The sequence below is a fragment of the Pontibacter chitinilyticus genome, from assembly GCF_039748935.1.
GTDB classification, from domain to species: Bacteria; Bacteroidota; Bacteroidia; order Cytophagales; family Hymenobacteraceae; genus Pontibacter; species Pontibacter chitinilyticus.
Map to the genome: position 1 here is coordinate 1 of NZ_JBDIZJ010000010.1, position 56676 is coordinate 56676.

Annotated in this window: 58 protein-coding genes, 1 tRNA gene and 1 pseudogene; 21 read left to right on the forward strand and 39 right to left on the reverse strand. The window is 47.8% G+C overall.

Features of this window, described 5'->3' with window-relative positions; all coding sequences use genetic code 11:
- Positions 1 to 128 precede the first annotated feature (128 nt).
- The 4 genes from ABDW72_RS14590 to ABDW72_RS14605 form a co-directional block, all read right to left on the reverse strand.
- Positions 129 to 653, reverse strand: coding sequence for a hypothetical protein (locus tag ABDW72_RS14590; RefSeq protein WP_347159328.1), 525 nt, complete (start codon positions 651 to 653; stop codon positions 129 to 131).
- Positions 654 to 1277: 624 nt separating this feature from the next.
- Entirely contained in the window at positions 1278 to 2249 is a 972-nt protein-coding gene (locus ABDW72_RS14595) for a class I SAM-dependent methyltransferase (RefSeq protein ID WP_347159329.1), read from the reverse strand.
- Between the two features lie 594 nt (positions 2250 to 2843).
- Positions 2844 to 3425: a DUF3109 family protein gene (locus ABDW72_RS14600; protein WP_347159330.1), complete on the reverse strand. Its 582-nt coding sequence runs from the start codon at positions 3423 to 3425 to the stop codon at positions 2844 to 2846.
- Positions 3426 to 3624: 199 nt separating this feature from the next.
- A complete protein-coding gene (locus ABDW72_RS14605; protein WP_347159331.1) occupies positions 3625 to 5325 on the reverse strand; it encodes an ankyrin repeat domain-containing protein in 1701 nt (566 codons plus the stop codon).
- A 235-nt stretch (positions 5326 to 5560) separates the two neighbouring features.
- Between ABDW72_RS14605 and ABDW72_RS14610 the strand changes: the two genes are divergently transcribed.
- From ABDW72_RS14610 to ABDW72_RS14640, 7 genes are all read left to right on the forward strand, one after another.
- On the forward strand, positions 5561 to 7807 hold the full coding sequence (locus tag ABDW72_RS14610) for an ATP-dependent helicase (RefSeq protein ID WP_347159332.1): 2247 nt from the start codon (positions 5561 to 5563) through the stop codon (positions 7805 to 7807).
- 197 nt (positions 7808 to 8004) lie between these two features.
- Positions 8005 to 8685 (forward strand): DUF4290 domain-containing protein, encoded by a 681-nt coding sequence (locus tag ABDW72_RS14615; RefSeq protein ID WP_347159333.1) that lies wholly within the window; start codon positions 8005 to 8007, stop codon positions 8683 to 8685.
- A 9-nt stretch (positions 8686 to 8694) separates the two neighbouring features.
- Complete coding sequence (gene murA / locus ABDW72_RS14620) at positions 8695 to 10002, forward strand: UDP-N-acetylglucosamine 1-carboxyvinyltransferase (RefSeq protein ID WP_347159334.1); 1308 nt, start codon at positions 8695 to 8697, stop codon at positions 10000 to 10002.
- Between the two features lie 214 nt (positions 10003 to 10216).
- Entirely contained in the window at positions 10217 to 10693 is a 477-nt protein-coding gene (locus ABDW72_RS14625; protein WP_347159335.1) for a DUF695 domain-containing protein, read from the forward strand.
- 165 nt (positions 10694 to 10858) lie between these two features.
- Complete coding sequence (locus ABDW72_RS14630; RefSeq protein ID WP_347159336.1) at positions 10859 to 11281, forward strand: DUF1810 domain-containing protein; 423 nt, start codon at positions 10859 to 10861, stop codon at positions 11279 to 11281.
- A 131-nt stretch (positions 11282 to 11412) separates the two neighbouring features.
- The gene (locus tag ABDW72_RS14635; RefSeq protein WP_347159337.1) at positions 11413 to 12255 is read left to right on the forward strand and encodes a 1,4-dihydroxy-2-naphthoyl-CoA synthase; all 843 of its coding nucleotides are present in this window, start codon (positions 11413 to 11415) and stop codon (positions 12253 to 12255) included.
- An 813-nt stretch (positions 12256 to 13068) separates the two neighbouring features.
- Entirely contained in the window at positions 13069 to 16578 is a 3510-nt protein-coding gene (locus ABDW72_RS14640; RefSeq protein ID WP_347159338.1) for a T9SS type A sorting domain-containing protein, read from the forward strand.
- A gap of 159 nt (positions 16579 to 16737) precedes the next feature.
- On the opposite strand, the gene ABDW72_RS14645 is transcribed toward ABDW72_RS14640, so the two are convergent.
- A complete protein-coding gene (locus ABDW72_RS14645; RefSeq protein ID WP_347159339.1) occupies positions 16738 to 17916 on the reverse strand; it encodes a THUMP domain-containing class I SAM-dependent RNA methyltransferase in 1179 nt (392 codons plus the stop codon).
- Positions 17917 to 18200: 284 nt separating this feature from the next.
- Between ABDW72_RS14645 and murB the strand changes: the two genes are divergently transcribed.
- From murB to ABDW72_RS14665, 4 genes are all read left to right on the forward strand, one after another.
- Positions 18201 to 19217 (forward strand): UDP-N-acetylmuramate dehydrogenase, encoded by a 1017-nt coding sequence (murB, locus tag ABDW72_RS14650; RefSeq protein WP_347159340.1) that lies wholly within the window; start codon positions 18201 to 18203, stop codon positions 19215 to 19217.
- A gap of 94 nt (positions 19218 to 19311) precedes the next feature.
- Positions 19312 to 19818, forward strand: a complete 507-nt coding sequence (locus ABDW72_RS14655; protein ID WP_347159341.1) for a lipocalin family protein — start codon at positions 19312 to 19314, stop codon at positions 19816 to 19818.
- A 157-nt stretch (positions 19819 to 19975) separates the two neighbouring features.
- Complete coding sequence (locus ABDW72_RS14660; RefSeq protein ID WP_347159342.1) at positions 19976 to 20422, forward strand: hypothetical protein; 447 nt, start codon at positions 19976 to 19978, stop codon at positions 20420 to 20422.
- A 261-nt stretch (positions 20423 to 20683) separates the two neighbouring features.
- Positions 20684 to 21145, forward strand: coding sequence for a hypothetical protein (locus ABDW72_RS14665; protein ID WP_347159343.1), 462 nt, complete (start codon positions 20684 to 20686; stop codon positions 21143 to 21145).
- A gap of 66 nt (positions 21146 to 21211) precedes the next feature.
- On the opposite strand, the gene ABDW72_RS14670 is transcribed toward ABDW72_RS14665, so the two are convergent.
- On the reverse strand, positions 21212 to 23614 hold the full coding sequence (locus ABDW72_RS14670; RefSeq protein WP_347159344.1) for an endonuclease MutS2: 2403 nt from the start codon (positions 23612 to 23614) through the stop codon (positions 21212 to 21214).
- Positions 23615 to 23799: 185 nt separating this feature from the next.
- Between ABDW72_RS14670 and ABDW72_RS14675 the strand changes: the two genes are divergently transcribed.
- The 4 genes from ABDW72_RS14675 (at position 23800) to ABDW72_RS14690 (ending at position 26836) form a co-directional block, all read left to right on the forward strand.
- Positions 23800 to 24255, forward strand: a complete 456-nt coding sequence (locus ABDW72_RS14675; RefSeq protein ID WP_347159345.1) for a NanQ anomerase/TabA/YiaL family protein — start codon at positions 23800 to 23802, stop codon at positions 24253 to 24255.
- Positions 24256 to 24414: 159 nt separating this feature from the next.
- Positions 24415 to 25314, forward strand: coding sequence for an SDR family oxidoreductase (locus ABDW72_RS14680; RefSeq protein WP_347159346.1), 900 nt, complete (start codon positions 24415 to 24417; stop codon positions 25312 to 25314).
- Positions 25315 to 25674: 360 nt separating this feature from the next.
- The gene (locus ABDW72_RS14685) at positions 25675 to 26475 is read left to right on the forward strand and encodes a HipA family kinase (RefSeq protein ID WP_347159347.1); all 801 of its coding nucleotides are present in this window, start codon (positions 25675 to 25677) and stop codon (positions 26473 to 26475) included.
- Positions 26453 to 26836, forward strand: a complete 384-nt coding sequence (locus tag ABDW72_RS14690) for a DUF3037 domain-containing protein (protein WP_347159348.1) — start codon at positions 26453 to 26455, stop codon at positions 26834 to 26836. The genes ABDW72_RS14685 and ABDW72_RS14690 overlap by 23 nt, the downstream gene beginning before the upstream one ends.
- Before the next feature lie 197 nt (positions 26837 to 27033).
- On the opposite strand, the gene ABDW72_RS14695 is transcribed toward ABDW72_RS14690, so the two are convergent.
- The 3 genes from ABDW72_RS14695 to ABDW72_RS14705 form a co-directional block, all read right to left on the reverse strand.
- Positions 27034 to 27810, reverse strand: a complete 777-nt coding sequence (locus tag ABDW72_RS14695) for a TIGR02757 family protein (protein ID WP_347159349.1) — start codon at positions 27808 to 27810, stop codon at positions 27034 to 27036.
- Between the two features lie 417 nt (positions 27811 to 28227).
- Positions 28228 to 29214 (reverse strand): septal ring lytic transglycosylase RlpA family protein, encoded by a 987-nt coding sequence (locus ABDW72_RS14700; protein WP_347159350.1) that lies wholly within the window; start codon positions 29212 to 29214, stop codon positions 28228 to 28230.
- Between the two features lie 12 nt (positions 29215 to 29226).
- A complete protein-coding gene (locus ABDW72_RS14705; RefSeq protein WP_347159489.1) occupies positions 29227 to 30042 on the reverse strand; it encodes a DUF4905 domain-containing protein in 816 nt (271 codons plus the stop codon).
- Between the two features lie 46 nt (positions 30043 to 30088).
- On the opposite strand from ABDW72_RS14705, the gene ABDW72_RS14710 reads away from it, so the two are divergent.
- The 3 genes from ABDW72_RS14710 (at position 30089) to kdsB (ending at position 33100) form a co-directional block, all read left to right on the forward strand.
- Positions 30089 to 31441 carry an NfeD family protein gene (locus ABDW72_RS14710; protein ID WP_347159351.1) on the forward strand — a complete coding sequence of 451 codons (1353 nt, stop codon included), beginning with the start codon at positions 30089 to 30091 and terminating at the stop codon, positions 31439 to 31441.
- A 40-nt stretch (positions 31442 to 31481) separates the two neighbouring features.
- Positions 31482 to 32249, forward strand: a complete 768-nt coding sequence (locus ABDW72_RS14715; RefSeq protein WP_347159352.1) for a 2OG-Fe(II) oxygenase — start codon at positions 31482 to 31484, stop codon at positions 32247 to 32249.
- 116 nt (positions 32250 to 32365) lie between these two features.
- Complete coding sequence (gene kdsB, locus ABDW72_RS14720) at positions 32366 to 33100, forward strand: 3-deoxy-manno-octulosonate cytidylyltransferase (RefSeq protein WP_347159353.1); 735 nt, start codon at positions 32366 to 32368, stop codon at positions 33098 to 33100.
- Between the two features lie 144 nt (positions 33101 to 33244).
- On the opposite strand, the gene ABDW72_RS14725 is transcribed toward kdsB, so the two are convergent.
- The 4 genes from ABDW72_RS14725 to gap all read right to left on the reverse strand — a co-directional run bounded on the left by ABDW72_RS14725 (position 33245) and on the right by gap (position 36599).
- On the reverse strand, positions 33245 to 33592 hold the full coding sequence (locus ABDW72_RS14725; RefSeq protein ID WP_347159354.1) for a translation initiation factor: 348 nt from the start codon (positions 33590 to 33592) through the stop codon (positions 33245 to 33247).
- Between the two features lie 6 nt (positions 33593 to 33598).
- On the reverse strand, positions 33599 to 34486 hold the full coding sequence (locus ABDW72_RS14730) for a diacylglycerol/lipid kinase family protein (RefSeq protein ID WP_347159355.1): 888 nt from the start codon (positions 34484 to 34486) through the stop codon (positions 33599 to 33601).
- A 109-nt stretch (positions 34487 to 34595) separates the two neighbouring features.
- Positions 34596 to 35441, reverse strand: coding sequence for a universal stress protein (locus ABDW72_RS14735; RefSeq protein ID WP_347159356.1), 846 nt, complete (start codon positions 35439 to 35441; stop codon positions 34596 to 34598).
- A gap of 165 nt (positions 35442 to 35606) precedes the next feature.
- A complete protein-coding gene (gap, locus tag ABDW72_RS14740; RefSeq protein WP_347159357.1) occupies positions 35607 to 36599 on the reverse strand; it encodes a type I glyceraldehyde-3-phosphate dehydrogenase in 993 nt (330 codons plus the stop codon).
- A 178-nt stretch (positions 36600 to 36777) separates the two neighbouring features.
- On the opposite strand from gap, the gene ABDW72_RS14745 reads away from it, so the two are divergent.
- Positions 36778 to 36852: transfer RNA gene (locus ABDW72_RS14745), tRNA-Glu, on the forward strand.
- A gap of 71 nt (positions 36853 to 36923) precedes the next feature.
- Here the strand turns inward: ABDW72_RS14745 and ABDW72_RS14750 are convergent.
- Positions 36924 to 37943: a recombinase family protein gene (locus ABDW72_RS14750; RefSeq protein WP_347159358.1), complete on the reverse strand. Its 1020-nt coding sequence runs from the start codon at positions 37941 to 37943 to the stop codon at positions 36924 to 36926.
- A 29-nt stretch (positions 37944 to 37972) separates the two neighbouring features.
- On the opposite strand from ABDW72_RS14750, the pseudogene ABDW72_RS14755 reads away from it, so the two are divergent.
- Positions 37973 to 39096: pseudogene (locus ABDW72_RS14755) on the forward strand (IS3 family transposase).
- Here ABDW72_RS14755 and ABDW72_RS14760 read toward each other — a convergent pair.
- The 24 genes from ABDW72_RS14760 to ABDW72_RS14875 all read right to left on the reverse strand — a co-directional run bounded on the left by ABDW72_RS14760 (position 39093) and on the right by ABDW72_RS14875 (position 54166).
- Positions 39093 to 39581: a hypothetical protein gene (locus ABDW72_RS14760; RefSeq protein WP_347159359.1), complete on the reverse strand. Its 489-nt coding sequence runs from the start codon at positions 39579 to 39581 to the stop codon at positions 39093 to 39095. The pseudogene ABDW72_RS14755 and the gene ABDW72_RS14760 overlap by 4 nt on opposite strands.
- An 81-nt stretch (positions 39582 to 39662) precedes the next feature.
- Complete coding sequence (locus ABDW72_RS14765) at positions 39663 to 40352, reverse strand: DKNYY domain-containing protein (protein ID WP_347159360.1); 690 nt, start codon at positions 40350 to 40352, stop codon at positions 39663 to 39665.
- An 89-nt stretch (positions 40353 to 40441) separates the two neighbouring features.
- A complete protein-coding gene (locus ABDW72_RS14770) occupies positions 40442 to 40918 on the reverse strand; it encodes a hypothetical protein (RefSeq protein ID WP_347159361.1) in 477 nt (158 codons plus the stop codon).
- Positions 40919 to 41007: 89 nt separating this feature from the next.
- The gene (locus tag ABDW72_RS14775; protein WP_347159362.1) at positions 41008 to 41853 is read right to left on the reverse strand and encodes a hypothetical protein; all 846 of its coding nucleotides are present in this window, start codon (positions 41851 to 41853) and stop codon (positions 41008 to 41010) included.
- Positions 41854 to 41935: 82 nt separating this feature from the next.
- Positions 41936 to 42247, reverse strand: a complete 312-nt coding sequence (locus ABDW72_RS14780; RefSeq protein ID WP_116545156.1) for a helix-turn-helix domain-containing protein — start codon at positions 42245 to 42247, stop codon at positions 41936 to 41938.
- Positions 42231 to 42572 (reverse strand): type II toxin-antitoxin system RelE/ParE family toxin, encoded by a 342-nt coding sequence (locus ABDW72_RS14785; RefSeq protein WP_219877471.1) that lies wholly within the window; start codon positions 42570 to 42572, stop codon positions 42231 to 42233. The genes ABDW72_RS14780 and ABDW72_RS14785 overlap by 17 nt, the downstream gene beginning before the upstream one ends.
- Positions 42573 to 42716: 144 nt before the next feature.
- Positions 42717 to 43346 (reverse strand): hypothetical protein, encoded by a 630-nt coding sequence (locus ABDW72_RS14790; protein WP_347159363.1) that lies wholly within the window; start codon positions 43344 to 43346, stop codon positions 42717 to 42719.
- 149 nt (positions 43347 to 43495) lie between these two features.
- On the reverse strand, positions 43496 to 43999 hold the full coding sequence (locus ABDW72_RS14795) for a hypothetical protein (protein ID WP_347159364.1): 504 nt from the start codon (positions 43997 to 43999) through the stop codon (positions 43496 to 43498).
- Positions 44000 to 44309: 310 nt separating this feature from the next.
- On the reverse strand, positions 44310 to 44633 hold the full coding sequence (locus tag ABDW72_RS14800; protein ID WP_347159365.1) for a type II toxin-antitoxin system PemK/MazF family toxin: 324 nt from the start codon (positions 44631 to 44633) through the stop codon (positions 44310 to 44312).
- The gene (locus ABDW72_RS14805) at positions 44624 to 44869 is read right to left on the reverse strand and encodes an AbrB/MazE/SpoVT family DNA-binding domain-containing protein (RefSeq protein ID WP_347159366.1); all 246 of its coding nucleotides are present in this window, start codon (positions 44867 to 44869) and stop codon (positions 44624 to 44626) included. The genes ABDW72_RS14800 and ABDW72_RS14805 overlap by 10 nt, the downstream gene beginning before the upstream one ends.
- A 155-nt stretch (positions 44870 to 45024) precedes the next feature.
- Positions 45025 to 45642, reverse strand: a complete 618-nt coding sequence (locus ABDW72_RS14810) for a hypothetical protein (RefSeq protein WP_347159367.1) — start codon at positions 45640 to 45642, stop codon at positions 45025 to 45027.
- Positions 45643 to 45665: 23 nt separating this feature from the next.
- Positions 45666 to 46184 (reverse strand): hypothetical protein, encoded by a 519-nt coding sequence (locus tag ABDW72_RS14815; protein ID WP_347159368.1) that lies wholly within the window; start codon positions 46182 to 46184, stop codon positions 45666 to 45668.
- Positions 46185 to 46760: 576 nt separating this feature from the next.
- Positions 46761 to 47435, reverse strand: coding sequence for a hypothetical protein (locus ABDW72_RS14820; protein WP_347159369.1), 675 nt, complete (start codon positions 47433 to 47435; stop codon positions 46761 to 46763).
- Positions 47436 to 47511: 76 nt separating this feature from the next.
- Positions 47512 to 47982: a hypothetical protein gene (locus ABDW72_RS14825; RefSeq protein ID WP_347159370.1), complete on the reverse strand. Its 471-nt coding sequence runs from the start codon at positions 47980 to 47982 to the stop codon at positions 47512 to 47514.
- A 180-nt stretch (positions 47983 to 48162) separates the two neighbouring features.
- Positions 48163 to 48372, reverse strand: coding sequence for a GDCCVxC domain-containing (seleno)protein (locus tag ABDW72_RS14830; RefSeq protein WP_347159371.1), 210 nt, complete (start codon positions 48370 to 48372; stop codon positions 48163 to 48165).
- A complete protein-coding gene (merTP, locus tag ABDW72_RS14835) occupies positions 48369 to 48971 on the reverse strand; it encodes a mercuric transport protein MerTP (RefSeq protein ID WP_347159372.1) in 603 nt (200 codons plus the stop codon). The genes ABDW72_RS14830 and merTP overlap by 4 nt, the downstream gene beginning before the upstream one ends.
- A gap of 102 nt (positions 48972 to 49073) precedes the next feature.
- Entirely contained in the window at positions 49074 to 49457 is a 384-nt protein-coding gene (locus tag ABDW72_RS14840; protein ID WP_347159373.1) for a hypothetical protein, read from the reverse strand.
- Between the two features lie 81 nt (positions 49458 to 49538).
- Positions 49539 to 50147, reverse strand: coding sequence for a hypothetical protein (locus tag ABDW72_RS14845; RefSeq protein WP_162346542.1), 609 nt, complete (start codon positions 50145 to 50147; stop codon positions 49539 to 49541).
- A gap of 142 nt (positions 50148 to 50289) precedes the next feature.
- Positions 50290 to 50652, reverse strand: a complete 363-nt coding sequence (locus ABDW72_RS14850; protein WP_347159374.1) for a hypothetical protein — start codon at positions 50650 to 50652, stop codon at positions 50290 to 50292.
- A 113-nt stretch (positions 50653 to 50765) separates the two neighbouring features.
- On the reverse strand, positions 50766 to 51173 hold the full coding sequence (locus ABDW72_RS14855) for a hypothetical protein (RefSeq protein WP_347159375.1): 408 nt from the start codon (positions 51171 to 51173) through the stop codon (positions 50766 to 50768).
- A gap of 101 nt (positions 51174 to 51274) precedes the next feature.
- Positions 51275 to 51598 (reverse strand): hypothetical protein, encoded by a 324-nt coding sequence (locus tag ABDW72_RS14860; protein WP_347159376.1) that lies wholly within the window; start codon positions 51596 to 51598, stop codon positions 51275 to 51277.
- Positions 51599 to 51686: 88 nt separating this feature from the next.
- The gene (locus ABDW72_RS14865) at positions 51687 to 52076 is read right to left on the reverse strand and encodes a DUF7674 family protein (protein ID WP_347159377.1); all 390 of its coding nucleotides are present in this window, start codon (positions 52074 to 52076) and stop codon (positions 51687 to 51689) included.
- 97 nt (positions 52077 to 52173) lie between these two features.
- Positions 52174 to 52551, reverse strand: a complete 378-nt coding sequence (locus ABDW72_RS14870) for a hypothetical protein (protein WP_347159378.1) — start codon at positions 52549 to 52551, stop codon at positions 52174 to 52176.
- A 160-nt stretch (positions 52552 to 52711) separates the two neighbouring features.
- On the reverse strand, positions 52712 to 54166 hold the full coding sequence (locus tag ABDW72_RS14875; RefSeq protein ID WP_347159379.1) for a tyrosine-type recombinase/integrase: 1455 nt from the start codon (positions 54164 to 54166) through the stop codon (positions 52712 to 52714).
- 110 nt (positions 54167 to 54276) lie between these two features.
- On the opposite strand from ABDW72_RS14875, the gene ABDW72_RS14880 reads away from it, so the two are divergent.
- Positions 54277 to 54687, forward strand: coding sequence for a hypothetical protein (locus ABDW72_RS14880; RefSeq protein WP_347159380.1), 411 nt, complete (start codon positions 54277 to 54279; stop codon positions 54685 to 54687).
- 274 nt (positions 54688 to 54961) lie between these two features.
- Here ABDW72_RS14880 and ABDW72_RS14885 read toward each other — a convergent pair whose 3' ends face one another.
- Complete coding sequence (locus ABDW72_RS14885; protein ID WP_347159381.1) at positions 54962 to 56125, reverse strand: IS110 family RNA-guided transposase; 1164 nt, start codon at positions 56123 to 56125, stop codon at positions 54962 to 54964.
- Positions 56126 to 56676 lie beyond the last annotated feature (551 nt).

Genomic DNA, 56676 nt, shown 5'->3' on the forward strand with positions numbered 1-56676 from the left:
AGGCTCAGTGACAAAGCAAGTGCTGTAAGCGGAAAGCGGAATAATCTTTTCATAGTTTTAAGTTTTAAAATGGTAAAGTATGGTTTGGATTTGAAATGATTTTTATCTACTAATGACTTCTAAAGCAATTAAAATTTAGCTGTTACGCCTAATTTCAGGGCTGATACACCGTAACCCAGCTCGGCAAAGGCACCCATCTTCTCGGAGAACATGTAGCGGCTGCCGGCATGTATGCCCAGGAACACACCCCCGGCATAGGGGCTCTCATAATCTGTGTCGGATTGGTTGTCGCTGTACCAGGCTGTGCGCATGCCCAGCGAGAGGCCGGCATAGGGGTCCCATTTGCTGTTGCTGTCCAGCAGCTCGGTCAAGTGGTAAGAGCCGCGAGCCCCAATGTAAAGAAAGTTGTAGTGCCAGCTGTAGCCATAAGCCTTGTAGCCGTAGCGGGCGTAGTCGGCAAAGCCGCCCACGGAGATGTTGTTTTTCAGGCCTACTTCCAGCGAGGCACCCACGGGCAGGCCCCCGGCCGTGTAGGCGCCGATGCCTATACCGGCATTCAGGTACTTGGGCTTGGCGGTGGTCTGTGCCTGAGAAGGCAGGGCCAGCGTAAAAGCAGCTGCTAGGCAGCAAACGGAGGTAATGATCTTCTTCATAGTTTTTAGGATAAATAGGTAAAGTATAATTGTGTTAAAAATTCGTGTAAAACAGCGGACTGCGATTTAATTGCCTGCTGAGAACATGACAAAGGTATAGCCATTTGCTCCTCTGAGACATAGGCCCTGTTGCTCATTTCTGTAGGTAGTACTGCTCAGATTAGCTGCTTAGGTAGCATATTTGGCTTCGGCTTCATAGTTCATTTTATACTTGGTTTAATGATATATCCAAATGATATGCCAAATTAAAAAGTGCCTAATTTCAACAGAAAAGCCCTTATGGCGATTATACACCACATATAGTTGTCCACTTGTGAACAAAATATGTTCAGAAGCGGACACTCAGGCTAGCGACTCTAAAAAATTTATTTATTTAGTATTGATGGGAAAGCACTTTTATGTAAGTACCTATTCTACAGCTGTATGCAAGGAAACAAATAGCTCTTCATCACAGGTAAATATTCAGAAAAGAGTTGTAGCTGAATGAAAAGAGGATTTGAACAGACATGTTGCTGAAAGCACAGCATGCAAAAGCGGGACAAATGCCGCATTAGTTCCGGCAACCGTCCCGCTTATACTTATGAGAAATAACGCTGGCAAAAGGCTAGACGACAATGTGCTGGCTTAAGAATTAAGGGCAGTTTTCTTTTTTAGGAAAAAGGCCGCCTGGTCGCCCCTGTTCTGCTGGTTAAGGAGAGCAGCTTTCCTGGCGTATGTCCACTTGTCTTTCTTGCGTCCTAAAAAGCTAAAATAAGTATGGGCGGGCTTTTCCTGTTGCGCAACATCTTTGCGATACTGCTCGCTGTATAAAAACTGATAGGCATTGGAATCATACACTACGTTCGTAACGGTTAAACCCGCCTGTCCGGCTAGCAGGTGCATGCTTTTTACAGAATGCAGGAAAAGGTGGCGGGGCGCATCTAATTGAAACCAGTTAGTGCGGTAGTGCTCCCAGGCATAAGACGAAACAGTAGGGATGCGAATGATGCAGGTTCCGTCAGGAGCCAATAGCTGCCCGGCCGCTTGCAATGTCGCTAAGGGATCCGGCACGTGCTCAAAAGAGTGATTGAGAATGACAATATCCCAGGTACCCTGCAGTTCGCTAATAAAGCCCTTTTGCACGCGGTAGCCGTTGGGATAAGTGATCGTGGCAGGTATAAATGGATCAGCGCCCATCACGTGCCGCATGCCTAGTTGGTACAAAGGATACAGAAACGCACCTGTGCCGCAGCCCATGTCCAGGATACGGGTGTTTCGGTTCAGCGGAACCTGTGCGAGCACCTGGTACGGCGCCACCGGAAACAATGCACTCAGCACCTGTTTGAAGTGGCTGCTTTGAAAGACCGCTCCTTCATACCGCTTTCGTTTGATAGCTCCTTTTATACCGCTAAAATATTCTTTGCGGGGTGGCACAAAGCCATTGTAGTCTGTCGGGTAATAGCGGGCCAGGTCAGCGGGTATGTCTTCTATCTGCAGGCAATCACAGTTGGCACACTGAAAATAGCTAAAAGAAGTACGAAGGCCATACATCATTTCGCGTATCTGGTACGGTACATTTTGTTGAGAATTACCACAAATCCGGCAGGTCATCGGCATAGTTTAATTTTTATTTTATTAAATATAGGCAAAGTCTGCTAAAAGGCCGGATTATAGCACCAAAGTACCCTGTAAGAGTGGTGCAGGTCAGATTAGCCAGCAATTGCTGTTCCGGACTAAAGTAAAAGAGCTTCACAAGTATGGTGAAGCTCTTTTACTTTATTACCATGCTTTTGGAGCGCACTGCATAATTTAGATCAGACCTTAAGAAGTATCCTTATCGGATAAGTTAAAAACCAGTTTTTAATAATAAGCCGGAAGGTGGATCGATCGCCATACTTCACCTGCAACAGGTATAAGCCTGGCTTAAGCGTACGGACGCTGAATACTTGTGCAAAGTGCATTTCAGGTGGATAAGTAGCAGTATAGATGCATCAAGAAGCGCTTAAGGTGGGGCTGAATTATACCTTTGCCTAGTATAAAGTATACAGTAATTTAGAGAATTGTACCAGCTGCAGGTATTAATTAACCGGGCTTTTCTTTCAGTTTGCAGGCTGCTAAGCAACAGTCCAACTAGAAGGAAAGCCCGGTTATATTCTTAGAAAGGAAACGGTGGTACTTACAGGCCGTTAAAAGGAGAAAGCATAGAACAGCTTAGCTTTGCTTGCCTAATTCCTCTTCTTCCATTACTTGCTCCAGTTCCTGGTACCAGTCTTCGCCATACTTGCGGATAAGCGGCTCCTTCAGGAACTGGTAAACGCGCACGCCCAAGTCCTCGCCAAAGCTACAGGCGGGGTTGCAAATGTGCCAGCGGTCGTAGTTCAGGGCTTCAAAGTCGTCATACTTAGTAATGCGGATCGGATACAAGTGGCAGGAAACAGGTTTCTTCCAGTCAATCTTCCCGTCGTTGTAGGCCTGCTCAATGGCGCACTTCAGCACCTTGTTTTCATCGTAGATGGCGTAAGCACACTCGCGGTTACCAATGGTGGGGGTAGAATAATCGCCTTCAAAATCCATGACATACAGCCCCTGCTCTTCTATAGCGTGCTTGCCAGCTCCGGACATGTAAGGTTTGATCTTTTCGTAGTTCTCTTCCAGAATATTTAACTCACTGCCTTCGAGCGGTGCGCCCAGGTCCCCTTCCACGCAGCAGGCACCCTTGCACTTTTCGAGATTGCAGACAAAGAATTTCTCACGGATGTCATCGCTAATGACGGTATTCTGAAGAACTATCATTTTTATAAAATAAAAGGATACCAGGACAAGGGGTGAAATACTGCTTTAACTTGCCCTGTAAGTATAAAGCAGACAAAGGTAGTGGGAAAATAGTTTAAAAAGCACCCAGGCCAAAAACAAGCTGAAAGCTATACTTGCCCGAAGCACAAGTATAGCTTTCATCCCTACTTACAAGCAGCTACTTACTTTTAAGATAAAACTACTGTTTCTTTGGTTGAGGGGATCCGGCAGCCAGCAGCATATTCTGAACGTTCTCCTGCTTGGTGTAATCTATAGCCGCTTTATCTGTTTTATCGCGCAGTTTTACATCTGCACCGGCCTGCACCAGGGCAAGTATAATCTCGTCGTTCGCTTTCAGTTCGCAAGCCAGCATCAGCGGCGTTTTGCCGGCATTGTTCTGAATGTTTGGGCTGGCACCGGAGGCTAACAGTTTTTCCAGCTCCAGAATGCCGATGTGCTGCCCGATGGTAGCCTGCAGCGCCTGCGCCAGTACCGTATTGCCATCTTTGTCCTGCAGGTTAGGGTTGGCGCCGTACTGGAAAAGCGTATCAAGCAGCTGTACCTGTTCCTGCTCAAAAAATTCCGTTTTAATGCGTGAGCAGCTCACTACATAATGCAGTGCGGTTTTGCCGTCCTTGTCTTGTGCATTTACGTTTGCTCCTTTCTTTAGCAGCAGACTGGCCGTCTGCAGCCTTACCTGCGGTACATACGTTACGCCATAATCTTCAAGCAACATCGGGATGTAGACGGTATGCATCAGAGGGGTGCGGCCATGCAGATTAGCTTCAAACTCGTCAGGCTCGGCTAGCGTGTTCACATTTCCACCGGCAGCAATGGCACGGCGGAGCATATCCGGATCACGGTTAATGGCCGCAATTACAACTTTCTGGTCAGGAGACTGGTTGATGTAGCGAAGTTGCTCGTACGCGCTCACGCTGCCTTTGGCTACTGCCTGGCGGTATAATTTGCGGGCTTCGGGGATGTTCACCTCTCCCACCGTGCCTTCTTCGTGAAGCAGCGCCATCGTATACAGTGCTTCCCGGTCGCCGGCTTCCACGCCTTTCTTCAACCAGGCCACGGCTTTATCCTTGTCTTGCTGCACGCCTTTGCCATCCAGGTACATATTGGCTAGGTATGTATAGCTCACCACATCATTCTTCTGCGCAGCGCGGCTGAGGTAATTCAGAGCCAGTCCCATGTCCTGCAACTCGCCAAAACCAGTATAATACATGCTGCCCAGAATGCGGTTGCAAAACGCATCGCCGTTCACAGCCTTCTCCCGAATCTCCATGGCAGCCGTGCGCATATGTTGTAAAAAGTGCCGCTTATCATCTTCGGTGCGCAGGATCATCAGTTCTGCCAGGCCCAGGTGCCCCAGCACACTGCCACTGTCAACAGCCGCCTGGTAATAGTAAGCGGCAGAGTCGTTATTGGCGGCAAAATATTTCTCGGCATTTTGCACCTGCTGCAGCGTGTCGATTACCACACCTTTATACTTCATCTGGCGGTACTGGTGCATACGCCCGATAAAATAGAGCGCATCACTGTCGCCCTGCCTGGCAGCTTCTTTGAATTTGGCATAGGCCTCCGGAAACTTAAGTGCCGTATACAGCGCCAGTCCCTGCTGTACCCCATTGCTGCGCCAGATCAGGTTAGCGGCTGGTAGCGGGGCTATGGTTTGTGCCTGTGCAGGAGCAGCTGTTTTTTTTGCGGCAGTGGTTTTGGTAGTAGCCGCCGCTTTTTTGGAAGACAGCCCTGGTTTAGGTTTGCTGGCGGGCTTGGTTTGCGCAAAACCGGCGTGGCCCGCTGTAAGTAGCAGCGATAAAAGTATAAGCTTTGGCAAAGCAGCCAGGCGGGCAGGTAACGTATGTGGTATCAAAATGCGGTATAAAGTGTTCATTCTCGGTTTCAAAAGTACAGCTATCAGGGCTCTAAATCAAAAATAGCACCAGAAAGCCTCTTTTCCGATTGTAAAAACACATACTTCTAAACGCTTTGCCGCTGCTTCTTGTTCATCTTACAGTACTTATACTGGCACTTATCTGTTGAATGGGCAAAAGTGAGGACCCACCGTTCTGAAAACGGATTTGTATTTGTAACTTGCATATCAATTAAGAAGCACGCGGAGAGAAGCAATGGATTATATTAACTTATTAAATGAGTCGCAGCGCGGCGCGGTGCTCCACACCGAGGGACCAGCCATGATCATTGCCGGTGCCGGCTCAGGCAAAACACGGGTATTAACCTACCGGATTGCCCACCTGATCAGCCTGGGTGTGGATCCTTTCAACATACTGGCCCTGACTTTTACCAACAAAGCGGCCAAAGAAATGCGCAACCGCATCCAGAAGGTGATCGGCAATGAGGCAAAAAACATCTGGATGGGCACCTTTCACTCGGTGTTCTCGCGCATTCTACGGGCCGAAGCAGAGAAGATCGGTTACCCAAAAAGCTTTACTATTTACGACACTGATGATTCCAAAACGCTCATTCGCAACATTGTGAAGGAGATGAACCTGGACGACAAACTCTACAAGGCAAATGTGGTGCTGGGCCGCATCTCTTCGGCCAAAAACAAGCTGATCTCGGTGCGGCAATACCTCAACGACGCCGTGATCCAGGCAGACGACGAAGCTGCTATGCGCCCCAAGATCGGCAAGATATATGAGATGTATCAGAACCGCTGCTTCCGTGCTGGCGCCATGGACTTTGACGACCTGCTGTTCAACACCAACGTGCTCTTCAAAGATCATCCGGATGCACTGAACAAGTATCAGAACATCTTTAAGTTCGTGATGGTGGACGAGTACCAGGACACGAACTACTCGCAGTACCTGATCACGCGCAAGCTGGCAGCCCAAAACCGTAACATTGTGGTGGTGGGCGACGATGCGCAGTCGATCTATGCCTTCCGGGGAGCGGATATCCAGAACATCCTCAACTTTGAGCGCGACTACCCCGAATTGCAGGTGTTTAAGCTGGAGCAGAACTACCGCTCTACTAAAAACATTGTGCATGCGGCCAATTCAGTGATTAAAAACAACCAGGCCCAGCTGCGTAAAGATGTGTTTACCGACAATGAACAGGGGCCGCTGATCGAAGTGATCAAAGCTAACTCTGATAACGAAGAAGGCAAACTGGTGGCCACGACCATCTTTGAGGAGAAAATGGGAAACCACTTCTCATACAACGATTTTGCCATCCTGTACCGCACCAACGCGCAGTCACGGGCCATGGAAGAGGCACTGCGGCGTATGAACATCAAGTATAAGATCATCGGGGGCCTGTCGTTTTACCAGCGCAAGGAGATCAAAGACCTGATCGCATACCTGCGCCTTACGGTGAACCCCAACGATGAACAGGCGTTGCGCCGCGTGATCAACTACCCCAAGCGCGGCATTGGCGAAACAACCGAGCAGAAGATCTTTGTGCTGGCCAATGAAACAAACCACAGCGTGTGGGAGGTGGTGCAGAATGCCGGTCAGTTCTTGGGCAACCGCGTGGGCACGGCCATCGAGAGCTTCTCGATTATGATCAAGAGCTTTGCCGTTCTAGCCGAGCAGAACGATGCTTTTGAAGTAGCCAAGCACGTCGCCAAGCACTCCGGCATTGTGGATGACCTGTACCAGGATAAAACCGTAGAGGGACTGGCCCGTTACGAGAACATACAGGAGTTGCTGAACGGTATAAAAGAATATGTGGACGATCCGGAGAAGGAGGACAAGAGCCTTTCCGCCTTCCTGCAGGACATTGCGCTGATTACCGACGCCGACACCAAAGCGGATGACGACGGCGAGTTCGTGACGCTGATGACCATCCACTCGGCTAAAGGCCTGGAGTTTAAGAATGTGTTTATTGTGGGGATGGAAGAAAACCTTTTCCCGAGCCAGATGATGCTGAACTCCCGCGCCGACCTGGAGGAAGAACGCCGCCTGTTTTACGTGGCGATTACGCGGGCCGAGAAAAAATTATACCTGACGTACGCCACCAGCCGCTACCAGTGGGGCAACCTGCGCTCCTGTGAGAAGAGCCGCTTCCTGGACGAGATCGATCCAAAGTACCTCAACTTTAAGTATGGCGAAGCCGTTTCTACAGGCAGTGTGTTCGACAGGGTGTTGGAGCGCAAGAGCAGCATTTCTAACTTGGTGAAGCCACAGCCGCGCAAGCAGTCGGCTGCCAACTACACACCACCTGCTGATTTTAAGGCCAGCGACACCTCTGCGCTGGCAGCCGGCATGAAGGTAGAGCACCCTAAATTTGGTTTCGGCGTAGTAACCAAAATGGATACGCAGGGCAACAGCACCAAAGCCATCATTGAATTTGACGAAGTAGGCGAGAAAACACTGCTGCTGAGCTTTGCCAAACTGAAGATACATGCGTAAAGTGGTGGTGCCGGCAAGATCCTGTAGCCGCAAATTTATACTTTGTTTATGTCTGGGTAGCGTACCAGCTAAAGTATAAGTATGAACCTAAACTACTGCTGCTCCGGGAAATGCTGCGCCCGGCACATATATTTCATCGCGCATGATAGCACATGGTGCTTATATATTACCTAATTTTGAATTATACATGATTTATAATGGAAGCTACCACCACATTTAAACAAGACCTGTTGCTGCGCGAGTATGGCCGTAATGTGCAGGACCTGGTGAACTACATCACTCAGGTAGAAGACCGTGCGGAGCGTACGCGCCTGTCTCAGCTGCTGATTAACCTGATGGCGAAACTGAACCCGCAGCTGCGCGATACGCAGGATTACCAGCAAAAGCTTTGGAACCACCTGTATGTGATGTCCGGCTCTACGCTGGATGTAGATGCGCCTTACCCGTTGAGTGCCATGGAGTACCTCAACGACAAGCCGCAGCGCATGGATTATGCGCTGGTAACGCCCCGATTTAAGCACTACGGCACCAACGTAGAGCTGCTGATTCAGAAAGCAATAGAGCTCGAAGACGAGAAAGAGCGGGATAATGCCATCATTTCGATCGGCAAACTGATGAAAACCCTTTACCGCTCTTATAACAAGGACAGCATCACCGACGATATCATTCTGGGTGATATCCAGTCGCTGTCTAAAGGGAAGCTAAACATGGACCTGAAATTTATCGAGAGCAACAACCTGTTCGAGTCGAATGTGAAACCACAGCAGCAGGAGAACAACAACCCGCGTAACCAGCAACAGAGCCGTGGCGATAACAACAACCGCAGCAACAATCGCAAAAACAACCAGAAATCCTCTTCTAATAACAGAAATAAGTAACTATACTACATGGCTTCTTTCGAAGTAATAGGCGGTAACAGGCTACATGGCGACATCATTCCGCAGGGTGCCAAAAACGAGGCCCTGCAGATTCTCTGCGCCGTGCTGCTCACCTCCGAGCCCGTTACAATTTCCAATATCCCCGACATCCGGGACGTCAATAAACTCATTGAGCTGCTGCGCGATCTGGGCGTATCTGTGGAGCGCCTGAGTCCTGATACGTATACTTTTCAGGCCGATAACGTAAACCTCGACTACCTGGACACCGAGCAGTTTGTGGAGCAGGGCCGTGCTATCAGGGGCTCTGTGATGATCGTTGGCCCAATGCTGGCACGTTTTGGCCGGGCCAAAATGCCTAAGCCGGGTGGTGACAAAATTGGGCGTCGTCGCCTCGACACTCACTTCATTGGGTTCGAAAAGCTGGGCGCCACTTTCAGCTATGACTCGCAGGACAGCTTTTTTAACGTGACCTCGAATGGTGGTTTAAAAGGTGCTTACATGCTGCTGGATGAGGCCTCCGTAACCGGAACGGCCAACATTCTGATGGCGGCTGTGCTGGCTGAAGGTATGACAACCATCTATAATGCCGCTTGCGAGCCCTATGTGCAGCAGCTGTGCCGTATGCTCAACCGCATGGGTGCGAAGATTACGGGTGTGGGCTCTAACCTGCTCATGATCGAAGGCGTTGAAAAACTCGGCGGCACTGATCACCGTATGCTGCCCGACATGATCGAGATCGGCTCTTTTATGGGACTGGCTGCCATGACCGGCTCTGAGATCACCATTAAGAACTGCCATATACCGGAACTGGGTCTGATACCGGATACTTTCCAGCGTTTGGGTGTGAAAATGGAGTTTCGAGGCGATGACATTTACATTCCGGCGCAGGACCACTACGAGGTAGATACCTACATCGATGGCAGCATCCTGAACGTATCGGACCATACCTGGCCTGGCCTAACACCCGATTTACTGAGCGTAGCGCTGGTAACCGCCACGCAGGCAAAGGGTACGGTACTCATCCACCAGAAAATGTTCGAGAGCCGCCTGTTCTTTGTAGACAAGCTCATCGACATGGGTGCCCAGATCATACTTTGCGATCCGCACCGGGCCACCGTTATCGGCCAGAACAAGCAGATTCCGTTACGCGGCATCCGCATGACCTCTCCCGACATTCGCGCCGGCGTGGCCCTGCTTATTGCAGCGCTCTCCGCCGAAGGCCGTAGCATCATCGACAACGTCGAACAAATCGACCGCGGCTACCAGAACATCGACGGCCGCCTGAATGCGATTGGTGCGCAGATCAGAAGGTTGTAAGTATTACTTGTATAAGTATAAACCAAAAGAGCACCCTTTTCAGGGTGCTCTTTTGGTTTATACTATTCCTAAATTAAAAAATATCCTATATTACATGAAGTATAGGAAAAACTTTCATCCACCTTCGCACATGGCGCTGATAAGCGTATGTTCACGCTTTCCTGGTAGTTATGCGTAACCTTTACCATAAGAAAACAAAATCTAAAAAGTCTAAATGGAAAATTTGAAGCAGTTATTAACAGAGAAGGATACTTGGAATGGTGCAGAGGGCGAAAATGAAGGTACCCCTTTTCTATTAAGATACAGGCCTTATTTGCATGACTTCATCGAAACCAAAAAATATAACCAAAGGCTGACAATTCTTTGGGGCTATGAATCGGACAACGATTCTCTTATGCCAAGTGATGAAGATATGGAGTTAATGAGAAGCGTTGAAGACAGTTTGGTAGAATCTTTAGAAGACGACTTGCAAGCAATTTTGGCATTTGTTTATCTTGGACAGAGTCAAAAGGAATGGCATTGGTACACAAGTGATATTGCAGAAACAGGGAGACGGATAAATGAGGCTTTGTCTGACTTTGAAAGGCTTCCGATAGAACTTTCAGTTGAAGACGACCAAGAATGGAGTGAGTATCTCTCTGTTTTAGAAGGTTCTGATGATTCAGCTTATCAAGATACTGAAGAAGAATAAGCTGCGCACAACAAAGTTTAGCAGTACGGCTTGCTGACGCTGCGCCATTCTGCTACACAAGTACCGTTAACACCTCAGAAAAAGATCTGCAACTTAGCCAAGCCTCGGCTATACTTCATCCTGAGCCTGAACTTATCCGTTAGCTGACTAAACCTCCTTTCAAATATGTCTACTACCTATAACTTGAACCGTTTTTTAGAGGCGCAGGAACACACTTATCAGGCTGCGCTAAACGAGATTAGAAGTGGAAAAAAAACAAGCCATTGGATGTGGTTTATTTTTCCGCAGGTGGCAGGGCTGGGTTTTAGCGAAACATCTAAGTTCTACGCCATTAAAAGTAAAGCCGAAGCAGCAGCTTATTTAAAGCACGAGGTATTAGGAAAGCGCTTGCGGGAGATTTCTGAGGCTTTATTAAATGTAAATGGTAAATCTGCTAACCAGATCTTCGGCAGTCCGGACGACGTAAAGCTCAAATCCAGCATGACACTTTTTAATGAAGCGAACGATGGTGATGCTGTTTTTCAGAAAGTGCTGGAGAAGTACTTTAAAGGGGGAGCAGATCAGAAAACACTCAAACTACTTCACTAGGGGGATTAACGTACGGACTTATACTTCCTTGCCTGCTCTTTCTAAGAACATTTCCTGTTTCAGCTAAACCGCATCAAATCCATTTGAGCCAAAGTATAGAATCAACTACCTTTGGGTATAAATTCTGACTTATGAGCAAAGCTAATTGGAGAACCGTTAAGGAATACCAGGACATAACCTATAAAAAAGCTGACGGCGTGGCCCGTATCGCTTTTAACCGGCCAGAGGTGCGCAATGCCTTCCGCCCCAAAACAGTTTTCGAACTATTTGACGCGTTTCTGGATGCGCGGGAAGATACAAGTATAGGCGTGGTGCTGCTGTCGGCTGAGGGGCCCTCCAGCAAAGATGGGGTGTACGCCTTTTGTAGTGGCGGCGACCAGAACGCTCGCGGCCACCAGGGCTACGTAGACGAAGAAGGGATTCCGCGCCTGAACATACTGGAGGTGCAGCGTCTGATCCGCTTTATGCCCAAAGTAGTGATTGCGGTAGTACCGGGCTGGGCTGTAGGCGGCGGCCATAGCTTGCACGTAATCTGCGACCTGACGCTGGCCAGCAAAGAGCACGCGATCTTTAAGCAAACGGATGCCGATGTGACTAGCTTCGACGGCGGCTATGGCTCGGCATACCTGGCTAAAATGGTAGGCCAGAAACGCGCCCGCGAGATCTTCTTTTTAGGCCGGAACTACTCGGCGCAGGAAGCCTACGACATGGGCATGGTAAACGCCGTAATCCCCCATGCCGAACTGGAAGACACAGCCTACGACTGGGCGCAGGAGATACTCGCCAAATCCCCTACTTCGATCAAAATGCTGAAGTTTGCTTTTAACGCCACAGACGATGGCATGGTAGGGCAGCAGGTATTTGCCGGCGAAGCTACCCGCCTGGCCTACATGACCGAAGAAGCCAAAGAAGGACGCAATGCCTTCCTGGAAAAGCGCAAACCGAACTTCAAAAACATTCCTTGGATTTCGTAGTCGAAGTATAAAGTAAAAGAAAATGCCTGTTACATTCCGGTAGCAGGCCTTTTCTTTTACTTTGTTTATTCCTGAAAAATAGCCTGCGCAAGTATAGCCAATGGGGTAATTCGGACAGATGCTTCGTCAATTCACTCAAAGTTAGCTTTAGTGCCGGTTCGGGTTATTCTGCTTAGTGCCCTTTGCTAACTCAAGGCTTTGCGGGCTTGTCGCGATGCTTTCTTTAGTAGTTATACTTCGCTATTGTAAATTCTGCTAAGGCTTTCCACCTGACTTTTACAGGTATGTGCGGTTGCCATTTGCTTTATTCTCCTGTAGCTGTCTATACTTGATACGGTAAGCAGTAGCAGGCTCACTTTTCAGTTCTATTCACATCTCTTTTCAGGCTTGTTCTGCAAAACTTCTTCAACACTATTGGGCATACGTGCTCCGCTTGCCCTGGCAAACAGCTGCCATGTAGTTTTAGTCTATACTCATGGGCAAGCAGTTTCTTATACTTTCTGACCTGTAGACAAGAGCCTACTTCTCACAAAGGCGCCGATACGCTAGGAGCAGTAGCTTTACTTAGGCACATATTTAAGATTCTAAGACAAATTTAAAATTTTCTGCACAACATAATTGTCATGCAAAAATACAGTATACTTAGGGATCCTTTGCCATCATAGCCACACCTGCATGAGTTATGTACTATAAAATACATCTAACCAGGCTCTCCCTCTGCTTGGTTAATTCACAATTATCATAACCGAATATCTACATATATCGTTTGGTGAATCTTATTGCTTTATATTCACAATTAAAACCTATTTTTAAATGAAAAAACAATACTTAGTATTCTTTTTGCTCTTGTTTACCCGGGTAGTACTGGCCCAGGAAAACATTACAGTCGAATCGAACAGTATTATCAAAAATGTGTCGAACCACCCTGTCGGCATTAATGTGGATTATTTAATGGATGACGACTCGTACCTGCAACCTGCCACAAGTACGACCAGTGCCTTGCAGCAGATGGGTGTAAGTTTCCTGCGCTTCCCGGGAGGCGAAAAGTCCGACAACTACATTTGGGGGCAGTACCCTTATACTACTGCCAATCCGACGCTGGCATTAACGGGTGGTTGCCACTGGCCCAACGAAGACCCGCGGTTTGTGCTGGATGATCACAAAAGCCTGAGAGCCACTACCCTTGACTTTGATGAGTTTATGGATATGGTGCATGCCACAGGCACCCAGCCGCTAATTGTTGTAAATGGCGATGGACATCGCAACACTGGGGGCACCTGCGGTGGCGTTCCTTCCCGCGACAGCCTGATCATGGTGGCACGACAATGGGTGAGATACGCGAATGTAACTCACCATTATGGCATCAAATACTGGATGATCGGCAACGAATCATATCATAGTGCGGCCTACAATGGCGCCGTTACAGCAAACGACTACCTGACCGACCTCCTGCTGTTTGCCACAGCCATGAAGGAAGAAGATCCGACGATCAAAATCGTGGCCAACGGATCGGCTGACAGCTGGTGGAAAACGATCCTGAGCAACCCCACAGCTGCGGGACTGATTGATTACCTGGGCGTAAGCAACTACCCGATCTACAACTGGAGTACCGGGTATGATTATTACCGTACCTCCACCCCCAACTTTGTGCAGGATGTAAAAACAGCCTCTGCTGCTATTGACAAGTATGTGGTAAATGCAACAGACAGGGCACGTATCAAAGTAATCGCTACTGAGTTTAACACGATTGACTGGAGCGATACCGGCTGGCTCAACCAGAACGATGTCGGCCACGGGCTGGTAGCTTTTGATATGCTTGGCCAGCTGCTGAAGCAGCCAAAGTTAGACCTGGCTTTTTTCTGGAACACCCGGTATGTCGATAACAAAGAAATACCGAACAACGTGTTTGATGCCTTGAGCAGCACCGGTAGCTTGCAGGCCAACGGACAGGCGCTCTCGCTCTGGGGCAAATACCTGTTGAGCAACCTTGTTTCCGTAAACAGTACGTCAAATATTGTGTCCTATGCCTCCAAAAATGGATCGGAGCTGAATGTTTTTCTTCTGAACAAAGACACGGCACCGCACTCCGTTAACCTGAAGTTGAATGACTTTAACAGCACCGGCAAAGCCGATGTTTATACGTACCAGGGCACGTCTACTGCTGATACTGCTCCGACATTGCTACATGCTGATTCCGTAGCAGCGATCCCTGGAGATGCCTCGCAGTACCTAATAGAAGCAGGTCCTGCCTCTATCACAGTACTCCGGTTCTCAAAAACAACCGAAACGCCCGCGCAGCAAGTAACCAGCCTGACACTGATCAATGCAGACAACGACCAGAGCCTGCTGACACTGACAGACAGTACTGTGCTGAACCTGGCCGAACTGCCCACCCGAAACTTCAACATCCGGGCTAATACCAACCCCACTAAAGTAGGCAGTGTTACGTTTGACCTGTCCGGAACTCAGACCAGGGGCGTTACCGAAAGTATGGCCCCCTATGCTTTGTATGGCGATGACACGAAAGGCGATTATTTTGAATGGACACCTGAATTGGGTAGTTATACGTTAAAAGCAACGCCATATTCCGCTTCCAGCGGAACGGGAACAGCGGGTGCTGCCCTGACAGTAAACTTTACCGTAACAGATCAGGCGCCTGAGAATAACGACACGAACTCCCTGATCACGAACATAGCGGCAAGTACCGGCAAGCGCTATACCTTAGCAGAAATGGCTGTTGGCGTGCCAATGTATACAGATCGAAGCTACCAGATTACCTCGGTGCCAGGCTCGTTGTCAGGTGCCACCCTGCTTCAGACGGCAAACGGGGACAAGTGGAATGCGGACGCCTCCCTGCTTTCCTTTGATGTATCGAAGGACGCACTGGTGTATGTAGCCTATGATCCTCGTGCTACTGTACTGCCCGCCTGGCTTGCCAATTGGGAGAAACTCAGCGACCAGATAGGTGTGAATGATTCGAAGATCAGCTCAATGACGGTTTACGTCAAGCGGTTTCCGGCTGGCAACGTGCTGGTGGGCGGAAACCAGGCCAGCCCGGCAGACGGCGCCGAAAACAACTACTTTATACTTGCAAAAGTAGCTCCTATAAGCGAAGCGCTTGTAACGAATCTTGCTGCCACTACCAGCAAGGCGTATACTTTGGCGAGCCTGCAAGTGGGAGAAAAGATGTACACGGACCGCACGTACCAGATCACTTTGGTGCCTGCTCCGCTGGAAGGAGCTTCCCTTATCCGGACAGCCAACGATGACAAGTGGAGCACCAGTACGGCTTTACTTTCTTTTGAACTCACCAAACCAGCTACGGTCTATGTGGCCTACGATCCGCGTGCTTCGGCATTACCTTCCTGGCTCTCAGGCTGGACCAAGCTGAGTGAAAAAATAGGCGTGAACGATTCGAAAATCAGTGCTGTGAACCTCTACAGCAAGAGCTTCCCGGCGGGTGTGGTAACCTTAGGCGGTAATAAGGCGAGCCCGGCAGCAGGCACTGAGAACAACTACTTTGTAGTAGTTTCGCAAACAGCTTTAGCAGCTACTCCGGTTACCCCTTTTGTTACAAATGTTGTGGCAAGCTCCGGCAAGCACTACCACCTGGCCACGCTAGCGGTAGATACACTGCTGTATACCGACCGCAGCTACCAGATCACCTCCGTGCCAACGGCACTGCAGGGAGCCTCACTCATTCAGCCGGCAAACGATGATAAGCGGGATACCAGCTCCGTGGTGCTCTCCTTCACCGTAACACAGGCTGCCACTGTCTATGTAGCCTATGATCCGCGCGGCACCGCGCGGCCTGCCTGGCTTGCCGATTGGGAAAAGCAATCGATCATGTTGGGCGTAGATGATTCCAACATCAGTTCCATGGAGCTCTACCGCAAAAGCTTTGCGGCCGGGGATGTGAAATTGGGTGGCAACATGGCTAGTCCGGCCCTTGGCGCCCAGACTAATTACCTGACCATTGTGATGCCGTCCGCTACGGCCACTTCTCTTGCTGCCAGCCAGCAAATTGCCAGCACATTGGCATCTGAAGAACAGCAGCCGGTACTAACGGTATATCCTAACCCAAATACCGGCAGCCACATAAAAGTAGAGTTGCAGCACTTTGGGCAGAAGGAAAAGGTGAAGATCACAATGCAGGAGGTAGTTTCAGGCCAGCAGGTACTCTCGAAGGAAGTTTATACTACCGAGACAGGTGCCATGTCCTTTGCCTTGCCCGCGGAGCATAACCTGAAACCTGGTGTATACTTAATTCGAGCCGTGGCTGCTTCCGGGCAGGCCTACGCACGACTGCTCATCATACAATAAGCAGCAAAAGCCACCATTTGGCTGATGCGTTAATTTAAAAGCCCCTGCTTACAAGTCTAAGCAGGGGCTTTTTTTATTGCTACTGAAGTATAATCAATCTAAAAAATGATTCAATAAGGAAGTATAGAAGATGAACGCTGAACCTGATCAGCTGGTCTTCTACTCTTCTTCGCTGTTTCTTCGGCTTCCGCGGTACAACTCATACTTCAACAGGCGGCAGTCGATTGGCCCGTTGAAAAGCGGGATGCGGCGCGACGTGCGGAGGCCAATGTTTTTAGCAGCTTCCAGATTTCCCGTAAACACGAACGCATCGTAGCCCTGGTAGTTGTTCTTTAGCGTGTCGCCAATATTTTTGTAAAGCAGGTGAATGTCATCTGACTGAATACGCTCGTTGTAAGGGGGGTTCATCACAACCACTCCAGGCGTAGCGGGCGCAGCTGTCTGGAAGAAATCGGCTTCCGCTACTTGAATAACTTTCTCCAGCCCGGCGTTTTCGATGTTGCCCTGGGCCGCCGCCACGTATTCTGCATCAATATCGTAGCCCAGAATGCGGGCCTGTGGCGCATCTTTAACTTTCGCCTCGGCCGTTTTCCAGATCAGTTCAAACAGGTTATCATCGTAGTCTTTCCATAGCTCAAAGCCATAGGGGTCGCGGCGGAAAAGGCCCGGCGCAATGTTCTGTGCCATCAGGGCCGCTTCGATCAGCAAGGTGCCAGAGCCGCACATCGGATCTACAAATGTCGATTTTTTATCCCAGCCGCTCAGGCTGACGATGCCGGCTGCCAGCACCTCGTTTAAGGGAGCCACGTTTGTTTGCAGACGATAGCCGCGCCGGTGGAGCGAGTCACCGGAGGAATCCAGCGAAAGAATGACGATGTTCTCGTGCATGTGCAGGTTCAGGCGCACATCCGGCCGCACACGATCGACAGAGGGCCGCTCGCCTGTGGCTTTCCGGAACTGGTCGACAATGGCATCTTTGGTAAGCTGCGCCAGAAACAGCGAGTGCTCAAAGGTAGAATGGCTGACCGAAGCGTCTATGGCAAATGTCTGGTTCAGGTCCATGTACTCAGCCCAATTTGTTTTCTGCACCTGCTCGTAAAGCTCTTTCTCATTGCGGGCCTTAAAACTGCGGAAAGGCTTCAGCACGCGGATGGCCGTGCGGCACCAGAGGTTTGCCTCGTAGAGCTGGCGCAGGTTGCCGGAGCAGGTCACAGCGCGGTGGCCTACCTTGATATACTCCATATCCAATGCCTGAAGCTCCGCTGCCAGAACCTCTTCAAGTCCTGCCAGGGTAGTAACGGTGATGTTGAAATTGCCGTTTGGGTTCTGTTTTGCCATAGGTTATACTTCGTAAGGCTGTAAAGATAACTCTTTGCGTTAGAAATTTGTGAAGGTGGTGCGTTAGAAGCGGTAAACTCCAATGTACATGTACTGAGTATCAAGGTGAAGCACTATCCATTTATATCTATCTATAGGCGACAACATGATCCCCAAAGTATAACCTCTTACGTTTTAACGCACTACCTTCAAAACTCTCTAACTTTTTAACTCTCTAACTTTTTAACTCTCTAACTTTTTAACTCTCTAACTCAAAAAGCTACCTTTGCACCAAACAACCGCCTATGCTCCTACAGTCCGACGTTTCGCTTAAACCCTACAATACCTTTGGCATCGATGTAAACGCCCGCCATTTTGCCCGCTTTAATAGTGTAGAAGAGCTACAGCAATTGCTGCAAATGCCGGAGTTGCAGCAGGCCGAAAAGCTGGTGCTGGGCGGCGGCAGCAACTTGCTCTTTACCAAAGACTTTGATGGCGTGGTGCTGCAAAACGGCATTAAGGGTATAGCGGTGGTACGCGAAGATGAAGAACATGTATACGTAAAAGCCGGTGGCGGCGAAGTATGGCACGACTTTGTGCGCTTTGCGCTGGAGAGTAACTTTGGCGGCGTTGAGAACCTGTCGCTGATACCCGGTACGGTGGGCGCCGCGCCGCTGCAGAACATTGGCGCCTATGGTGTGGAACTGAAGGATGTATTTCATGAGCTCGAAGCTGTACACCTGCCTACCGGCGAGGTCCATACCTATGATAACGCCTCCTGCCATTTTGGCTACCGGGAGAGCATCTTTAAGAATGACAAAAAAGGCCAGTATATTGTAACACACGTTACTTTCCGGTTGCAGAAGCAGCATGTGCTCAACACTTCGTATGGTGCCATCCAGAGCACGCTGCAGGAAATGCAGGTACAGCAACCCAGTATACAGGACGTCAGTGCCGCTGTTTGCCACATCCGCCAGAGCAAACTGCCCGACCCCAAACAGATCGGCAACGCAGGCAGCTTTTTCAAGAACCCGGAAATACCGCTCCCGCAGTATGAGAACCTGAAGGCGCAGTTCCCCAACATTCCCTCCTACCCTGTATCGGCCACAACGGTAAAGGTGCCGGCCGGCTGGCTGATTGAGCAGTGCGGCTGGAAAGGCAAGGTGATCGATAACTACGGCGTACATAAAAATCAGGCCCTGGTGCTGGTGAACTATGGCGGCGCGTCCGGCGACAAAGTGCGCCAGCTGGCCTATGACATCATAGCGTCTGTTGATGCAAAATTCGGCATTCGGCTGCACCCCGAGGTTAATATTCTGTAGCTCTTTACCGGCTCCGGTAAAATAAATATCGCTCCCCTCAACTTTATTAGGCTATGTTGCGATATACTGTGCAGTTACACCCTTATTCCGATTTATGAAGACTCTAACCCTGCGCTACGTACTTTTTACTTTCTTTGCCCTCACTTTTTTAAGCTCCTGCGACAAAGAAGAGAAAGATGCTGAACCTTCCAAAACTGATATTCTGACAGCACATGCCTGGAAGGGTGATCAGGTAATGGTAAACAAGATTAACATCGCCGCTATTCCGGGAGTAGGAAATAAAGCAGCCAGCTTTAACACACTGTACCTGACATTCAGAAGCGATAAAACGTATACTGCTACATTTACTGTGCAAGGCCAGGAACAGTCGCAGGATGGTACCTGGAGCTTTAACGCTGATGAATCGAAACTTAACCTGGACCTGTTTGGAGAGGTGAATGTGGTTGAACTAACCGAAGATGATCTTGACCTGAGCACCACCTTAAGCCAGAGCAGCGTGCAACTGATCTCCAGTATTTTAGGCATTGACCCCACGTTGATCATCCTGTTTACACAAGGCAAGCCAGTAGAAATAGAAATGAGCTTTGTACCGGTAGGATAGACTGCCGGTTCTTTCATACCAACCAGCAGACTCCCGTAGCACAGTGGTTGCAACCCGCAGCCACTGTTATATTTGCTTTGATCGCCTCCGCTTCAAAAGGACGCATTCGGCAAAAGAATTCAGTTATATTTACGCATAAAACATAGGATTTAAGCGCATGAACAAATTTCGACTACTCTCTTATTTATTTGCTGCCCTGTTTCTGGTTACACTGTTTAGCTGTAATAACAATGATGATAACAGTGTTGCGCCTGACAAAAACCAGCTTTTGACCGCACATCCCTGGAAAGGAGATGCTTTATACCTAAACGGCTACAAAGTAGACAACAACAGTACTGCCCTGGATATTAGCTCCTTTAAAGTTACTTTTAAAGACGACAGGACGTATAGCGCCACGTATGACTATAACGGTAGCACACAGTCAGAGCAAGGGCTTTGGGACCTGAAAGAAAACAACACCAAGATGAACTTCCCATTCTTAAACGAGCCGGGCGAACTCTCTGACGTTACGCGACTCACGGAAAATAATTTTGACGTCTCTACCATTTTCACCCTGGATGACGGCACTAAGCAAGCAGTTGAACTGCGGTTTGTAAAGCAATAAAACGCAAGCAGTATTAAAACAGCAAAGGCCTCCTTACACAAGGAGGCCTTTGCTGTTTTAATACTGCTGAGAATAGTACAAGGTCTTGTACTTACAAAAAGTGGGCACTAAATTTCCACTTACCTTCGTCCTGCTGGTTTTTATCTTGGCACTTTGTTTTGATCTATTTGGCATTATCAGGAAGTTGCATAACATCTTACGCCAGCTTACACAAGTATATATTTTCATTGCACTCCTATGTATCAACTTAATCCAAGCGCTATGAAAAAATTACAGTACCTCGCATTCTTGTTTATGGCGCTGTCTGCGCTAACCTTTAGCAGCTGTGGCAGCGATGATGATGACAACGATACCTCCCCTAGCAATAAGGCGCTGCTAACGGGCGGAACATGGACGGGCAAAAGCATTTTGCTGGATGACGTAGATTATACCGATACGCTGGCATTGGTTGGATTAGATGTATCGGACTGGAACTTCAAATTTAATGATAACGGCACCGTAACAACTACCCTCTGGGATAGCACCGGAACCGGAAACTGGGAATTCGCTAACAACGAGCAAGCGATCGTTTTTGAAAAAGGAACAGCCGACGAGACCACCGCAACTATCAAAAAGTTAACAGCATCGGAGCTGAACCTGGAATTTACCGGCGATGAACTGCTAGGAGACGACCCGAATGACTCAACGCTAATAGAAAAAGTAGAGATCCGCTACACGAGATAGCAAAAAAGAAAGGCTCCCATATTTGGGAGCCTTTCTTTTATACTTTCAGTTTATACTTCCTGCCGTTTACTTGAGCACTGCCAGCGTAGCACCATCACCGCCACGTTCTTCCACTTCACTGCTCAGACTGGCTACTGCCCGCACCGAGTACAGGTAATCGCGCACCACCTGGCGCAAAATACCGTTCCCGCGCCCATGTATGATCTTGATCTCGGGGATGCCCAGCATGATCGCTTCGTCGGTGAAGTTCATCACTTTGGTCAGGGCGTCTTCCGCGTACTCGCCCCGAATGTCGAGGGTGCTGCCGAAATCTGCCATGCGCTGGGTAATGTTCATTCCACGGGTATAGCCTTCGGCTGCTTCGGCCACTTTCGCCTTCTTCTGCCTGGCGGTGGCCACCTGCCCTTCTACCCGCTCCAGGTTGTCTACTTTCACGATGGTCTTCAGGCCGCCAAACAACACCTCCGCCGTTTTGCCTTTTATACTTACCACCTGGCCTACCGAGTCCTGCCCCAGCAGTGCCACGGTATCGCCTTCCTTTATACTTCCGCTTACCAGGCGCTTGTGTGCCGGCCGCGGCGCTTCCTGACGCACTTCCTGGGCAAAGGTCTCCAGCTCGCGGCGCGCCTCTTTTGTCTGCTCCTTAGCTGCCTGGCTTAGCTTTATCTGCTGAATAGTCGCTTCAATCTTTTGATTGGCATCTTTCAGCAACAGTTTGGCTTTCCCTTTGGCTTCGCGCAGCACGTCCTGCTTGCTCTCTTCCAGGAAGTTCTTCAGGTCGTTATACTCCTTCACATTTCGCTTCAGCTTCTGCTCCAGGGTAGTGGCTTCGCGCAGCTTTTTTTCGAGCTCCTGCTTCTCTGTTTCCAGCTCTTCCAGCAGGCGGTCGTAGCGGATCTTGTCCTTGCCCACCAGGCTGCTGGCCTTATCTACAATCTGCTTCGGCAAGCCAATTTTACGGGCAATCTCAATGGCGAAAGAAGATCCCGGCTTGCCGATTTCTAATTGGTAAAGGGGCTGCAGGTGTTTATGATCGTAGCGCATGGCTCCGTTCACAATGCCCGGATTGCGCTCAGCAAAGTTCTTCAGGTTAGTATAGTGCGTTGTGATCACACCATATACTTTACTGTCGTTAAGGGTTTGTAGTACCGCTTCGGCAATAGCGCCGCCCAGCACCGGCTCTGTGCCCGTGCCAAACTCATCTATCAGCACCAGGCTTTTGTTATCGGCTACCGTCACAAACTTTTTCATGTTAGTGAGGTGCGAGCTATACGTACTCAGGTCGTTCTCTATGGATTGCTCATCGCCGATATCAATAAAGATGTCGTGGAAAATACCGCCTTCAGAGCCGTCAGCCACCGGAATCAACAGGCCGCACTGCAGCATGTACTGCAGCAGTCCCACTGTTTTCAGACTCACCGATTTACCACCGGCATTTGGACCGGAGATCAGCAGGAGGCGTTGTTCGCGGTTCAGCTCCAGGTCCATGGGTACCACCTCGCGGCCTAGTTGTTTATGCGCCAGGTACAGCAGCGGGTGAAATGCCTGCTTCCAGCTGATCTGCGGATACTTGTGCAACGTCGGTTTGGCCGCTTCTATACGGCGGGCAAAAGCGGCTTTTGCCCGGATAAAATCCAGCAGACCCAGGTACTGGTAAGCCTTGCGCAGCTCCGGTATATGGTGGCGTAGCGTATTGGTGAGCCCTATCAGGATGCGGACCAGCTCGCGGTGGTAGGCATTATCCAGGTCCTTGATGTCGTTGTTGAGCTCAAAAATAGAATCCGGCTCAATGTAAACTGTCTGGCCTGTGTTCGATTCATCGTGAATCAGGCCTTTGATGCGGCGCTTGTGCTCGGCAATAACCGGTATCACCAAACGCCCGCCCCGTATGGTCGGCTCAGCATCACCCGGCGTCCAGCCCTCGTTTTTAGCATGTCGGATTATCGATGAGATTGTCTTGCGGAGAATGCCCTGCTGTGCAATCAGATCACGCTTCAGGCGCTGCAACTCCGGCGTAGCATCGTCGCGCACGGCACCAGCATCATCAATCACTTTATCAAGTGCAGCCAGCAGCGAGCGCTCCACCACCACATCCGTGCCCAAGGCTTTCAGCGCTTCATACGTGCCCGCTTCTGTGCCGGAAATAAAGCGCAGCGAGTCGCGAATCGTACGCAACGACATTTTGATCTCATAGAAAGCCTGCACATCGAGAAACGTGCCCTGAATGGCGGCCCGGTCCAGGGAAGCCGTTACATCGAAGTAATGCTGCAGCGGAATCTCAGCGTCCGCCTCCAGCAGTTGTTTAAATTCGTTGGTTTGCTGCAGCAGCCGCTCCACCAGGTCCTGGCGGTTGAGGAAAGCCATACGGCTCACATATTGGCGACCAAGCGGACTCAGGCAAAGCTCCGAGAGCATTTCGCGTACCTGCGCAAACCCAATCTTTATTTCAAAGTTATCTGGATAGATCAATGGTTATCTTTTAATTTGTAGCAAAATTAGCCATTTTTATAACATACGCAGGGGGGTATTTTGTTCGAATTGACAAGTATAAGTATGGCCTGGCAAGCCCCACCCATCTATACTTCTAAATCCGTAAAAAGTCCCATCAACTAACAACTCTTTAACTTTCTAACTTTTTAACTCTCTAACTCAAAATGGTTCTCGATAAACTTGCTAATGCTGCCCGCTATACCTGTATGCACCCTTTGTTTGAACAGGCGTTCCGCTTTTTGCAGGACACAAACTTACTGGCAGTGCCTACCGGCGTACAGGAAATCGCTGGCAAAGACCTGTTGGCTATTATCTCAGAAGGCCATGGTACACCCGCACAGGATGCCAGGCTGGAGGTACACCGCAAGTACATTGATATTCAATACGTGATCTCCGGCACCGACCACATGGGCTGGAAAGACCTTGCCCAGTGCGCTGCCCCCACTGATCCCTACCTAGATGCGCGGGATGCTGCTTTCTTCTCTGACAAAACGAATAACTGGTTTGACGTGCCGGCGGGCTCCTTCACAATCTTTTACCCGGATGATGCCCATGCCGCCATGGCAACAGAAACGCTGGTGCGAAAAGTGGTGCTGAAGATTGCGGTTGCAAAAGGCTGAACACGGCAATTTTAGCGCCTACTTAGCCTGCAGCTTTAAACCGTTTTTCAGACTGGCGTTCTGCTCGCTGCTACTCCGTAATAACACTGATTCTGCTAACCACGCCAGCATTCTTCCGTTTGTAACAGGTAGAAAATCAATTCACTTACGATTATACAGATGAACACAAGCGAAGAAAACAAATCGAATATGCAAGACCCGCAGGAGGAGTATCAGCAACCGCCGTTCCCGGAACAACAGCAGGAAGTGCCGGGTACGGAACGTGAGATGAGCCCGAAAGCAGATCATGGCGAAAAATCCTACCGCGGCTCCGGCAAACTGCAGGGGCGCAAAGCTATTATTACGGGTGGCGATTCAGGCATAGGACGTGCCGTGGCGATTGCCTTTGCCCGCGAAGGCGCTGACGTGCTGATTGCTTACCTGAATGAGGAGGAGGATGCGAAAGAAACCGCACGGTATGTAGAGGAAGCCGGGCAGAAAGCGGTACTGGTGGCCGGCGACATCAGTGAGGAGGCGCACTGCAAGCAGATTGTAGCGCGTGCCGTGCAGGAGTTTGGCCGTATTGATGTGCTGGTGAACAATGCTGCCTTTCAGATGTCACGGGAATCTTTGCAGGAAATACCGAGCGAAGAATGGGACCGCACTTTCCGGACAAACATTTATGCCATGTTTTACCTCTGCAAAGCAGCCGAACCGCACATGCAGCCGGGAAGCACCATTGTAAACACCACCTCCGTAAATGCTTACCAACCCACGCCCACACTGCTGGCCTACGCTGCCACCAAAGGCGCTATTCAGAACTTTACAGCCAATTTAGGGCAGCTGCTGGCAGAGAAAGGCATCCGTGCCAACTGCGTAGCTCCGGGCCCGATCTGGACGCCGCTTATTCCGTCTACTATGCCGGAGGAAAAGGTAAAGTCGTTCGGAAAAGACGTGCCGCTGGGCAGACCAGGACAACCCGCCGAGTTGGCGCCGATCTATGTGCTGCTCGCTTCACAGGACTCCAGCTATATGTCGGGCTCTACCGTGCAGGTGACAGGCGACAAACCGACGATATAAGTATAAACCCGTATTCTATAAAGATTAGGAATGCCCTGCAGAGATTCTTTTGCAGGGCTTTTTACGTGGCAAAGCGTGCTTAATTCGTTAAGTGTAGTATAAATTGTAGCTACCAATCCTACATCAGATCTGTACCCTCTTGTATAAACGCGGCTATGGCAACAGATCGTAAAGCAATGCTGCAAGTATAGGGATTTCTGCAAACAAGTATACGACACAGGCCGGCAGGTTATACTTCGGCCATTTGCCTGTGCAATTACAAACTACTACTTTTACAGGCGCCTTTTGCCGGTGTTTTGCCACCAATCGACCTGCCTTTTGCAGGGAGTTGCAGAAGTGCCGAATGAACACGAACAACTTATGAACTATACGCCACCGGAGCTCCGGACAGTTGAGGTAACGCGCTACGTGACCCCTTTGCGTGAAGGGGGATCGCTGCCGGCCCTGGTTGAAGCTGATGATGAATTTCTGTACGTGCTTAAATTTCGGGGTGCCGGACAGGGCATCAAAGCGCTGATTGCCGAGCTGATTGCCGGCGAAGTAGCCCGCCTGCTCGGCTTCAAAGTTCCGGAAATTGTGTTTGCTTCGCTGGATGAAGCGTTTGGACGCACCGAGCCGGATGAGGAAATCCAGGACCTGCTGCGCGCCAGCGAAGGCCTAAACCTGGCCCTGCATTACCTTTCCGGAGCTATTACGTTTGATGCGCTGGTTACCACCCAGGATGCGACGCTTGCCTCGCAGATCGTGTGGTTCGATTGCCTGATTATGAACGTAGACCGCACAGCCCGCAACACCAACATGCTTATGTGGCACAAGGAGTTATGGCTGATCGACCATGGCGCTTCGTTATACTTCCATCATGGCGGGTATAACTGGGAGGAGCAGGCCCGGCGCCCATTTGTACAGGTAAAAGACCATGTGTTGCTGCCTCAGGCTTCTGAACTGGAAGCGGTAGATGCGCAATTCCGCAGCATACTTACCCCGGAACACATCCGGGCCATTGTGGCACTTATTCCGGATGAGTGGCTGCAAAATATCGATTCGCCCTTTGACACCATCAAGGAACTGCGGGAGGTATACGGCCTGTTCCTCGAAACCCGGCTCCAACATTCAGATTTATTTATCAAGGAAGCACAGCATGCAAGAAAAGCACTTATTTGAGTACGCCGTTATTCGCGTGGTGCCGTGCGTAGAACGGGAAGAGTTCGTCAACGTTGGGGTGATCGTATACTGCGCTGCCAAAGGATTTTTGAAAACGGTATATGAGCTCGAGGAGCGCCGCCTCTGCTCCTTCTCCGACAAACTGGACATGCAGGAACTGCAGGAGCGCCTCCACGCTTTTGAGCGCATCTGCGCCGGTCGCAAAGAAGGTGGCACGATTGGCAGCCTGCCCATTGCCTCACGTTTCCGGTGGCTGGCTGCTACCCGTAGCACTGTCGTACAAACCTCGCCTGTTCACCCCGGCCTATGTACCGATCCGCAGGAAACATTGGAAAAGCTGTACTCCCGCCTGGTTTTGTAAAGGAAACCGGCGCATTAGCATATACAAGTATTTTCAGAGACAAGTATACTTATACCTGGGCTACAAAGCAGTTATACTTGTCCGCATACTTTAGTAGCAGGCACAAGCATCAGGTTGAGAAAAAGCATAAGAACAGCGGCAAGATGATGCTTATACTTGGTTTTAATTTGCCGGAATATTACTAAGACAAGGCAGTCTTAAAACTTCTCCTCTACCCCTAAGCCAAACAGCGCATAGTCATACTTCACCGGATCAGCCGGATCAAAAATGCGTAAATGGCTGGTCAGTTCTTCTGCCGTCTGCCAGTCCATTCCCATTCGGGTAATGAGGCCAAGCCGCCGCGCCACGCGCTCCACATGCACATCGCAGGGACATACCAGATCGCGCATGGGGATGGTGTTCCAGATGCCAAAGTCCACGCCGCCATTATCCTGCCGCACCATCCAGCGCAGGTACATGTTCAGGCGCTTGCAGGCCGATTTGCGGGCCGGTGTAGCAATGTGCTTGCGGGTACGCTGCGGGGCATCTTCCAGGCTAAACACCAGGTTATGAAAATGCTCCAACCGCTCCTTCTGGGTTTGCAGCAAGTTGTTTTTACCTGTAAAAGCCATTTCCAGGCTATCGTGCTGCCGGTAGTACTGCTGAAAAAAGTAGAGCAGGTACAAGAGGTCTGTATCGTTGAACGTGCGGTGCTTAAAACCTAAAAAGCGGGGCAAATCCTGTTCCTGGTGGTGCAGTACAAACTCATAGGGTGCTTGATCCATCAGGTCCATTAGCTTCAGGCAGTTGTTGATGATCGTTTTACGTTGCCCCCACGCCAGAATGGAAGCAAAAAAGCCGCTGATTTCAATGTCTTGCTTCCGGGTGAAACGGTGCGGGATAGAAACAGGGTCGTTCACGATGAACTCCGGCTGGTTATACTGCTCGACCCGGTTGTCGAGCAGCGCTTTGATAGCGGCTAAATCTCCTTTCATCTAGTAAAGTACGGAATTGAAGCAGCGATTTGTTGTATCCTATGCATGTAACAGCACCTATTGCCACTGAGGAGTTGTCAGCAGCCTCCTCTTTTTCGATGCACCTGCGCTAAGTGGGAATTTACCGGCAGCTTCTTTAGCGTATAAGCATTGTTGTGCCGGGTACACCCCCCCCCTGCCCCTCAGAGCTGCGCTCGCAAGCTTCAAACTCGCGTTCTCGCTTGTCTAAGGAGGGGAGCCTGTAACTGCTTTAGCTGAAGTATAAATCCTATAGCTGGAGCATACAACTTTCTGATAAAGAGCAGAACACGCATGATAGCTTCAGCATCCTAAATAAGCAGAAACAAGCTCCCTCCTGCGCTAAAACAAAAGCGCCTGTACATTGCTGCACAGGCGCTTGCTCTTCCGTAGAAAACCTTACGGCATATAGGATACTTCTACCCGGAACTTCTGATCTACAGCGCCGAGCTTCTGATAGGCTTTCTTGGAAATACGCACCAGGACTTTGTCGTTATCACCTGTGTCCGGCAGTTTACCAATTACGCGCACATAAACAACCTGGCCATTCATGGCATTCTTCACCTGCATAATTGTGCCCACCGGTGCAGATTTGTGCAGCGCCAGGTATTTGTTCGTGTCAGCTTTTGGATCGATCATCTCGGCCATGCCGCTCTCTACCACCTTTTTTACTCCCTCACCTGCGGCATCCTCATCGTCGCTTTCCGTCTTGGCGGTTACAGGCTCCGGTTTAGCAGCAGCAGGGGCAGTAGTGGCAGGCACCGGCGCTGTCGCTGTGGAAGCCGTTACCACAACTGGTTCAGGGGCAGGTTTGGTTACTTTTATTTCATCATCCGCTTCCGGCACATACACGGGCTTTTTTGTAGGCGTAGCGCCTCCTTTGCTCACAATGAGCTCTGAGCCAACGCTGATGCTGTTGTCTGGCAGGTTATTCCATCGTTTGAGATCGTCCACACTCACATCATACAGGCGTGAAATGGCATAGAGCGTCTGGCCGGTTTGCACCGTGTGTGTCTTGTTACCAGCCTCACTTACCGTATAGGTGCGGTTGCTGGCCGTTGGGGCTGTCGCGGGTGAAGCAGTAGCAGTTGTGGCTTTCGGCTTTGCAGCCGGAGCGGTATATTTACGGGGAATCAATACGATTTGCCCTATTTTGATGCCGGCATCCATACTTGGGTTAGCCTCTTCAATCTGGCTAACTGCTACGTTATACTTTCTGGAGAGGGCATAAAGGGTTTCTTTCGGTTCTACTTTGTGCTGCACGAACAGCTTTCCGTTCTTACGCTCCACCCCTACCGAATCTCGTACAGCTGTAAGCCCCATCCCATGGGCCGAAACAGTTATTAAGGGTGCCACCAACAGGGCAGTGAAAAGGGCTCTTACCATGGCTACTATATACTATAAAAGAAGTGAATATACTTGTAAAACATCCTTGTTTCGGATGAAGTATAATTTGTGCTTAAAGATAAAAAAAGTATCCGAACCTATCCCACTTAAACTGCTGCCAAGTGAAACATGAAGTTGTAAATCACCTTCAAAGTTAAATACAGCCAAATAATTGTCCAGCTTTCCGGCTGCCTCGCCAGTATAATAGCTCACAACCAGCGCAGCATCTGTTTCTACGTATTCGATGGCTTTGAGGGCCTCTGTCCCCAACTGAGCGGCTATAAACGCCTGCACTTGTGCAAAGTATGGCTCGCCTTCCGGGTAAAGCACCGGGTACTGGCAGGCCGCATACCGGCTGCGGCTAAAGCTTTCGGTTACGGCAACGGCAGCGTCCTGTGCTACAGCTTGCTGCAAAACCTGGCCGGTGGCAGCATTTAGCAGTTGATAGGCGTGTTCGGTGCTGGCGGCGGGGTAAGCCAGCAAGCCTTCTGCACACAAGCCGTAGAAGGCTAGTTCCGTTGCTTCCCACTTCAAAGTACCGGTAGCCGCCTCTAGGGCACGTATCCCTTTGTGTTGCCCCAACTTTCGGTCTGCATAGCCGTGCAGGTATACCAACCCATCGTAAGCCTCCTCCAGCCCCTGCCACCAGGTTAGCGCTTGCGGGATAGGGAGCGGCAAAAGGCTGTGCTGGCGGCAGTCATAGGCAAAGAAATAGGCCAGCAATACCTCCGCATCCCGCACCTCCAGCGCCAGCCGTTCTGCTACCGTATCTATGCGGATGCGCCACAGGGGAGCGTCAAAATCGTATGTAAAGAGTAGCGGAAGGATAAGCGCGTATTTTTTAGTAACTTAAAGCCAATTCAGCTTGCAATGTATGAAAACCAGACCAAAGCACCGGCATTTTTGGCAACGCTGTTGTCTATTCTTTCTCCTGCTACTGCCTTTTATTTCGGTTGCGCAATCACGGCCCAAAGTATTTGTGATGGAGGTAAAGTCGGAAATAGACCCGCGTACCAACCGCTACACCAGGCTTGCGCTGCAGGAGGCTACCGACGTGAACGCCGACTATGTGCTGCTGGTGCTGGATACTTTTGGCGGCGCACTGCAGGATGCCGATGAGATCCGGAAACGCATTCTGGAGTACCCGAAGCCCGTGTATGTGTTCATCAACAAAAATGCTGCCTCAGCCGGTGCGCTCATCTCGCTGGCCTGCGACAGCATCTACATGGCCCCAGGCGCCAACATAGGTGCTGCAACTGTGGTAGGCGCCGATGGCGCGGCAGCTCCCGGCAAGTACCAGAGTTACATGCGGTCCATCATGCGCTCCACAGCCGAAGCAAATGGCCGCAATCCGCACTTAGCCGAATCAATGGTGGAGGCCAGCGTAGACAGCACCCTCTCTGCCGGACAGGTGCTGACGCTCACCACTTCAGAGGCCATTAAGTATGGCTTCTGTGATGGCATCGCCACCAGCGTTGAAGGGGTACTGGAGCAGCTGCACCTGCAAAAGGCCGAGGTGATTCGGTATGAGCCCAGTACGGCCGATACCATTGTCAGCTTTTTCCTCAATCCCTTTATCAGCGGCATCCTGCTCCTGGTCATTTTGGCCGGTTTATACTTTGAGTTGCAGACGCCGGGCGTAGGCTTTCCGTTGCTGGCTGCCCTTGTAGCCGGGGCGCTTTACCTGATTCCCTACTACCTGACGGGCCTGGCAGCGAACTGGGAAATCCTGCTGTTCATCATCGGGCTTATCCTGATCTGCCTGGAGGTGTTCGTGATTCCGGGCTTCGGGATTACGGGCATCAGCGGCATTGTGCTCGTGCTGGTCGCGCTGGTGCTCATCATGCTTAATAATCATAATTTAGATTTTACCTTTGTAGCTACTGATGCGCTGAAGAAAAGTATGCTGGCAGTGGTGGCGGGCATGGTGGGGGCCCTGGTGCTCATTGCCCTGACCTGGAACCGGCTGGTGAGCAGCAAAGCCATGAACCACGTGGTGCTGCGTAACACCTTCCATAGCGCCGAAGGCTACCGCTCAGCGAACACCGCCGCGCACCTGGTCGGTAAAACCGGTATCGCCCACACCCGCATGGCCCCATCCGGGCGCGTGATGATTGACGAGACGCTCTATGATGCGCAGGCCCGGGATGGCTTTATTGAAAGAGGCGATGCCGTGCAGGTGATAGACCAGAGCACGTTTGCACTGCGCGTAAAACGGGTCGGCTAGGGTATGACAGCTCCTTTACGCTTAGTTTTATACTTTACAGATGATGTACATTGATATGGTGTCGCTGGTAAAGCGGCAAGCAGCGTTAACGGCTGCCTTTAATGCCAAAGAGCCATTCCGCTACTTGGTGCTGGAGGACTTCTTCATATCTGAAAGAGCAGAAGAGATTTTGGCAGCTTATCCGGCCATAAAAAGCGGCACCTGGGATGGCACCACGTACATCGATCAGAAAAATAAATTTCAGCAACGGGATTTTGCAGAAGGCTCATTGTTTGCCTGTGTTTTTGCCGAACTGAATGCACCGAAATTTCTTACCTGGCTGGAGGAACTGACCGGCATCACAGCGCTGACCGGTGACCCAGCGCTTTTTGGTGGTGGCCTGCACCAGTCTACCCAAGGCGCTTTTCTGAACGTGCACGTCGATTACAACGTCCATCCGCAAACAAAGTACCACCGCCGCCTGAATGTGCTGGTATACTTGAACAAGGATTGGCAAGACACCTATAACGGCCACCTGGAACTGTGGGACATGTCGCAAAAGCGCCTCCTGGACCGGATAGCTCCTACGTTTAACCGTTGTGTTATTTTCGAGACGAATGAGATTTCGTATCATGGCCATCCCAGTCTATTGCAAACACCGGCAGGCATCAGCCGGAAATCGATTGCTACATATTATTATACCCCTACTCGCCCAGAAACGGAGCTGGCAAGCGACCACAACACGCGCTTTGTAAACACCGAAGGCATGGCCGGGCAGCTAAAGCGCTTTAAAGCAGGCCTAAAAGCGTTGCTGGAAAGAACGTGCTAGCCAACTCTTAGCTATACAATAGCCACGATTCCTGCCGGGCACCGCTGGTATACTTGTGCTACTTGTGTAACTTTGAACTATACCGCAGCAGCGGCTACATCAATTAGCTCAAAACAATGGAAGTACTCGGAATTATACCGGCCCGCTACGCCAGCACCCGTTTCCCTGGCAAGCCTCTTGTTGCGATCAACGGCAAAAGCATGATTCAGCGTGTATACGAACAAGCCAGCCAATCTAATTTAGCTACTGTTGTAGTGGCCACAGACGATGCACGCATACAGGCGCATGTGCAGGCTTTTGGTGGCAAAGTAGTCATGACCGCTTCGCACCACCAGAGCGGCACCGACCGCTGCTTTGAAGCCTATCAACGCTACGATCAGCCTTTTGAATACATCCTTAACATTCAGGGGGATGAGCCTTTTATCCGGCCGGAGCAGATTGACTTGGTTGCCTCCTGTTTTGAGCAGCCGGGCACCCAACTAGCCACACTGGTCAAAAAAATAACATCGGAAGAAGAACTGTTTAATGTAAATGCGCCGAAGGTTGTGCTCAACAGCGCAAACGAGGCTTTATACTTCAGCCGAAGCCCTATCCCCTTCTGCCGCAACGTGCCGGCAGATATTTGGCACAAGCAGCATACGTATTACAAACACATTGGCATTTATGGTTATCGGGCCGATATCCTGGAGCAGATCACGCAGCTGCCGCCTTCGTCGCTGGAGCTGGCAGAATCGCTGGAGCAGTTGCGCTGGTTGGAGAACGGCTTCCGCATCACCACCGCTCTAACTGAATATGAAACTATCGGGATTGACACCCCGGAAGATCTGCAGCGCATCACCCATCAGCTCTGATCCGCCCTATTGTAGTCTGAGGGACTTAATTAAGCGCTACTAGTTTATAGCCATAAACTTCAGACGTGCCATTCTTCGACCTGAACGCATCGGAGTCCCCAAGTTATACTTGCGCTACGCTGTTTTCGAAGTATGGCAGCCGCATCACCCTCCGGCTTTTTTAGCTTTATAGCCGGCTGCCTGCAGCACCTGCAGTACTTTGTCGCGGAAGTCGCCCTGGATCAGGATCTCGCCATCTTTGGCTGAACCGCCCACACCGCATTTACTTTTCAGCAGTTTGCCCAGTTCTTTCAGGTCCTCGTCTGTCCCAACAAAACCTTCTACCAGCGTCACCTGCTTGCCACCCCGCGATTTTTTGTCGAGCATCACTTTCAGGTTCTGTTGCTGCGGAGGTAGTGTGGTAGCTTCGTGCTCCTGCTCGTAGGAATAGGTAAAGTCGGAACTGGTAGAATACACAATTCCCTGGCGGCCTTTCTTATTTTTATCTTTCATGGTTCCTTACATTTGGGGTGTCACCACTTTCAGCGATAGTGGTTTCATACTTACGTCAAAAGTTTTAGCCTTTCCTACATACTCACCATCGGCGTGGTACATGATCTCCTCCGCTGTTTCTACCTTAACTGATGCACTCTTGAAATACGCGGCACTATTGGAGCTCGCCAGCCGTTTGGTTAACATACTATAGCTCATGTTCAGTGCCCTCCAAAGGCTCATCTGCCGCACCAAACACACATCCAGCAAACCGTCGCGTATATCAGCCAGCGGCGCAATGTAGGCATTATTGCCATATTGGGCTGCATTGGCAAAAGCCAACACAAAGCAGTCCGTAGACAAGGTTTCTCCGTTTATACTTAGGTTTATGGGCAGGTGTTTATACTTGCGCACCTCTTTCAGCACCAGCTTTACATAAGTTTTAAGCCCCCGCTTGCGGTTACCGGCAAATACTGAGCTGATGTAAGCGTCAAAGCCGATACCGGAGGTGGTGAAAAACGGGTGCCCATTAATGCTGCCGCTGTCAATATGCATGGCGTGGCCCAGGTTGATTATCTCTAAAGCGCTTCGTACCTGCAACGGAATCTGCAAGTGGCGCGCCAGCCCGTTGCCGGAACCTTTTGGAAGTATGGCCAAGGCTGTATCAGAATACAGCAACCCCTGCGCCACCTCGTTTACGGTACCATCTCCACCCACCGCCACCACAATAGCGCACCCTTCCGCTGCGGCTTGCCGGGCCAGTTCCGGAGCATGCCCGGCATAAGCCGTATACACCATATCATACCTATACTTGTTGTGATCCAGGTGCTGATGAATAAGTGCCGGCACGTTTACCCTGCTTCTGGGGCCGGATGTAGGATTGATGATAAAGCGAATAAGCGGTTGTTGATGCATGTATAGCAAAGCGGCCAAGTAGCCGGCAGCACAAATTTACTTTTTCCGCCCCACAATAAAAAAGCCCGGCGCAATGGGCACCAGGCTTTCCTCAAATCAACTTAGATAACTATTTCAAGTGAATGGTGAGCACAGGAATAGCGGTATGATTCACCAGGTCCTCGGCTATACTGCCACTTAATAAATGGGCCAGCCCTGTGCGGCCATGAGTTGCCATCATGATCAGGTCGGCCTTAATTTCGCGGGCGAAGTGCAGAATACCATCCTCCTCCACCACATCGTTGTATACATTAACAGTATAGTGCTGCAAGCCATACCTGTCTGCCGCCTCCTGCAGTTTCAGTTGCAGGTTGTGGCTCGACTCAAAGCCGCCGGGTGTGTTGACATAAACCAGGTGCAACCGGGCACCGAACAGCTCCTGGAAGTACTTGAACTTGCTTATGGCCGAGCCTATCTCGCGCTTAAAGTCAGAGGCCAGCACCACCTCGCGCACCTCAAAGTCCGGTTTGCTATGCTTTACCGTCAATACCGGACAATCGGCCGCCCGGACCACCTTCTCGGTATTAGAGCCAATCAGGAACTCCTCCATTCCGCTTGCTCCTTTCGAGCCCATCACCACCAGGTCTACCTGATCTTCTATCACCGTCCGCTTAACGTTGCTGATTATCTGGTCCACCACTACTTCCTGCACTACCTCTACGCCCGCATGTTCTACTGAGCTGAGCAACTTGCTTATCTGGGCTTTTGTCTGCTCGAGCAGTTGCATGGTGTATACCTGGTCCATGCCATCGTCCAGCATCAGATCGCCGGTAGCACTGAAGTTAGAGGTATGCGGCATCTCCACAATGTGCAAAAGTTTGATGGCAGCACCGGTTTTACGCGCAATAGCAATAGCTACTTCAAACGCATAACCGGCTTGTTCTGAAAAATCAGTAGGTACAAGAATTTTTTTCATGGTTTTAGAAGGAAAGGGTGCAACATTTCATTCAGCAGTATGCTACGCAGGAACAGGTACTGTGCAATGTATCCGGGGTATGCTATACTTTAAAAGCTATACGTAAGCTCAAAATAAAAGCCTATCCTTTGCGGGATAGGCTTTCTGCAATAAAGTATGTTGTGCTTAGCCGATGCGTGCAATCAGGTCGGCAGCACGGTTAGAGTAACCAGTTTCATTATCGTACCAGCCTACTACTTTCACTAGGGTTTCGTTGGCAGAAGTCAGCTCGGCATCAAAAATACAAGAATGTGTATTTCCTACAATATCGATAGAAACGATCGGATCTTCTGTATACTCCAGAATACCTTTCAGTGGTCCTTCAGCAGCTTGCTTCATGGCAGCATTGATCTCTTCTTTGGTAACCGAACGCTTCAGGATACAAGTCAGGTCCGTGAGAGAGCCATCCGGAATAGGAACTCGCATTGCCACGCCATCCAGTTTACCCTTCAGGTGCGGCAGTACCAAACCAACGGCTTTTGCAGCGCCGGTAGAAGTTGGCACAATAGAATAAGCAGCAGCACGAGCTCTGCGCAGATCTTTGTGCGGGCCATCCTGCAGGTTCTGATCTGCTGTATAAGCGTGTACAGTTGTGATATAGCCTTTCTCAATTCCGAAAGCATCATCTAACACCTTCGCCATTGGCGCCAGGCAGTTGGTCGTACACGAAGCATTTGACACGATAGTCTCATCGCCTGTCAGGATGTCTTCGTTTACACCAAGTACCACGGTTGGGATATTACCTTTCGCCGGCGCCGAGATCACCACTTTACGGGCACCCGCCTGTATGTGACCGCTTGCACCTTGCTCATCCACAAAACGGCCTGTTGACTCCAGCACCACATCTACCCCAAGTTTACCCCAGGGCAGGTTTTTAGGATCACGCTCTGCTGTTACCTGTATTTCAGTACCATTTACTATAATTCCGTTCTGCGATGCTTCTACCGTACCGTTAAACCTGCCGTGTACGGAGTCATACTTAAGCAAATGCGCCAGGGTAGTAGTATCTGTAAGGTCATTGATAGCCACTACCTCTACATTATCTTTAGCAAGTAGCGCTCTAAAAGTAAGCCTGCCGATACGGCCAAAGCCGTTAATTGCAACTTTTATTTTAGACATAGTTTCAATTTTTGATTAGTTAACTGATGTTGCGAAGTTACTACTCCGATATTGGAAAACCAATATGTTTTTTTCACATTGATCTTGAATTGCTTACGTAAGCGCGTGAAAAAATTCCGTACTTTTATTTTGCAAATTCTAAAACCACCGTATCTTTGCACCATCAAAACCGAAAGATGGTCCGTTCGTCTAGGGGTTAGGACACCAGATTTTCATTCTGGTAACAGGGGTTCGATTCCCCTACGGACTACCAAGAGGGAAAAGTCAGTTTCACCACTGCTTTTCCCTCTTTCTTTTTCCTCATTTTCAGCGATATTTCTGCGGCTAGGCCGAATAAATTAAGTTTACTCTGTTGGTTCGATAAGCCTCCTTTTCGCGGTCATACTGCACTCCCTCCGGAAACACCAGTGCCTGCAGCCGCTTCCGTTGCGACACATCTGCCTTACCCCATGTGCCTGAGAGGCTTAGCATCATTTTCAGCCCGTTTTCGAGCAGCATTTTGTGGTTCGATAAAGGGCCGGAGAGTTTTTCCAGGTTTACCTCTATCTCACGCATCTCCGCCTTCAGCTCCGTGCTGAACTTTGAGTAGATCTCCCTTTCGATTTCCCCGTAGGCGTAGCGCCGCTCCAAGGTCTCCAGCTTTTTCTTCAGCTCTGCAGACTGCCCCTTCAGCCGCTTTTCCTCCTGCTCATGCTCCTGGCTCAGCCGTTTGAACACCTGCGCCATCATCTCCTGCACCTGCGGCAGCAATACTGGATCGACCTGATATTCTTCGAGCAACCCCTGGTAGAGCTCGTGCATTTTGCCGGCGTTACGGTTCAGGCAGCAACCCTTGGTGTTGCATTTGTAGTAATGGATGCCCTTTTTCTTCATCTCGTAGCCCGTGAGCGGCTTTTGGCAGCTGCCGCACTTGATGTGGTGGCGAAGCGGCAGCTGTTCATCTTCCTTCACCTGGGTATAGCCGTGGGCGTTCTGGGCCTGCAGCCCGTTTACCCGCAGAAACGTGTCACGCGAGATCAGCGGCTCGTGGCGGCCCTCCACCACCTCGCCCTCCTCCAGCAGGCCGTGGGTGATCAGGCCGCAGTAAAAGGGGTTGCGGAAGATCTTGGTGAGCGTCTGGTTGTAGAGCGTGAGGCCCTGCGCCTTTAGCCGCTGGATGATATCGGTGTTGGAGAGGCCCTGCTCTGCCTTCAGCTGAAAAGCCAGCCGGATCAGCTTGCCCTGCTTGTTAGGCCTGATCACCTGCTCGCCGTTCACCTTCAGCTGGTCGTAGCCCATGGGTGCCTTGCCCACCTGACCTCCCCCCGAAAAACCGGACCGCTGTAAAGTAGAGAAAACGGGCAATAATCGTATAGAACCAAAAGCGAATTGCCATGAAAAAATCGAAATTCACAGAGGCGCAAATCATCTTCGCCATCAAACAAGCGGAGACGGGAGTTAAGGTGGAGGAAGTGTGCCGCAAGATGGGCATCTCGGATGCCACCTTCTATAACTGGAAGAAAAAATACGGTGGTTTAGGGGTGAGTGAACTGCTCTGGGCTCCGTCAGTTGGAGGAGGAGCACCGCCAGCTGAAGCAGCTGGTGGCGGACCTGAGCCTGGACAAGCAGATGCTCACGCTACGTGCTGCGAAAAAAGCTCTGAGGCCAGCCCAGGTAAAGCGGCTGGCCTTGGAACTACAGAAGGATTATCGGATCTCGGTCATAAGAGCATGTAAGGTGGTGCTGTTCCACCGCTCGGGCTGGTACTACCGCTCCAAGGCAAGGGACAGCTCTGTGATCAGGAAGCGGATGCAGGAGATCGCCCAGGTGAGAATCCGTTATGGCTTCTGGCGCATCTTTATCCTGCTCCGGCGCGAGGGCTGGAGAGACAACCATAAGCGCGTGCATCAGCCTCTACAAAGAGGAGGGGCTGAACCTGAGGAGCAAGCGGCCTAGGAGAAGCAAGGCCGCCGCACACCGAATTGAGCGCCCCGAACTCTCTAGTAACCATGAGTGCTGGAGTATGGACTTTGTGGCCGATCAGCTCTTTGACGGCAGGAAATTCCGCTGCTTAACTGTAGTGGATAATTATAGCCGCCAATGCCCCGGCATCCAGGTGGGACAGTCACTGAAAGGAGAAGATGTGGTGGCTGCTTTGGAGCGCATCAGGCAGGACACTAAAAAGCTGCCCAAGCGTATACAGGTGGACAACGGCAGCGAGTTTATCTCCAAGGCGCTGGATAGGTGGGCTTATGAAAACAAGGTAACGCTGGACTTCTCCAGGCCCGGCAAACCCACGGATAACGCCTTTATTGAGTCCTTCAACGGCAGTTTTCGAGATGAGTGCCTAAACACCAACTGGTTCCTCTCCCTGGAGGACGCCAAAGAGAAGATCGAAGCCTGGCGGCAGGAGTATAACTGTTTCCGGCCCCATAGCTCACTAGGTGATATGACGCCGGAAGAGTGGTTAGAATATAATATAGTTAAACCCGAATTCTCTACTTTTGACAGGTCCTAAAAATGGGAGGGGCTCAAAGGAGGAAAGTAATTTATCTGGATGTTGTTATCAAAGGGGGCTAACTCTTTTACTCCATCTTCTAAATCAGCGTAATTTCGGTAGTCAAACTCGCTAAATTGTACCTGCTTATTCTTTCTTGTCTGCACTAAAGTTCCCTTGAAGGTTCCCAACTTGTTTGTGAAAGGTCTCAATGCAAATCCTAATATCTCTTCTTGCCTAATTACTTGACTATAGATACCAAGGTAGCTCACTTTCAGAATCTTATTTTTAGGGTCAACAGTTATTGCTTTAACAGCATCAAGACCTACATAGATGAATCCCATGGCAAGCATAGAAAAGACAAGGGAAGCAACTAAACCTGCTGTGTTGAAGTCCTTTGCAAGAATGTTAACAAATAATGAAGACATAATCAATGCTCCGATACCAATTGCTAAAATGAAGCACCGTCCAATTAGAACCAGTATCTTAAAGTTTGATTTTATCATAATTACTTATTGCCCATAACGGCTAGTGCATGAGGCGTGCAAGGCCGTCGGCCGTAGCATGGATTATGCACCTTGTTAGCCCTAGTTTTTCTTTTCTATCTTCTTGATTGTATTAGGAGGCGTGAACTCCCACTTGTTGTCTTTGTCGCTGATAATATATGTGTATTCATTGTTCCTTTCATCCTGCTTGTCGTGATAGAAGGAGCGCGGGTCGGCGTCCGTAAATATTTGGTCATGCTTGTAGACTCTGTCTTTGTCGGTGGCAAAGAAAAAGAACTCTGGTCCGTCTATGACCTTGAATGTGGCTCCATCCGCACCTTCCATTAATTCTCCTCTGAAGTACACTTTCGAACCGTCGGTGGCATACTCCTTACTTAGGTACTTGAAAGTATTAGGGTTGGCACTCTCAACTATGTATTCGCTGCAGTAGCAGACGCCGCAGTCTGTGTAGTCGATGCAGGAAACCTGCCTTGGATAATAAACTTTTTCCCTATCTCTGGCATAGTCGGAGCCTGCCCACACTTGAAATGATGCAGTGTCTATTCCTGTCATAGGCTTTACATTACAGGAAACCTCACCACAAAAAATGATACTGTCTATCCTTGTGTAACCATCTACTCGCACCCTGTCTTTCAATGAAACCCAGCCAAAGTTTTCCTTTTTTAGTTCTTCGGTTTTATTTACCACATCGGTAGCAGCAATATATCCTGTGCTTTGCTTATGTCCGCAGCCCAGTATCAAAAGAAAGAGATAAAAGAATGGCCTTTTCATTTTTTGAAATTTGGGCTAACGTTTAGTACATAAAGCGAGCAAGGCGTAGCCGAAGCTTGGCTTATATGCCGTGTTGGGGAGAGCTTTTCTTATTTCAGCTTGTTCTCGTGAATTTCTAAAAATCCTATCCCTGTATCTTCTATTTCTTCCAAGTATCCTTCTTTTATGATGAAGGAAGTTTGGGTAGTATATCCATTTTGCTTCGAGTTATCGGTGGGGATAATAAAAAGAGTATCTGATTTCAACACATAAGTCCCAGCTGATTTCACTTCTCTTAAAACACCTATTTCAAAGGTACTGTCTTCATAAAGCTTTAGTAGAATGCCACCGATTGGTGCTTCTCTGGAAGCAACTAAAACTTCTTCCTTATTTTTAAAATTGTAAGAGAAGAACAGTTCTTCAGCTACTATCAGTAAGAATAATGATAAGGCCGCAGTAGCAAAAGATATTGCTGCATTCCTTAATCTTGCTTTTCTTCTTTTTATCAAATAGCCTAATAGGTATATCACAGTTAGTATGAGGCCAACTGCCATTATCAACACCACTATTATTGAAGCTATTTCCATACTTTAAGTTTACCCCAACGGATAGTACAGGCTGCGAATGAGGCGAAGCCGAGTATGGAGCCTGTGCCGTGTTATGTGAGGTTCCTTTTTTATTGTCTTTGTAATGTCACTCCTTCCCAACTATCAGGATCGCCAACTGTAATATAGATTTCATATGGAGGTTCATTTTTATTGATGCTAAAACCATTGCTGTTGTAAAAGCCAGTACTATCTATGTGTCCTGTTTTCACATTTCTAATTAAATCGAAGTCCATTGGAATTACCCAATTGCCTTGATCCTTTGCAATCTTCCACGTACCTGTTGCACTTACAATGTCATAGCTGGTCAAGTTCATTGCCATTCCATGGTCTGGAAAGTTTTCAAGGGTAAATGTGCTATCAGGGTTAAAACGAATCACAGTTTTATTACTTAGGCTATCAGGAAACACAAGTTGCTTTTTACTTTTATCTGACAATTTGTATTCGCCAACTATGTCGCTGAATACAGGTTTAGTAGTTGCGAAATCTGCATAACGTGATTTAATTCTTTCGCCTGTTACTATTGTATAAACTCCTGTCGCAAAAGAAGGAATCAGTTGAATGGCAAAAGAAAAGATCAACCCGTAAATAAAAACCTTTGGTCTTATTTTATTAATAAATCTGTTTGATGTGTTACGAGCTAATAGCTGAAAAACCCAACCACTGGTATAGAAAACGTTTGCTAAAAACAGGAAAACTCCTGTCCATATTAAAAAGAAAAGTGGTGGAGAAAAGAATGACCAAAGGTCTTTAACAATAAGTGACAAAACTGTTAATGCAAAAATGCCGAAAATTACCAGCAAGAAATTATATAGTATTCGTCTTAACTCCCACCACAGAATTATTTTGATCCAAGGACGGCTATCATCCGTGTTTACTATGAAAAGTCGTTTTAGCATATCATCTATTGAAATCACACATAACGGATTTGTGCAGCCGAAGCCCTTAGCATAGCAAAGGGTTACGGCTGCACCGGGTTACGGGGTAGTAATTCTTCTTTTAAAGCTCAATAGAGATTTTAACTTTTCCACCCAACCCTTTTTCAACAATATCGAATAAGGTTTTGAGGGTTAAATTACTCCCGTCATTTTCAACTCTGGATATGTAAGTTCTTTTCTTGTCAATGATTTCCCCTAACTCTTGTTGGGTAAGATGTCGAGCTTCACGGGCCTTTTTCAATTCAAGTCCAATTTTGAATGATTCGAACTCCCTGTCAAGGTTATCACGTCTCTCTGTGCCTTTTACTCCGTACACTCTGTTCTTGATGTCCGCCCAAGAACTAACTTCTCTTTCTTTATCTTTTCCCTTCATAATATTCAGCCATTAATTGTAGTGCCTTATCGATTTCTTTCTTAGGTGTCTTTTGTGTTTTCTTCTGAAAGCCGTTAAGCAAGATGACCAGTTTGCCTTCGTCGAAAAAACAGAACACCCGCCAAATGTTCGAAGCAAGTTGTACACGTGCTTCGTATAGTCCGTCTGTGCCTGTCAAGTGCTTCAGGTAATTCTGAGGCACTCGCTCAAGTGTTTCTATCGCTTCCAAAATCTTGAATATTTTGTCTTGCACCTTAACGGGCTGCTCTTTCAAGAAATCTTCAAAGTAGTTTTTGTAAGCAATGATTTCTCTGATTTTCTCCATCTGCTGTACTTTCAACAGTAAATGTAACTTAAAAGTTACTATAATCTATAAAAAAATATTGCCCTTTTATAATTCTTTATTTCCCGTAACGTGCTGGTATAGCTGATTTGTAAGGCGTAGCCGAAGCATATCTGCTATACTTTGTTACCTGCTGGTTTTCTTTTTGTACTTGTTCTTCCTCTGCTCACCTTCAAATCTTGGGTCGAGAAACGAACTACCTCTTATTAGCCACTTCTCATTTTCAATCCTAAAAGGTGCTATTTCATCTTTCCCCATCTTGATCTTAAGATAATTACTTTTACCAGTATAAGTGAAGGGAGAAAAGCTAATATAGCTAACAGCTATACTATCAAATGGCTGATTTACAATGACAACCCTTCCGTCAACTTTCGTATAATCAGCCACTACTGTGTCGCCTTCTAGATATGCCAAAATTGGAACGCCAGGCAGTAAACTGTCTTCATCGTCAACTACGGTAATTAGGATAGAGTCACCTTTTACAAACTTTTCCGATACAACGGTAGAAGGTTGATTTAATGTAGTGGCAGGATAACTGTTTAAGTACAGGTACTTGTCTTCTACTCTCCAAGTACCTGCAGTTTTCATCCAAATCAGTCCTTCCTGCCCCTTAAGTACAAACGAGTTGTCTGGATTCAGCTGCAAAGAAGAGTAATTCTCAAAATCCCAATACCTTTCATACTTGCCGATCAGAGCATTTTCTGTTGGCTTGCACGAAATCAACCCTAAAAGTAAGATTGCAATCCACTTTTTCATCTGTTTAACTTACAGGTAACGTTCCACTGCTTGCCAAAGTAGCGGCAATAGCAGTAAGTCAGCTTGAATAAAGGTATGTTATATAATAGAACTCCCATAGTTGAATGGCTTACATCAGCCGCTATTTTGGTAAGCTATTGTTATGCGAATTATTGCTTTTCATTGGACCAGCCTTTCTTAATCAGAGTACTGTCATTTAGAATCTGCCAGTACTTCCCCTTGTCTTTAACCTGTATATCTCCAATGTCCTTGTAATAAAACGAATAAAAGCTTAGTGGAATATTTATATGATAAGCGGTCTTCGCTGATGAATTAAGTAACAGTTCTTTTGTAGTTATGCTTTTGAAAGAAGGAACTGGGGAATAAAAGAAAGGTGGAATGATTTCAATACGTAGTGTTCGTGAATAAACACCTACCAAAACTGTATCAATGTTACCTCCTTGAACTTTTACACTATCATTATCAAAATGAAGAATGGTTTTATATTTCTTTGCTTCGATGCTGTCCAAATTTGTTTGAACTCTAATTTCAATACCCTGCAGGTTATGATCTGTGTTAGCGGTGAGATTAGCGTCAAAGTTTTTGTTCTGCGGCGGCGGCGAATGAAGTGTAAAAATGTTATTTTGTTTTGAATACCAACCTTCGCTGTACACGGTGGTAATAATAGAATCTAATTTGTAATATCTGTACTGGAACTTACTTGAGTCTACAAAATTGATAACAAGATTCTCTTTGGGAGCAAACAGGTCACACTTAACAGTTTTTACTGACGAACACGACAATAGAGAACCCACTACAAGTGTGCAAAAGAAAAGATAGAGAATGACTATTTCGCGTGAATTCGGCATTTACGACAACTTGGTGCTACAATATTATATTTCGCATAACGTGCTGGTGCAGCCGAAGCCCGCCGCGTAGCAAGGGTTACGGCTGCACCGGGTTACCTATTCGTTGTTCTTTTTATTAGTCCACGAAGGTTTCTTTTATCACACTCTTGCAGGTAGCTATTTCTGAAGGGTTGAGGTTGCCTAAAACTTTGACAATACGGACTTTATCAATAGTCCGTATCTGGTCAATCACTACCCACCCCACTTGATTGTTGTGCTTCACTTTCACACGAGTAGGATAGCTACGGCTCTTGGTAGTCATCGGCGCGATAACTACTGTTCTTAGGTTATGATTAATCTCATTGGGGGATATCACGACACAAGGCCTGGTTTTCTGTATTTCACTTCCTACAGTAGGGTCCAGATTCACCAGAACTATCTCATACTGGCTTATTTCCATTCGTCAAAGCTTTCATCGCCAAACACATCTTCCAGTAAAAGCTGGTCATCACCGTGCTCATGCATTTTCCTAAATGCCTTATCCCAGCCTTTTCTTGGATGCTCAACAGGCTTTAAGATAATTTGCCCTTTTTCCAAAATAAGCTCAACTTTATCCTTGATGTTATACCTGTCCAGAATAGACTTGGTCAGCCGAAGACCTTTTGAATTTCCTATTTGGATGATTGATACTTCCATAGCACTATAATTTAATGTAATTACAAAGTTATTACATTAACGCTTTGTTTCAAGACAAAGTTCTTTAAATTTCTATGGTAGGTAACGTGCTTGTGCAGCCGATGGGCAAGGCGTAGCCGAGCATGAAGGCTGAACTTGGTTGTGTGAAGTAATTTTTAAGTTTGGCTGTTATAGGCTACCTGAATCTTATTCACCCACTCTTTACCCCACACCCTTAGTTCATAAGTCCAAACATATTCTGTTTTCCCGTTCTCGGTCCAGTTCTCTTCATTGCTGTCCAGCATAAGCCCATTTTCTATTTCTCTGTCATAGATGTAGAAGGCATTGCCATCAAGCTCTATAACTTCTTCAAATTTGTCTATTATAAAGGAAGAGTCGAGCAATAAAATGATAGACTTGTAGAACCTATAGGAAGTTAGATAGCAATTTTCTTCACTCAAGTTCTGCCGTAAACATGAGAATATCTCTCTTAATTTATCAGCTTGCGAGAATGGAAAGTTGATGATATAGGTTGGAACCTGCGAGTTTCTATAATGAATCCTGTTGGTCACAGTATTCACTTCTTCAAGAGACAAGACCGATTCCTTAGAAATGTTTTTTTCAGCAATATTTGATAGGGAAGCTAAAAAGTCGCTAAGGTAGTCTTTACGCTCTTGTTCCTTTCTCAAATGTTGTATTCTGTCTTGTCTACTCTGCTCTGTTTTCATAGTTCTTATTGCACACAACGGCACTCGTACATGAGGTGAGCGAGGCGTAGCCGCAGCTTTGCTCATGTGCTTTGTTAGCGGAATCTTTTCTACTTTAGGGTTTTGCTGTTCAAAATCAGTAAGAAAGAGTCTTTATACTCTCTTAGCCTACTTCTGTACCAGAAGGGAAGCATGTATAAGATAAACGTGAACATTGTCCACCCCAGCGCTACTACAATATAAGTATTGATACTTGTATCAATGATAAAGGCAAAAGCTGTCCAAACAGTTAAGAAGCTTAAGAACAAGAAGACAGTAAGTATATACCTGTTATTGTAAGGTACTATCTCCCCTTCTACTTTTGTCCAAGAGGAATTGTCGTCTTTTTCCAGCTTTATAAATATTTTACCCATTCCTCTAAAAGGATTAAGCATCTTAGGCTTAACATCAATTATTAAGCTGCCATTGGAAATAGTAATTTCTCTAAAGTCAATCGGGCTGCTACTAAGGAAATCAAACAAGCCTCTTTTTTTAAGCTTTTCATTTACTATAAATTCAATCACTCTTGTTTGAGGATGCTTTATCTCTGCCCTGAATGGCTCATGAAATCGCTTTAGAACCTTCTTCATAATTCAAAGTTACCGCTAACGTTTTGGGTATTGCCGAAGGCGGGGATTTTTAGCACAAAGTTCAATCGAAGAACTAATGTTGAACCTTGTACAAATGCGCAATCGAAGCCTTTCAGCCCCGATTTTGGCAATACCTTGTTAGCGGTTCGGGCTTCGTTTCATTGGTCAATTCCGCCGTCGTCTAAATTTCTTTCTTTTTGATGAAAGAGTAGTCGACCGTATTCGATTTAAACAAAATTGATTATCCAAGTGTCTTTTGTTTTTTTACGGTAAAGACAACACCTAATATTATAAAGGTTAAAAATGTTGGATATAACGTAAAAAACGTAGTGTGGATTGAACTTAATGATAGACCTAATGATAAAAACATATGAAGGCAAGCAATTACAATTACTCCAATTGTTCCGATGGTAAAAAATGGGTGAAACTTTTTCATTTTACTGTTATTTTATTTTTTAATATCTATTTTAAGTTCGTAGCGTTCTTTTAGCCTGACCGCTAACGGACTGGTGTAGACGATGTGCGAGGCCGTCGGCCGAAGCATAAAGTATACGCGTGGTTGTACCTTGTTTTTCTTTATATCATTGACCCTACAAGCCTTTGCTTCAGTCCATCTTTAGTAAAAACCCAGACGACCTGATAAGCACCTGCTCCATCGCTGTTCCATTGGTAGACGATGTAAGAATCTCCACTTTTATAGACCTTGAAAGTGTTGGTACATTCGTAGATGTCGCTGTAAAGAGGTGTGTTTATCTCAACCTTTTTTCCTTCAACTACGGCGTTGACTCCTTTTACTTGTGTTCTTGGGTAGTTTCCGTCCGTTCCCCATACAGGTCTGCCTGCAATTGTTTTTACCCATTTCCCTTCATGCTTTTCCACAATTCGGTTATTGAGCTTAAAAGGCTCCAGAAGATATTCAAATTTAAAATCTGTTCCCTGGTAGGGCTTTAGCTTATCCAGCGGCTGTAGCCTTGACTTATGTATGAATCCTTCGATGTAATCGGGCTGCGTAGAACTAAAGGAGAAGGCATTAATAGGTATAAAGACAGGAACCCATTCGTCCATATCATGTCCTTCTTCATAATCATACCAGAAGGCTTCGTTGCTGTATAGTTTGTGTATGATTGGCGACTGTCCGTTCGGCTTCTCCCTGACATTAGTGTACCCGTCCTTATCCTGAATGATGGCGACCTGCGCTGTTGCCACTACAGTTGTAAGAAACATAGCTATCAATAATGTCAGGTTTTTCATGCTTATAAATATGGTACAACGGACTGGGCTTTGCCATGGCGTAGCTATGGTAAAGGTGTGGTTATCTAGTTTAGTTTTATTTTCCTTTTAATAAGTACTCCATATATACCTTGTATGTCCTATTTGGAATTGCAGGGTTAGTATAAATTGCAGTCCATTGCTTTAACACAGAATCTCCTTTTGCGATGCTTTGTTGATGGGCTTTGAACTTAACATATCCAGTATCACCAACTACTACTGCATTCACACCCTTCTTTAAGACTTCTTCATAGGATGCACTATCTGGAAGAAACTTCACTACTGTGCTATCAGAATATTCCGAGGGTATAGAGTAATTGACTAAAAATACTTTTGCTCTGTACCAATCACCATTTTCGAGTCTAGATCTTTCCCGAAAAGCAAACAGAAAGGGGTTCGTATTAACTGTATCTTGTCTTAATGCTTGTTCTTGCTTAGGCTCTCTAAACTCAAATTCACTCAGAAGTTCTTTATCCTTTGACTTACATGAGAGAAGCAAAAGAAAAAATACAAATAATATATTCTTCATTAACTTCCTATTTTAGATAACGTTTTGCAGCTACAAGAAGTTGGCGATTTCGGAGACGAAAACTGTCTGCCACCACTGAACTTGATACGAAGCACAAAGCTTCTTTTAACCACTGAACCGCCAATTTCTTGTAGGTGCTGTTATGCGGTCGGCTTTCTTTTTCTGTCAGTCGTGTCATTATCATTTACAGCAATTAGTCCCAGTTTGGATTGGTGGGCATTTTACTGTCCCGTAACTACAATAAACACAACAGTCGCCTTGTTTTGGCTTTAAGACTTTCTTGCAGTTCTCACACTCGTAAAAGTATTGGCAAGCATCTGTCGGCATTGTTTCTTCTTTCTTATATCCACAGTCAGGGCAAGTGATTGTTGATTGTAATACTATATTCATTTGATTTCTTTCTTATCTGTTACTGAATAGCCTGTCTTTTCAATGGCTTTTTCTATTTCTTCGATGTCGGTTTGAGCTTGATCAAATTCAATGATTGCATTTCTGTTCTCGTATGAAACAGTCGTCTTGATTATACCTGTCAACTGGTTTACTTCGTGGTTTACGTGTTCTTCGCAACCTGAACAAGTCATTCCATTAATTTTAAATTCTACTTTCTGGATTTTTGATTGGTCGGTTACGATTGTTTTATTTTCTGGCTTTGGAAAGAAAACGTGAGCATAAGTTGGAAAAGCAAGCATCAATCCTGCAAAAACTGTCACGATGCCCAAAAATTTCTTTGTCTGTATGAATGGTGTTTTTTCTTTGGTGTCGCAGTTGCAGTCTATTTGTTTTTGTGGTTTCAGTTTTTGATACCAAGCAAATCCAAGCACTAAAACTGTCAAGCCGATTAAATAAGGTCTTAAAGGGTCAAGCCAAGAAAATGTCGAAGCAAGTCCACTTGTCCCAGCCAACAAAGCCAAAACAGGCGTGATACAGCAAAGTGAAGCCGAAATTGCTGTCAAAAGTCCAAGTCCTGCAAGTTTATTTTCTGATTTCATTTTTTCTTTGTCAATGTCGTTTGTTGTCGTCTTTTAAGCTGCCGCATAACGGTTAGTACAGGCTGCGAGTGAGGCGTAGCCGAATATGGAGCCTGTGCCGTGTTAGCGGCTGGTATTCTTATCTTTTATAGGCATTTCTTTCCAACCTTCATGTGGGACAGATTTTATGCTATCAGGCACAGGCATATCCTGCAATAAGTTACTGTAGGTTGGTGTCTGCGTAGAATATTTAACAAAGTATTCCTTTCCGATTTCCCCACCCTGATAGTTTTCTCTTCTTTCGTATTCCACACCATTCACAAAGTACTTGTAATCTACTTTTTTTACTAAATGACCACTTCTGGAATGCTCCGTGACCTTGCCTACAGTATAGCGAGCTTTGTAAGCAAGCTCATATGTTTGGCTATATGCTTCATAGATAATGTAGCCAAACAAAGCGCAGAGGAATACTACGCCACCATACTTGTCCACTTTACTCCAGTTCATTTTTTTAGAACATTCTATTGTGATTTTACTGACCGCTAACGGACTTAGCCATAAGGCGGCGTAGCTGGCTTATGGGTATGGTTATAACCTTTTGTTTTTAGAAATTACGTAGGCAAATTGAAGTCCCGCCGCTGGATAAATTTGGCTATTTTTAAAATCAAAGTCAGCTGCATAACCTAAACCTAGGTGAAGATTATAAAGAAACTTCTGTCCAAGAGGCCTTTGCATGCCCCAATGTACTTCATTCAGTAAAGTTCTATTCAGGGGATTATTTAGCTGATTCCACTCGTTGTTTTCGAAAACTCTGGCTGTGGTGTACTTAGTCTGAAAGGCAACGTAATTACCCGCGTTGTTTAGTAAAGACTTTGACTTAGTAGCTCTTTTATCTCGGTTATAGGTATATTTGAACTCAGACCTAAAATAAGCCACAGGCTCTTTGAGGATGAACGTACTGTTGAACCCGTTGGCATAGCTGTTCTTGTCAATAGAGTATCCGCCCCCCAAACCAGCACTTAGGTTTACAGACCACTTATCGCTAAACGGCACTTCATAGCCTACTCCAATTCCTTGGAGTCCTATTTCAAGCTTCGTCATACTTACCAACTCTTTTGATTGAACTGGCTCGTTTGACTGTGCAAGCGCACTAAAACTAAACATTGATAGGGCTAAAAGTAAAAAGTTTGATTTCATTTTTGTATCTAAAATTGGTTATAACGACTAAGGGTTTAAGTTGTGCCCGATTAAGAGCACTTGTTCCTCGCCCAGCACTAAAGTAATCAAAAGCAGAAAAGGAACGAGATTCTCGTCGCCCGGGCATAGTTTAAACCCCGTGTTATGGGGCGTATTTTTTAACGTCAGGCATAAATTCAAATCGTGTCTTTTTAAATAGGTGCCATTTTATTTTAACGGTTGACGTTCGTATTTTACCTGCTGAGTCCTTGAAGTCAATATTTCGATAATGAGTCATATTGATATTTCCATTTTTCCTAATAGGGCCACCTATGAATATTTCTTTCTTGAAATTACCGTTATCAAACCAGCCAGTCCTTTTGAAACTTATAAGCTTTAATCCTAAGGTTTCAAGATATTCTCTTACCCTTATTTCAGCTTTACCGATAATCAGGTGATGAATGAAGACATTTGAAAACACAAAAAGCAAAATCGCAAGAATGAAAAAAGTCAGAGGTGAAGTCATTGCAGATGAAGGTTGTTAGGTTCTTTAATATGCCGCATAACGGATTAGCCTAATAAGGTGTGCGAGGCAAAGCCGAAGCGTAACTTATAGGCAGGGTTGTACCATGAGGTTCTTTAGTACTGACCGACTTTATACCTAATTCTTAAACCTTCTGGAATTTGAATCCAAATATGCTCTGGCAAGCCAAAATTCTTTTCATTAATCTTTTTATCTCCCTTCCAAGTAGTCACACAATCCCAGTAGACTAAGAAGAAGTTAGGTTCATGTATAAACTCCATCCACCCATCAGCAACCATTTCATCTTCATTGTCATAAACAACAATCCCAGAAAAATTCTCTACAGAACCGTCTAAGTATTCAGTTCTGTGGCCTTCAATGCAGCTGTCGGACCAGTCAAACTTTAGTTGTTTGTTTGAAATACCGTAATTCTTTAAATCCTCTTTAAGTTGCTTTTCAACCAAATTTCTAAGCTCTTCTCCCATGATTGTTGAGAGTCCTAAATCGCTATAGTTTGGTTTCATTTTATGTTTTACTTATGGTACAACGGCCGCTTGCATGCGGAGCCTGAAGCGTTAGCGAAGGTTGAGCATGCATTGTGTTGGCACAATTAGTTTTTCTTCTTCTATTCTTCAACATGAGGAACAGGTGATATGTAAGTTACTTTTCCCATACCATCAAGTACAATTTGAGCCTGATATGAAGAACCTAGTGGTACTTCATAGTTATAGAAGGTTTCACCTTTCATAACATACCTGTCACTCGGTCTTCCCATTATATCAAGTACAGTAAGAGAGTCCATCCCAATCTCTATATCCTTGAGCTTCTTTACATTTTCTATACCCAGTACAGCCGAGTTGCTGTACTTACTATCATAAATAGAATAGCCAATCAAAACTGTTAGGCATCCAGAAAGTGCAAGTATGATATAGACAATTCTTTTCTTCATTAATTACCTATTTGTGCCAACGGGCCGCGTGCTTAAGATGCCGAAGCGTCAGCGAGGTAACTTAAGCATTGTGTTGTAATTCGTAGTTTTAATCTATTCCTTCCGTCTTACTGCCCCAAAATTTGTCCAGTTCTCTACAGAACTCATAGGACTTCGGCTTGAGCCTGGTTGTAAACCTAGTCAGCGGTAATCTTCTGTCTCCGCTTCTGTTCGTAATATTTTCCAAGAAGAAGAATTTGATGGCATAATTTACATCGTCATTCCCTTCTGTTATCATTTGTTCAGTAAATGTCACCAGCTTTTCAATCTCTTCGTCTGTGCCTTTTGCTATAATATCAAGAGCAAATTGAGAAAACTCAGCCATGTCCATTCCAAAAGGATTTTCCCCTTTCCAGAATTTAACATGTTCTTCATATTGGCATTTGAAAGCGGGAAAGAGAGTTAGCATTGAAGTTTTACTTGTTTTCTCATCTACCATACTCTCTATTAATTTCTATGAAGTACAACGTGCTCGTGCAGCCGAAGCCCGTAGCGTAGCAAGGGTTAAAGCTGCACCTTGTTGTAAAATAGTTTTTTTACCCTTGCCATACTTGGAAATCAACTACTCTATCTTCCGCATTGAACTTGATAATCAGACTTCCCGTGTTGATTCCGTTTTTGGAATAGCCTAAATAGTACCTGAAAGTGGAATTAGTCTTTGATTCTGGTTCACCAAGTAATTCGATAATCTCGCTTTTACTTTTTCCGACAAGCTCATGATTATTCCTTAAGCTGTTCATCATGTCCCAGCGAAGAGACCAGTTTGCTTCACTATTCAAGTCCGCGGTTTTCCATCTCTCAGAGTCAAACTGTTCGTGCGTAATATTTCCTTTTAACAGAAGTCCAAATAAAACTATGGCTCCAAATATCAGAGCTATAATTTTTGCTTTTTTATACTTCTTCAGGAAATTCATACTCTGAAATTTTTTACAACTCGTTGCTAGCAGGAGTGCTACTCCTGCTATTTGCACTATAGTTGGTGTTGGTTTATACTTGTTCTACTGTCGCTTTTTATTTCGGAATGAAGGAAAATAGCAGCTTTACAGTATTTCATATTGCTAATATACTCCATTTCTACAGATTATCAAGCGGACTTACGATCTTATCCAGCGCATAGCTGGTCACGTGGGTATAGATCTCTGTCGTTTTACTGCTGCGGTGGCCCAGCAGTACCTGGATGTAGCGCAAATCCGTGCCCTGCTCCAACAGATGCGTGGCAAAAGAATGCCGGAGTGTGTGCGGCGTAGCCTTTGTCTTCACCCTTGCCTTCTCCTTACAGGCCTGAAACACGCTCCGGAGGCTATCTGCCGTGTACTGCCCTCCAAACTGCCCCTCAAACAGCCACACCTTCGGCCTGTATTGCCTGTAGTAGGCCCTCAGGTTCTCCAGCAGTTTGGGGGAGAGCAGCGTGGTGCGGTCTTTCTTGCCCTTGCCCCCGCGGAGGAGCAAAAGCTTCCGCTCCGACTGCACATCCGTAAGCTTCAGGTTTATCACCTCGCCGATCCGAAGCCCGCCAGCGTAGAGCAGCTGCAGCATGCAGCGGTGCTTGAGGTTGTCGGTGGCCGAAAGGATGCTAGCCACCTCCTGCTTACTGAGTACCAATGGCAGCCGCTCCGGCTTCTCGGGCCGCTCCACATTGCGAAGCTGCACCTCATGACGGCCCAGTACCCGCTGATAATAAAACTTGACGGCGTTGATGCTCTGGTTGACAAAGGAACAGGAATAGGCCCCCGCCTGCACCATCTGGCGGTGATAGGCGTTTATTTCTTCTTCGGTAAAGGCCTGCACCGTCTCCAGCCCCCTTTCCCGGTGCGCATTGAGAAAGCGCAACAGCAGCGCGTGATAGGTACGCAGGGTATTCATTGAGTAGTTGAGCAGAAAAAGCTTCTCCAGATAGGGCAACGGGCAGGTCATGTAATCCTTCTCCTTCTCGTAGGTCTGCTCCCAGAGCGTGCGCATCAGAGTCACATCCTTGACCTGCAACTCCTGGCTCAGCCATAGCCATCCCGCCCCCTGCAGCTCGTCGGCCAGCGCCCGCATGGCTTTTCCGCCGGGCGGTATCACGAAGCACTTGAGCTCCTTTTGCCAGCGGGCCACGCTGCTTTGCCGGAGCCTGCCATGCAAATGCCCGCTGTACTTGAAGGTGATGCCCACCACCGTGCCGCCGCCCTCCACAAGCAGGGGCTGGAGGCGCACCACCGGCAGCTCGGGCATTTTCCGCAGGGGCTCCCCCTGTCGCTTGTCGGCCAGCAGCGGCACGTACTGGTCCGGCCGGAGCCTTTTAGGCCGGTAGAGGTAGCGGGTGTTTACCTGCGCCAGCCCCTGAAAGTGTCCGTAGGTCATCTCGATGGCCTGCGGGGTATGGTGCATAACAAAGCATTTGTAGGTCTTGCTGTACTTCATCCAGGCCGCCTCCTTCAGCCGCTTTGTAAGAAAGGGATTGGGCTTGTGCCAGAGGCGGATGTACTTCCTGCCTCCGTGTTCGAGCAAGTTCAGGTACAGAGAGGGTTGCGGAGAAGTATATTTCATAGCCTTGCAGTATTATTGGTGCCCTAAGTACGCTCTTTTGCCCTCGTTTGCCGTAAAATACCCGCATAAGTCCGTATACATCCGGATAATCCGGAAAGAAGCGAATAGATATGGTTTTCAGCACAAACTCACTTAAGGATGGAAAAAACCAGCAGGTGTGCGGTCACTGCGCAGCGCCACTGACAGGCAGGGCCGACAAGAAGTACTGCTCCGATCAGTGCCGCGCCAGGGCCGGCAACCAAAAGAAACTGGAGGACCGGGGGGAAAGATGCATGCGGGAAATCAACGGCGTGCTGCGCCGTAACCGCCAGGAGCTCCACAGGGCCAGCCCCGAGGGCAAGACCACGCTCCGGCGGGAGGTGCTCCTGCAAAACGGCTTCGATTTCCGGCACTTTACCCACCTCTACCGCACCAAGGGCGGCAACACCTATCATTTCTGCTACGACTATGGCTACCTGCTGCTCGAAGACGAGAAGGTGCTCATCGTCAACTGGCAGCCCTACATGGACAAGAGCGGGTAAAAATATTTAATCAAAAGGTCTTCTCTTTTCCGGCAGTGTGCAGGGGGTACGCCCCGAGTTTCACTCCGCCTGGTTCACTGTTGAACTTGGAGCACAGCCGCCTCTGTGTTTGATGCGAAATGGAGTAGGCTCCACAACAGAAGTTAAGTTTAGGCGGGGCATAAGATGGCTGACGCGCCTACTCGATATACTCTTCTAAAGCAGCTAAATCCCTATGGATAAAGGTACTGTTTTGAAAGTCAAGGATTTTAGTTGAATTTTTCTTACCTTCACCTTACCTGAAAGAGAGCTCCTGGCCGAGAGGTGCGGGATGTTCATCTTGTGTAGCCCTGCCTTGCAGGGCTCCTTTGTTTTTGTCTGCTTCGCAGCCACCTGAAAGAGAGGCTCCGACCTCCAGGCTAAGGATAACCTCCTGTGGGTCTGCCTCCGGCCCCTGGTACTTACTTTCCTGCCAGACCTCGTCTTTCTTCCACAGCGTGTAAATCAGAATCAGCAGCTTCTTCTGCACGGCCACATAGGCCAGCATCTTCTTCTTGCCCTTTCCCGTCAGCCGCTCAAACAGGGCCCTGCAGACCGGCACGTTGCGGCGCACGGCATGCAGCGCCGGCATGTGCAGTATGCGCCTGATGTGGCTGTTGCCCTGCTTGGAGATCCTGGTCCTGCCGACCCTGTTGCCCGACTGATTCTCCACCACATCATAACCCGCGTAGCTGATAAGCTGCTTTTGGCTGGTGAAAAGGGCAAAGCCGTTGGTTTCGGCAACGATGGTGGCCGCCGTCAGCACCCCCACGCCTTTGATGGTGGTGACCTTGTTGATCTTCTCCTGCAGCAGGGCATCCGCCGCGATGACCTCTTTTATTTCCTGCCGGATAGATTGTAGCTGCGCATCATAGAGCTGCAGCGTTTTTTTGAGCCTTTTCACCGTGCTTTTGCTTGTGTGCATGCTGTAGAATTCGGCATGCAGGCGATTGGCCGTTTCACAATGCACCCGCTGGATCTGTTCATGCTCCCGGGTGAGCTTGCGAAGCAGGTAAAGCTGCTTGCTCAGAGGCTGCCAAGGCTCCAGGCTCCTCTCCGCCCCCATATGCGCCAGGGCCTTTGCATCCAGGCGGTCGTTCTTGGATTTATAGCCTAGGCTCTGGAAGTACTTCTTTGCCCGGTTAGCCAGCACCACATGTACCTTCCGCCCCTGCTGGTGCATCGCCCAGGCCAGGTTCTCATAATACACGCCGGTGGCTTCCATGATCACCACCAGGTCTACCAGTGGGTCTTCCCACTTGTTTATCCATTTGTGGAGGGCAGCCAGCCCTGAAGCAGAATTGGCAAACTTGTGGGTAGCTTTCACCACCACCCGGTGCTCGGAGGTGAGCACCGAGAAGCAGGCGTCGAACTTGTCTTTGGCGATGTCGGCACTGACCGACTGCTTGATGATTTCCATAGCTGGAGACATTAATGGTTGAACAAAACCAGTAGCTCTTCCCCTAACTTCACTCATCACCTTATCCAAGGTTACCTCAACTTGGGAGATACCCCTAAGTACTGTTCAGCCTTTTGGGAAGAAGCACCACCGGAAGGATGTCCCTTTACATCGCCATATCACCAGGTGTACGTCGTTCGATTCCAGTTACCTTCCGGCAGCAGGCTTTCTAAATACGAATTGTATTCTAATAGATCTTTGTAAAGATATGAGTTCGATAATTCATTCCTTCGGTCTGCACGGATCCCCCTCAGCAGCAACTGAGGTTTTTTTTAAGACCTTCGGACACTATTCGGACACTAACTTCAGTTCCTCTACCACTTACTGCATAAAGATCTGCATCTTAGGTGTCTGTCAGCAAAAGCAAATTCATCTTTAATTTTTCTCCCACGTGGTGCTTCTTCCCAGCCCTGCAGCATTTGCTTGTATAGGCTAGGATATACCACCATCATTATTAGCCCTCGATTTTCCCTTTCAATCTGCCGCAGTTTCTTTAGCTCCAATATCTTAAA

Coding starts and splice junctions, on each gene's coding strand:
- ABDW72_RS14590 (WP_347159328.1), bottom strand. CDS start 653: ATGAAGAAGATCATTACCTCCGTTTGCTGCCTAGCAGCTGCTTTTACG.
- ABDW72_RS14595 (WP_347159329.1), bottom strand. CDS start 2,249: ATGCCGATGACCTGCCGGATTTGTGGTAATTCTCAACAAAATGTACCG.
- ABDW72_RS14600 (WP_347159330.1), bottom strand. CDS start 3,425: ATGATAGTTCTTCAGAATACCGTCATTAGCGATGACATCCGTGAGAAA.
- ABDW72_RS14605 (WP_347159331.1), bottom strand. CDS start 5,325: ATGAACACTTTATACCGCATTTTGATACCACATACGTTACCTGCCCGC.
- ABDW72_RS14610 (WP_347159332.1), top strand. CDS start 5,561: ATGGATTATATTAACTTATTAAATGAGTCGCAGCGCGGCGCGGTGCTC.
- ABDW72_RS14615 (WP_347159333.1), top strand. CDS start 8,005: ATGGAAGCTACCACCACATTTAAACAAGACCTGTTGCTGCGCGAGTAT.
- murA (WP_347159334.1), top strand. CDS start 8,695: ATGGCTTCTTTCGAAGTAATAGGCGGTAACAGGCTACATGGCGACATC.
- ABDW72_RS14625 (WP_347159335.1), top strand. CDS start 10,217: ATGGAAAATTTGAAGCAGTTATTAACAGAGAAGGATACTTGGAATGGT.
- ABDW72_RS14630 (WP_347159336.1), top strand. CDS start 10,859: ATGTCTACTACCTATAACTTGAACCGTTTTTTAGAGGCGCAGGAACAC.
- ABDW72_RS14635 (WP_347159337.1), top strand. CDS start 11,413: ATGAGCAAAGCTAATTGGAGAACCGTTAAGGAATACCAGGACATAACC.
- ABDW72_RS14640 (WP_347159338.1), top strand. CDS start 13,069: ATGAAAAAACAATACTTAGTATTCTTTTTGCTCTTGTTTACCCGGGTA.
- ABDW72_RS14645 (WP_347159339.1), bottom strand. CDS start 17,916: ATGGCAAAACAGAACCCAAACGGCAATTTCAACATCACCGTTACTACC.
- murB (WP_347159340.1), top strand. CDS start 18,201: ATGCTCCTACAGTCCGACGTTTCGCTTAAACCCTACAATACCTTTGGC.
- ABDW72_RS14655 (WP_347159341.1), top strand. CDS start 19,312: ATGAAGACTCTAACCCTGCGCTACGTACTTTTTACTTTCTTTGCCCTC.
- ABDW72_RS14660 (WP_347159342.1), top strand. CDS start 19,976: ATGAACAAATTTCGACTACTCTCTTATTTATTTGCTGCCCTGTTTCTG.
- ABDW72_RS14665 (WP_347159343.1), top strand. CDS start 20,684: ATGAAAAAATTACAGTACCTCGCATTCTTGTTTATGGCGCTGTCTGCG.
- ABDW72_RS14675 (WP_347159345.1), top strand. CDS start 23,800: ATGGTTCTCGATAAACTTGCTAATGCTGCCCGCTATACCTGTATGCAC.
- ABDW72_RS14680 (WP_347159346.1), top strand. CDS start 24,415: ATGAACACAAGCGAAGAAAACAAATCGAATATGCAAGACCCGCAGGAG.
- ABDW72_RS14685 (WP_347159347.1), top strand. CDS start 25,675: ATGAACTATACGCCACCGGAGCTCCGGACAGTTGAGGTAACGCGCTAC.
- ABDW72_RS14690 (WP_347159348.1), top strand. CDS start 26,453: ATGCAAGAAAAGCACTTATTTGAGTACGCCGTTATTCGCGTGGTGCCG.
- ABDW72_RS14695 (WP_347159349.1), bottom strand. CDS start 27,810: ATGAAAGGAGATTTAGCCGCTATCAAAGCGCTGCTCGACAACCGGGTC.
- ABDW72_RS14700 (WP_347159350.1), bottom strand. CDS start 29,214: ATGGTAAGAGCCCTTTTCACTGCCCTGTTGGTGGCACCCTTAATAACT.
- ABDW72_RS14710 (WP_347159351.1), top strand. CDS start 30,089: ATGAAAACCAGACCAAAGCACCGGCATTTTTGGCAACGCTGTTGTCTA.
- ABDW72_RS14715 (WP_347159352.1), top strand. CDS start 31,482: ATGATGTACATTGATATGGTGTCGCTGGTAAAGCGGCAAGCAGCGTTA.
- kdsB (WP_347159353.1), top strand. CDS start 32,366: ATGGAAGTACTCGGAATTATACCGGCCCGCTACGCCAGCACCCGTTTC.
- ABDW72_RS14725 (WP_347159354.1), bottom strand. CDS start 33,592: ATGAAAGATAAAAATAAGAAAGGCCGCCAGGGAATTGTGTATTCTACC.
- ABDW72_RS14730 (WP_347159355.1), bottom strand. CDS start 34,486: ATGCATCAACAACCGCTTATTCGCTTTATCATCAATCCTACATCCGGC.
- ABDW72_RS14735 (WP_347159356.1), bottom strand. CDS start 35,441: ATGAAAAAAATTCTTGTACCTACTGATTTTTCAGAACAAGCCGGTTAT.
- gap (WP_347159357.1), bottom strand. CDS start 36,599: ATGTCTAAAATAAAAGTTGCAATTAACGGCTTTGGCCGTATCGGCAGG.
- ABDW72_RS14760 (WP_347159359.1), bottom strand. CDS start 39,581: ATGATAAAATCAAACTTTAAGATACTGGTTCTAATTGGACGGTGCTTC.
- ABDW72_RS14765 (WP_347159360.1), bottom strand. CDS start 40,352: ATGAAAAGGCCATTCTTTTATCTCTTTCTTTTGATACTGGGCTGCGGA.
- ABDW72_RS14770 (WP_347159361.1), bottom strand. CDS start 40,918: ATGGAAATAGCTTCAATAATAGTGGTGTTGATAATGGCAGTTGGCCTC.
- ABDW72_RS14780 (WP_116545156.1), bottom strand. CDS start 42,247: ATGAAGGGAAAAGATAAAGAAAGAGAAGTTAGTTCTTGGGCGGACATC.
- ABDW72_RS14785 (WP_219877471.1), bottom strand. CDS start 42,572: ATGGAGAAAATCAGAGAAATCATTGCTTACAAAAACTACTTTGAAGAT.
- ABDW72_RS14790 (WP_347159363.1), bottom strand. CDS start 43,346: ATGAAAAAGTGGATTGCAATCTTACTTTTAGGGTTGATTTCGTGCAAG.
- ABDW72_RS14800 (WP_347159365.1), bottom strand. CDS start 44,633: ATGGAAATAAGCCAGTATGAGATAGTTCTGGTGAATCTGGACCCTACT.
- ABDW72_RS14805 (WP_347159366.1), bottom strand. CDS start 44,869: ATGGAAGTATCAATCATCCAAATAGGAAATTCAAAAGGTCTTCGGCTG.
- ABDW72_RS14810 (WP_347159367.1), bottom strand. CDS start 45,642: ATGAGCAAAGCTGCGGCTACGCCTCGCTCACCTCATGTACGAGTGCCG.
- ABDW72_RS14815 (WP_347159368.1), bottom strand. CDS start 46,184: ATGAAGAAGGTTCTAAAGCGATTTCATGAGCCATTCAGGGCAGAGATA.
- ABDW72_RS14820 (WP_347159369.1), bottom strand. CDS start 47,435: ATGAAAAACCTGACATTATTGATAGCTATGTTTCTTACAACTGTAGTG.
- ABDW72_RS14825 (WP_347159370.1), bottom strand. CDS start 47,982: ATGAAGAATATATTATTTGTATTTTTTCTTTTGCTTCTCTCATGTAAG.
- ABDW72_RS14830 (WP_347159371.1), bottom strand. CDS start 48,372: ATGAATATAGTATTACAATCAACAATCACTTGCCCTGACTGTGGATAT.
- merTP (WP_347159372.1), bottom strand. CDS start 48,971: ATGAAATCAGAAAATAAACTTGCAGGACTTGGACTTTTGACAGCAATT.
- ABDW72_RS14840 (WP_347159373.1), bottom strand. CDS start 49,457: ATGAACTGGAGTAAAGTGGACAAGTATGGTGGCGTAGTATTCCTCTGC.
- ABDW72_RS14845 (WP_162346542.1), bottom strand. CDS start 50,147: ATGAAATCAAACTTTTTACTTTTAGCCCTATCAATGTTTAGTTTTAGT.
- ABDW72_RS14850 (WP_347159374.1), bottom strand. CDS start 50,652: ATGACTTCACCTCTGACTTTTTTCATTCTTGCGATTTTGCTTTTTGTG.
- ABDW72_RS14855 (WP_347159375.1), bottom strand. CDS start 51,173: ATGAAACCAAACTATAGCGATTTAGGACTCTCAACAATCATGGGAGAA.
- ABDW72_RS14860 (WP_347159376.1), bottom strand. CDS start 51,598: ATGAAGAAAAGAATTGTCTATATCATACTTGCACTTTCTGGATGCCTA.
- ABDW72_RS14865 (WP_347159377.1), bottom strand. CDS start 52,076: ATGGTAGATGAGAAAACAAGTAAAACTTCAATGCTAACTCTCTTTCCC.
- ABDW72_RS14870 (WP_347159378.1), bottom strand. CDS start 52,551: ATGAATTTCCTGAAGAAGTATAAAAAAGCAAAAATTATAGCTCTGATA.
- ABDW72_RS14875 (WP_347159379.1), bottom strand. CDS start 54,166: ATGAAATATACTTCTCCGCAACCCTCTCTGTACCTGAACTTGCTCGAA.
- ABDW72_RS14880 (WP_347159380.1), top strand. CDS start 54,277: ATGGTTTTCAGCACAAACTCACTTAAGGATGGAAAAAACCAGCAGGTG.
- ABDW72_RS14885 (WP_347159381.1), bottom strand. CDS start 56,125: ATGGAAATCATCAAGCAGTCGGTCAGTGCCGACATCGCCAAAGACAAG.